The organism is Bordetella genomosp. 13 (assembly GCF_007679965.1).
GTDB lineage: Bacteria > Pseudomonadota > Gammaproteobacteria > Burkholderiales > Burkholderiaceae_B > Bordetella.
Genome location: NZ_VEHL01000001.1, coordinates 791,499 through 847,608, shown reverse-complemented (window position 1 = coordinate 847,608; position 56,110 = coordinate 791,499). Strand labels below are relative to the sequence as shown.

The following is a 56,110-nucleotide window of genomic DNA, read 5'->3' as shown; positions in this document are numbered from 1 at the left end:
CAGATGCGGCTGGGTTCCGCCATGGCAGTGTCCTTGGAACGCGTGGTCAGAGTAGTTGGCTGAGGAATTGCTGGGCGCGCGGATGCGTGGGCGCGCTGAAGAAGGTCTGCGGATCGGCCTGTTCGACGATGCGGCCGGCGTCCATGAACACGACGCGATCGGCCACCGTGCGCGCGAAGTTCATCTCGTGCGTCACGCAGATCATGGTCATGCCTTCGCGCGCGACGTCCGTCATCACCTCCAGCACCTCCTTGATCATCTCGGGGTCCAGCGCCGAGGTCGGCTCGTCGAACAGCATCACCTTCGGGCTCATGCACAGCGCGCGGGCGATGGCCACCCGCTGCTGCTGGCCGCCGGACAGCTGGCCAGGGTACTTGTCCTGCTGCTCGGGGATGCGCACGCGGCCCAGGTAGTGGCAGGCCACCTCGCGCGCCTGCGCGGCGGACATGCCGCGCGCCTTGCGCAGCGCCAGCGTGCAGTTCTCCAGCACGGTCAGGTGCGGGAACAGATTGAAGTGCTGGAACACCATGCCGATGTCCCGGCGCACCAGGTGCAGCTTGCAGCCGGCGGCGCCCACCCGCTGGCCGTTGACGTCGATGGTGCCGCCGTCGTGCGTCTCCAGCTGGTTGATGCAGCGGATCAGCGTGGACTTGCCCGAACCCGACGGGCCGCAGATGACCACGCGCTCGTTGGGCCGCACGTCCAGGTCGACGTCGTGCAGCGCCTGGAACTTGCCATACCATTTCTGCAGGCCGCTGATGCGCACGGCGGGCATGCTTGTCGTGGAATTCATGTCGTGTGCTCCTCGTACGGTCTCAGCGCTGATGCGCGACGTGCAACCGGCGCTCCAGCAGGCGCACCAGGTAATTGATGCCCAGCGCCAGGACCAGGAAGATGATCCCCACGGCAATCATGGGCTCGGCATAACGGAAGGAATTGGCACCCACCTCCATCGCCAGGCCCAGCATCTCCGGCACGGCGATCACCGCCAGGTACGGCGTGGCCTTCAGGCACGAGACGAAGTAATTGCCCATCGGCGCCGCCACGTTGCGCAGCATCTGCGGCAGGATCACCGAGATGATCACGTCGCGGCGCCGCAGGCCCAGGGCCTTGCCCGCCTCGAACTGGCCCGAGTCGATGCTGTCGATGCCGCCCTTGAACACCTCGGCCAGGTAGCCGCTGTAGTACACCGCCAGCCCCAGCACGCCCGACGCGGTCGCCGGCAGCGTCACGCCATAGAAGGGCAGCACGAAGAAGATGAAGTACAGCTGCACGAGCACGGGCGTGGAGCGGATCGCGTCGATCAGGAAGCGCATCGCATAGCCCAGCCAGCGGTTGCTGCGCCGCAAGACCTCCATCACGAAGCCCAGCACCGCCGCGCACAGCGAGGCCGCCACGGCGATCCACAGCGTCGTGCCCAGTCCGCTCAGGATGGTCGGCACGACCGACAGCGCGAAGTCGAGATCAAATTTCACGGCTGCCCCTGTGCGCGATGCTCACGCGCCGTTCCAGATAGCGCCCCAGCAGCGTGGCCGGGTAGCACACGATCAGGTACGCCAGCATCAGCGAGGTGTACACGCCGATCGGGTTGTATTGCGCATCCGCGATCTGCTTGGCGCGGAACGTCATGTCTGTCAGCGTGATCAGCGACACGATGGCCGTGCCCTTGACCAGCTGGATGAACTGGTTGACGAACGTCGGCATCATCGCGGCCAGCGCCTGCGGCAGTTCGATCAGGCCCAGGATGTGCAGGCGGTGCAGGCCCAGCGCGCGGCCGGCCTCGACCTGCCCGCGGTCCAGCGACTGCAGCGCCGCGCGCACCGCCTGGCTGCCGTAGCCGCCGATGTTCAGCCCCAGCGCCATCGCGCCCACCGTCATGCTGGAGAACCGGATGCCGAAGTTGGGCAAGGCGTAATACAGCACGAACAGCAGGATCAGCACGGGCGAACTGCGCCAGAACTCGATCAGGCACGTCACCGCCAGGCGTGCGCCGCCACGGGTGAAGTACTGCAGTACGCCGGTGACCAGGGCGAAGGGCACGGCCCAGGCCATGCCGTAGAGCGTGACCAGCGCCGTGACCTTGAACCCTTCGAGAATGCCGGCAAGGATGTCGAGACTTTCCATGGCGGTATCCGTGCCGGCCGTCAGTACTTGCCCGCGCAGACCTGGGCCGTCGTCACCGCGTCGTTCGCCTTGTCGTCGTCGGTGAAGCCGTACTTGGCGCGCAGCTTGTCCACCGCGCCCTCGGCCTTCAGCGCGGCCAGCTCCTTGTTGTAGGCATCGCGCAGCGCGGTGTCGTCGGCGCGGAAGGCGATGGCGGTGTACATCATGGCCGGCACGCCGTCGCGCACCAGGCCCGTGAAGGGCGCGGCGCGCTCGACGCCCTGCAGCTTGGGATCCTGCAGCAGGCCCACCACGCTGGGCGCGGACAGCGTGGCCGCGTCGACGCGGTCGGCCAGGATGGCCGACAGCTGGGCCTGCGCATCCGCCAGGTAGGTCAGTTGCGATGCGGGCACGCCGGCATCCAGCGCGTTCTTGGAGTTCAAGGTGCCGCGCCCGCCGGTCAGGCGGATCCTGGGATTTGCCTTGATGTCCGCGTAGCTGTGGATCTTCAGCGGGTTGCCCTTCTTCACGATCAGGCTGTCGCCCACCGCCAGGTCGGGCTCGCTGAAGATCACCACCTTGCAGCGCTCGGGCGTGATCGCGATGCCGGACGCCACCATGTCGAAGCGTCCCGCGGTCAGGCCCGGGATCAGCGCGCCGAACTCCGTGATGACGAAGTCGACCTGCGTCACGCCGATGCGCTGGAAGGCAGCGCGGATCAGGTCAGGGTGGAAGCCCGCCGCGCTGCCGTCATCGGTCCGAAAGCCCCACGGCTGCCGGTTGTGGATGCCGATGGTGACCTTGTGGTCCTTCATCACGGTTTGCAGCGTGTCGGCCTGCGCGGTGGGCGCGGCGGACCACAGGGCGGCCATCGCGGCCAGGCCCGCCACGTTCTTCAGTAGCGTCAGTTTCATGATGTTTTCCCTCTTGCCGTGTCGTTGTCTGCGGCGAAGTGCCTCGCCGTGGGTACTGCAAAAAATCGTCAGCCGCGCTGCGCGCCGAATGCCGCCAGCGCGGCCTGCAGGTCGGACTGCAGCAGGTCGCCGTCCTCCAGGCCGATCGCCAGGCGGATCATGGGCTGGTCAGTGGCGGGAAACCGGCGCCGGCGCTGCAGCTCGGCCGGATAGAACGCGGCCAGGCTGTGCACGCCGCCCCAGCTGGCGCCGATCGAGAACTGCGTCAGCGCATTGAAGAAGGCGTGATAGGCCTTCTCGTCGGCCGGCGCCAGCTGCAGCGAGAACAGGCAGCCGTTGGTGCGGTAGTCGCGCTTCCACAGCGCATGGCCGGGATCGCTGGCCAGGGGCGGATACCAGACGCGCTCCACCAGCGGCTGGTTCTCCAGCCAGCTGGCGATGCGCAGCGTCGTCTCGCCCTGGGCGCGCAGCCGCAGCGGGAAGGTTTCCAGGCCGCGCAGGACCAGGAAGCAGTCGTCGGGGCTGACCTGCTGGCCCAGCGTGCTCTGCGCCTCGCGCAGGATGGCATAGTGGCCGGCATCCGTCATGGCGATGCTGCCCATCAGCACGTCGGAATGGCCGCTGAAGAACTTGGTGGCCGCTTCCACGCTGAAGTCCACGCCGTGGTCCAGCGGCCTGAAGCCCAGCGGGCTGGCCCAGGTGTTGTCCATCATCGTCAGCACGCCGTGGCGGCGCGCGGCGGCCGCGATGGCGGGCACGTCGCACATCTCCATCGTCAGGCTGCCCGGCGATTCCAGGCAGATCATGCGGGTATTCGGCCGGATCAGGTCCTCGATGTCGGCGCCGGCCAGGGGCGAGTAGTACTCCACCTCGACCCCCAGCTTGGCCAGCCATTTGTCGGCCAGCGCCACCAGCGAGCCATAGCAGGCCGCCGACAGCAGCACGTGGTCGCCGGCGCGCACATAGGCCATCACCACCGTCATCAGCGCGGAAGCGCCCGACGGCGTGATCACGCAATGCTTGCCGTTCTCCAGCGCGGCGATGCGGTCCTCCAGCAGGCGCGCCGTGGGCGTGCCCGTGATGCCATAGCTGAAGCCGTCGGGCTGGCGGTGCTTGCGCGCCGCGAAGTCGTCGATCGAATCGAACACCACCGTCGATCCGCGCCACACGGCGGGCGACAGGCTGGCGAAGGCGCGCCCGGGGGCGGCGGGAACGTCGGGAGAATGGGCCATCGGTGGAATCCGTTTTTTCTTTGGAAAGTCAGCGGGGATGGCGCAGTGTGGTCCGGGCGAACTATGATTTCAACAATCAAAAGTACTCAAACTAGAAGCAGGGGTTATAGATATGGACATGCGCGACATCCAGATCTTCAGGGCCGTGATGCGCGCCGGCACCACCAGCAAGGCCGCCGTGGTGCTGGACATCTCGCAGCCCGCGGTCAGCCAGGCCATCCGGCGGCTGGAGACCGACGCGGGGCTCGCGCTGTTCGACCGCGTGCGCAACCGGCTGGTCCCCACGCAGGAGGCCGACGCGCTGCTGATCGAGGTGGACCGCTGCTTCGCCGGCTTCGAGCAGATCGAGCACCGCATCCGCAGCCTGAAATCGTTCGGCGTGGGCCGCATGGCGATCGGCTCGCTGCCGGCGCTGGGCGTGGGCTTCATGCCGCGCTGCATCGCCGCCTTCAACCCCGCCGCGCGCAACGTGCAGATGTCGTTCCAGATCCTCAGCTCGCGCGAGGTCATGCAGCAGGTCGTCGCGGGCCAGCTCGATTTCGGCCTGATGGCCGACGAGATCGCGGTCATGGGCCTGGAGCACTCGCCGTTCATCGAGCTCCCGGGCGTGCTGGCCATGACGGCGGCGCACCCGCTGGCCTCGCGCAAGAAGGTGTCGCTCGAGGAACTGGTCGAGCAGGACTTCATCGCCCTCAACCCCGAGGACGCCAGCCGGCGGCGGCTCGAGACCACCCTGAACGCGCGCGGGCTGTCGCTGCGCGCCACGCTGGAGACGCCCTATGCGTTCTCGGTCTGCGAACTGGTCCTGCGAGGCATGGGCGTCGGCCTCATCCACCCGATGAGCGCGGTGGACTACCTGCCCCGCGGCCTGGTGATCAAGCGGCTGGACATCGACGTGGCGTTCCGTTCCCTGCTGGTCTACCGGCCGGGCAAGCCGCTGTCGCGCCACTCGCGCGACCTGCTCAGCCTGATGCGCGTGCAGGCGGCGCAGGACCTGCAGCAGATCGAGGCGGCGTTGCGCTGATCGCGCCGCTGGCGGATGACGCCTGCCGACGCGCTGTCCGCGCGGCCTCGAGGCCCCCGCGCAATCGCTCCACTGCCCGTTGTAATAGTTGCCGCCGCCCCCGTGGCTGTGACCCGCTATGCCGCCGATGCCCTCGGGCACGCCGGGTGCGGCGGATTCCCACTGGGACAATCGCGGCCGGCCATCGGCTATCTCCCGCTCAGCAGTCCGATCCACACCAGGCGATGAGGTAGACGTAATGAAGATATCCCGAAGCACGGCGAACCGGCTCAACAGCCCCGTGGACGCCATCACCAGTGCCTATGCCAGCAGCGCGATGGTCATACGGGGAACGGATGGCGGCACCGGAATAGATTTGCGCATCCACTGCTGCCTCGACCCGGCCCGGGAAGGGCAGTACGACTACAGCGTCGAACTGGACGCGACCGACATCCACACCCTGTTGCGCTGTCTGAGTGCGGACATGGGCTCGCTGCAGCCGCAATTCAGGGACAGCCTGTCAAGTGCGGCGCCACAGCTGTACCGGCTGCTGGGCGCGGCGGCGGCGTGGCAAAACAAGTAGCTATCAGGCCGCGATGCCGTCCTGGGCCGGGTACGCCGGTTGCTAGATGATCTTCGGACGAATCGTCCCGCACACATCTCTTTTTGGGAGCAAGCAATGGCCAAAATCAAGACCCTTCAAGACCTGTTCATCCACGAACTGTCGGACATCTACAGCGCCGAGAAGCAACTGACCCGCGCCCTGCCCAAGCTGGCGCGCGCGGCTAGCGATCCCAAGCTGGCGGAAGCCTTCCGTTCGCACCTGGAAGAGACCCAGGGCCAGGTCGAGCGCATCGACCGCATCGTCGAAGCCAGCGACTTCAAGCTCAAGCGCATGAAATGCATGGCCATGGAAGGCCTGGTCGAAGAAGGCGCTGAAGTGATCGAGGAAGTGGAAGAAGGCCCCGTGCGCGACGCGGCCCTGATCGCCGCCGCGCAGAAGGTGGAGCACTACGAGATCGCCGGCTACGGCACCCTGTGCACCTACGCCAAGCTGCTGGGGATGAACGACGCCCTGAAGCTGCTGAAGGAAACGATGGCCGAGGAAAAGGCCGCCGACGACAAGCTCGGCGGCATCGCCGCAGCGCAGACCAACCTGAAGGCCGCCAGCGTGTAAGCCTGCCCGGCCCGCCCCTGTCCGATGGACACGGGCGGCCTCCGACTGCAGCGTGGCATACCGGCCCCCTCGCGGGGCCGGCGCAGTTTGGGGACGCATCGCCGCTGCGGCGACGAAACCGCATGCAGGCTTGCGGCTACACTTGTGCGCCCTACGCTTGAACACCCCGCTTTTGATGACCTTCCCCGCATGCGGCCTGGACTTCGGCACCTCCAACTCGACGGTGGGCTGGAGCCGTCCCGGCCACCATACCCTGCTTAAGTTGGAAGACGGCAAACCTACTCTGCCCTCGGCCATCTTCTTCCACGATGAAGACGACGACGTCAGCTATGGCCGCGCGGCCCTGGCCGACTACCTGGAAGGCTACGACGGTCGCCTGATGCGCGCCATGAAAAGCCTGCTGGGCAGCTCGCTGATGGATGGCCACACCGAGGTGCAGGGCCGCGCGTTGCCGTTCCGCGTGCTGCTGACCCGCTTCATCGGCGAGCTGAAGCGCCGCGCCGAGACCGCCGCAGGCACCCCTTTCACGCGCGTGGTGCTGGGCCGCCCGGTGTACTTCGTCGACGACAATCCGGCTGCCGACCAACTGGCGCAGGACACCCTGGGCGAGATCGCGCGCAGCGTGGGCTTCATCGACATCGAATTCCAGTTCGAGCCCCTGGCCGCGGCCTTCGACTACGAGTCGCAGATCGACCGAGAGGAACTGGTGCTGGTCATCGACATCGGCGGCGGCACGTCCGACTTCTCGCTGATCCGCCTGGGGCCCCAGCGCGCAGGCAAGACCGACCGCCGCGAGGACATCCTGGCGCACGGCGGCGTGCACATCGGCGGATCGGACTTCGACATGCAGCTGAGCCTGGCGCAGGTCATGCCGCTGCTGGGCCTGGGCACGCAGCTGCGCAGCGGCAAGGACATGCCGTCCACGCCCTACCGCAACCTGGCCTGCTGGCACACCATCAACAACATCTACGCGCGCAAGGCGGTCGACCAGCTGGCCACGCTGCGCCTGCAGTCCGCCGAACGCGAGAAAGTGGACCTGCTCATGGAGGTCATCAGGCAGCGCGCCGGGCATTGGCTGGCCTACCAGGTGGAAGAAGCCAAGATCGCGATGTCCGAAGAGTCGGAAGCGAAGATCGACCTGTCGCGCATCGCCCCCGGACGCCACGTGGACGTGACCCGGCCGGCCTTCGACACGGCGGTGGGCGGCCTGGTCGGCCGCATCGAGACCACAGTGGCGGCCCTGTTGCGCGACGCGGGCGTACCGCTGGACGCCGTGGACACCGTGTTCTTCACCGGCGGCTCGAGCCGCGTGCCGCGCCTGCGCGAAAGCGTGTCGGCCCTGGTGCCGCGGGCGCGCAGCGTGGAAGGCGACCTGTTCGGCAGCATCGGCGCGGGCCTGGCGCTGGACGCGGCGCGCAAGTTCGGCTGAGGGTCGCGGGCACCCCGCCTGCTAGACTTCCGGCTTTACCCCGCTGGCGGCCGCTACCGTGACTTCCCTCTCCTTTTCCAGCCTGCCCCTGTCGCCGGCGCAGCTCGGCAACCTCGACAGCCTCGGCTACAAAGAGATGACCGAGATCCAGGCGCAAAGCCTGCCGCTCATCCTCGAAGGGCGCGACCTGATCGCGCAGGCCAAGACCGGCAGCGGCAAGACCGCCACCTTCGGGCTGGGCATCCTGCATACCCTGGAGGCCACGCGCTTCGCGCTGCAAGGGCTGGTGATCTGCCCCACGCGCGAACTGGCCGACCAGGTCGCGCAGGAATTGCGCCGCCTGGCTCGCGCCGAGGCCAACATCAAGATCCTGACCCTGGCCGGCGGCACGCCCATCCGCCCGCAGGTCGAATCCCTGCAGCATGGAGCCCACATCGTGGTCGGCACGCCGGGACGCCTCATCGATCACCTGGAACGCGCCACCATCGATCTCAGTGCGCTGCGCACGCTGGTGCTGGACGAGGCCGACCGCATGGTCGACATGGGCTTCTTCGACGACGTGGCCAGCATCGTGTCGGCCTGCCCGCCCAAGCGCCAGACGCTGCTGTTCTCGGCCACCTATCCCGACGACATCCGCAAGAACGCCGCGCGCTTCCTGCGCAATCCCGCCGAGATCCGCGTCGAGGCCCAGCACGACGCCTCGCGCATCGAGCAGCACTTCTTCGAGATCGCCCCCGACGGCCGCAACGCGGCGGTGGCGCAGTTGCTGAATCACTACCGCCCGGTCTCGGCCCTGGCCTTCTGCAACACCAAGGCGCAATGCCGCGAACTGGCCGACGACCTGCGCGCGCAAGGCGTCAGCGCATTGGCGCTGCATGGCGACCTGGAACAGCGCGACCGCGACGAAGTGCTGATCCAATTCGCCAACCAGAGCTGCTCGGTGCTGGTGGCCACCGACGTGGCCGCGCGCGGCCTGGACATCCCCGCGCTGGGCGCCGTCATCAACGTCGACGTCACGCGCGATCCCGAGGTGCACGTGCACCGCATCGGCCGCACGGGACGCGGCCAGGAGAATGGCCTGGCGCTGACCCTTTGCGCCCCGCACGAGATGCAGGCCGCGAACCAGATCGAGCAATACCAGGGCAAGCCGCTGCGCTGGTCCGACCTGCAGAAATTCACCGCGGCCTCCAGCGTGCCGCTGCGCGCGCCGATGGTCACCATGGTGATCCTGGGCGGCAAGAAGGAAAAATTGCGGCCCGGCGACCTGCTGGGCGCGCTGACGGGCGATGCCGGCCTGTCCAAGGAACAGGTCGGCAAGATCAACGTGGGCGATCAGGTGACGTATGTCGCGCTGGAACGCAGCATCGCCAAGGCCGCCTGCGCCAAGCTCGGCAACGGCAACATCAAGGGCAGGCGTTTCCGCATGCGCTTGATGCAGGGCTGACCTCCCGGGCTGCCGGTCGAGGCCGCCGCGCTGCGCGTCTCGTGTCGGCAACGCGCGAACGACAGAACGAGGCGTCCCCTCGCGGGTGACGCCTCGCAGTTTTACCGCTACCGTGTGGCAGGAATTACTTCGAGCCGCCGGTCTGCGGATAACCGGCGGGCGAGCCCGGGCCGCCGCTCGAGGGCGCGCTGCTGCTGCCCGTCGACGAGCCGGCACGGTTGTCGTGCGAGCCCGACTTGGACGAGTTCGTGCTGCCATGACCCATGGACGAGCCGCCGTGCTTCATGGAGCCGTCGCCGGTCGTGGACGAGCCCGTGGGCGCCGGACCGGTCGGAGCGGCCGGCTGGACGCCCGGGGCGGTCGGGGCATTGGGCTGGGCAGCCGTCGAATCGTTCGGCGTCTTCGAGGGCGTATTGGGCGGCGTGGCGGCACGTTCTGCCGACGACGACTGCGCCATGGCGGCACCGCCCAGCGTCATTCCACCGGCTACCAGAGCAGCGGCCAGCACTTCGGTCACGTATTTGCGGGTCTTCATAACGGGCTCCTCGCCTGTTGATTGGAACCGTTTCTTCAGCACGCGGCGTGCCTGGGCTTCATCATCAAGGCCGGCCTGGACCGCCATGCAGCCAGCGAAGCATCGAAGATGCAGGAACCCATCGCCAGATTTGCAGGATCGAAGGCCGATTGCGGCGCTTTGGCAACAAAACACGTCGCGCTGCAAGCCAATTGGCAACCGTTGATGCACCGGGGCCGCGCGCCGCCGCCGCGCGAGCTATCATTCAGCTGTTGTTTAGCGATTTGGCGCCCACGCCCCCGATTGCGCTTCCAAGGGACGCCGTGCTTTCTACTTTGATCTACCGCAGCCGCATCCATGAGCCGCTGCGCAACGAAGACCTCGAACAACTGCTGCGCGGCGCCCGCGTGCGCAATGCCGCGATGCGCATCACCGGCATCCTGCTGTTCGATGGTCGCCACTTCGTGCAACTGCTCGAAGGCCCCGACGAGGCCTTGCAAGGCCTGTTCGACGCCATCAAGCGCGACCCCAGGCACGACAACGTCGTGCAACTGCTGCGCGACCACGCGCCGATCCGCCGCTTCGCGGGCGACCAGATGTCCATGCTCGACCTGCGCGACCGTGGCCCGGAAAGCGTGCTGTCCGCCATCCTAGAAAAAATGACGGCAGTCACGAACCTGGCCAGCAGCGACGACCGGGTCCTGAAGATCCTGCAGGAGTACGCCACGGCGCGCTGGACGGACCACATCGTCGAAGGCGAGGACGCCCGCAAATGGCGCATCGCCGGCAGCGCCGCGCAGCCCGCCAACGCGCAACACGTCGTTCCCGGACAGGCCTATCAGTTCGCGCTGCAGCCCATCGTCGAGCCGCTGTGCCACAACATCACGTCGTTCGAATTCCTGATCCGCAGCCACGACGGCGGCTCGCCCCAGCAGTTCTTCGCAAACGTGCCGGACGCACAACGCTACCTGGCCGACCTGCAGTCCAAGGCCTGCGCCTTCCAGCTGGCGCGCCGGCTGGGCATCAAGAAGGACATCAAGCTGTCCGTCAATCTGTTCCCCATGTCGCTGATCGCGATACCCGACGCGGTGGAAAGCCTGCTGGCGCAGATCTCCGCAAGCGGCCTGTCGCCCGGCCAGGTCATCGTCGAAGTGACCGAGGAAGAAGCCATCTCGTGCCTCGACGCGTTCCGCGCCGCCATCACGCGGTTGCGCAAGGCGGGCATCGGCGTGGCGATCGACGACTTCGGCGCGGGCTTCGCGGGCCTGTCGCTGCTGGCGGAATTCCAGCCGGACAAGCTGAAGATCGATCGCAGCATCATCCAGGGCATCCACGTCGACGGGCCGCGCCAGGCCATCGTGCGCGCCATGCTGCAGGCCTGCACCGCCATGGGCATCACGCCGGTGGCCGAGGGCGTGGAATCGATCGAGGAGTGGTGCTGGCTGCAGGCCGCCGGGGTAAAGCGCTTCCAGGGCTACCTGTTCGCCAGGCCGGCGTTGAACTGCGTGCCCGAGGTGCGCTGGCCGGAACACGTCGCGGCGGCCTGAGCCGCCGCATCGATCCTACCGCTGCGAGGCCAGCATCTCGGAGATCTTCGCCGCCAGGGCCTCCAGTGCGAACGGCTTGGTGATCATGGCCATGTTGGTGCCCAGGAAGCCCGCCCGGATCGCCGCGTTCTCCGCGTACCCCGTCACGAACAGGATCGGCAGGTCGGGCCGATGCTGCCGCGCCACCTCGGCCAACTGGCGGCCGTTCATGCCCGGCAGGCCCACGTCGGACACCATCAGGCGGATCGGCCTGTCGGATTGCAGGATGGCCAGCGCGGAATCGGCTTCGGCGGCCTCCAGCGGCTGATAGGACAGCTCTTCCAGCACGTCCTTGATCAACAGCCGCACCGAGGGGTCGTCCTCCACCACCAGCACCAGTTCGCCCGCGCCCTGCGGCGTCTCCTGCCCGGCATGCGCGTCATCCGCCTTGGGCTCGGCCTGCGCGCTGCGCAGATACAGGGATACCGAGGTTCCCACGCCCAGTTCGCTGTGGATGCGGACCTGGCCCCCGGATTGCCGCGCGAAGCCATACACCATCGACAGCCCCAGTCCGGTGCCCTGCCCCACCGCCTTGGTGGTGAAGAAGGGCTCGAAGACTTTCTCCAGCAGTTCGGGCGCCATGCCCACGCCGGTATCCGACACCGTGACCACCACATAGCGCCCGATGCCCAGTTCGGGATTGACCCGCGCGTAGTCCGGTCCGATGTCCACGGGCTTGGCCTCGACGGTGAGCTGTCCGCCGTCGGGCATGGCGTCGCGCGCGTTGATGACGAGGTTGAGAATCGCGCTTTCCAGTTGGTTCGCATCCGCCACGGCAAAGGGCATGCCGGATGTGGTGACGATGCGCAGGTCGATGCGTTCGCCCAGCGTGCGCCGCAGCAGGTCTTCCAGCGAGCGCAGCAACTCGGACGCGTCCAGCGGCCGGGCATCCAGCGACTGCCGGCGCGAGAAGGCCAGCAAGCGCGCGGTCAGCGTGGCGGCGCGCTGCGCTGAGGTCGACGCAGCCTCCATGTAGCGTTCCAGCCCGTCGGTGCGGCCAGCGCTCAGCCGCCGGCGCATGATGTCCATGGCGCCGATCACACCCGTCAGCATGTTGTTGAATTCGTGCGCGATACCGCCGGTCAGCTGACCCACGGCCTCCATCTTCTGGCTCTGGCGCAGCGCGGCCTCGGCCTGCATCAGCCGGTCGGTGCGCTCCCGCACGCGTTCCTCCAGCGTCTCGTTCAGCGAGCGCAGCTCCAGCTCGGCGGACTTCAGCGCGGTGATGTCGATGGCGGTGCCGATGACACGCACGCACATGCCCGCGTCGTCGAACAGGCCGCGGCCCTTGGCCGCCACCCAGCGCACCGTGCCGTCCCTGCCCACGGTGCGGAACTGGACGTCGTAAGGCGCGCGGCGCGCGGGATCGCAGGCGGCCGCGTATCCCCGCTCCGCGTCGGGCGCGTCGTTGGGGTGCAGTGCCCTGCGCAGGTCTTCCAGCGACAGGTCGTGGGGGTGATCGATGCCGAACATCGCCCGCACGCGCGGCGACCCATCCAGCGCATCAGTGGCCGGATCGACGCTCCAGAAGCCGATCTCGGCCGCGTCCGCGGCCAGCAACAGGCGTTCGTTGCTCTCGGCAAGCTCGACGCGCGCCCGGTCACGCTCGACCAGGCGGTCGCGCATCTCGAACTGCTTCTGGCGGGACCGCAGCGCGGAATCGATCGCACTGAACAGCGACTTGCGGCCCAAGGGCCGCTCCAGCACGATCGCGTTGCTGAACCAGGTGCGCAGCTGGGTATACACGAACTCCACCGAGCGCGTGCGCGTGGTGCGCTGGGCCGCCAGCAACACGAAGGGGATGTCCGACCAGTCCTGTTGCCGCAGCAGCGCGGCCTGCAGGACATCGGCCCCCGACCGCAGCGCCTCTTCCGTCAGCAGCACCACCCCGACTTGCTCGTCCAGCGCGGCGGCCAGGGACATCAGGTCGCCATGCACCGCCGCCCGGTAGCCTTCGTCCAGCAGCAATTTCGACACGCTCTCCGCGTCCCGGCCATATGGCGCGCAGACCAGTATCTGCCTGCCTTCCCACGCCGCGCTGTCCATCGTGCTACCTGGATTCCATCAAGGGCCTCGGATCGCCAGTGTATTCCGGCGTTCCGGTCATGATGCCACGGAAGGCGGTCAGCGGCTCTCCGACGCGGACCCCGCTGGAATCGATCCGCAGTTCGCGGATCGCATCCTCGTGTGGCCCGCCCCGATTCTTCACCACGGAGATCGCCTTGCGCATCCGTCCGCCCGCCTCGAAGAAGCGCAGCATCAGCACCACGTCGGACACGTAGGAAATGTTCAGATTGGTGGCCATCGACCCCAGCAGGCCCTGCTGCGGATTGATCAGGAACGTGACGATGCCCTTCTGGCTGAGGTACGACAGCAGTTCGTGAATCTGCAGGATGAGCTGCTTCTCGTGCTGCATCGCCGCCATATAGCCGTTCAGGCTGTCGATCACCAGCAGCTTCACGCCGCGTTGCTCCACCTCCCGCCGCACGCGCGCCGCGAACTCGCCGGGCGACAAGGCCGCCGGATCGATCTGCTGGATCGACAGGCAGCCGCTCTCCACTTGGCCGCGGATATTCATGTTGAAGGCCTGCGCGCGCTGCTGCAGCGTGCCGACGCGCTCGTCGAACTCGAAGATGGTGGCGCGTTCGCCGCGATTGCAGGCCGCCTGCACGTATTGCAGCGCGATGGTGGTCTTGCCCGTGCCCGCCGGCCCGGTGATCAGCATGCTGGTGCCGCGCCGCGGACCGCCATTGAGCAGCGCGTCCAGCTCGGCCACGCCGCTGGCGATGGATTCGCCGGAATACTCGTCATGGTGGTCGGCCGCCACCAGGCGAGGATAGATGTCCAGCCCGCCCGTGCGGATGGCGAGATCATGATAGCCGGCGAGGAAGTCGACGCCGCGCAGCTTCTGCACGTGCAGGCGCCGGCGTGACGGGCCATAGTCCAGCGACAGGCGCTCCAGCGTGATGACGCCGTGGCACAGGCTGTGCAGGTCGGAATCCTGCCTGCCGTCCATCCCGGTCATGTCGTCCACCAGGATCACCGTCGAATTGCGGCCGGCGAAGAACTGCTTCAACGCCAGCACCTGCCGGCGATAGCGCATGGGGTCGTGCGCCAGCAGGCGCATCTCGGACAGGCTGTCGAACACCACGCGCTGGGGCTGCACGCGATCGACCTCCTGCTGGATCAACCGGATGGTCTCGCCCAGCTCCATCTCCCAGGGATGGAGAATGGACTGCTGGCGACCATCGCCGATGACCTCATCGACCGCGCTCAGTTCGAAGATCTCGAACTCATCGATGCTCCAGCCGTGGGATTCGGCCACCATGGCCAGTTCGTCGCGGGTCTCGGACAGCGTCACGTACAGGGCGCGTTCGCCCTGCTTGACCCCGGCACGCAGGAATTCAAGCGCCAGGGTGGTCTTGCCGGAACCCGGCGCGCCTTCGAGGAGATACAGATGCCGAGGAGGTAGGCCGCCGTTCAGGATCGTGTCCAGTCCGACATTTCCACTGCTGATTCTTTTCATTCGGGCCTCCCTGCTAGGGTTGTCTCGGCGCTGAGGGCGCCGCCGCCTTCGGAACAGGCCGACGTGGAAATGACTATGCAGGTTGGCCTGATGCCGATGCGTTACATCCTAGCGGGCTTGGGCGGAGACGGGGCGTGGAAGTGTTAATGGGGGTTACCAGCAATATCAGCCCAGGGCGCAGGATAGCCGACCATGGGCAAATTCTGCATGAAATTAGCCGACGAAGACTGAAAAAACGAATCCAGCCACCCGTCCCCGCAACGGCGGATCACGCCGGCGAACCCTTGGCGCGCTCCCGCCATTGCAATGTCGGCATGCCGCCCACGCCCCAACTGTCGAGATCGACCTCCTCGATCACCACGAAGGTCGATTCCAGCGGCTTGCCCATGACGTCGTACAGCAGGGCCGACACCCCTTCGATCAACGCGCGCTTCTGTTCCGGCGTCGTCGCGCTGGCGCCGGGCGACGTGCCTTCGCGCGTCACCTTGATGTTCACGTAAGGCATGGTCGCGCTCCTTACCAGCGGCCCGCGTGCTGGCCGCCATCGACGTTGATGGTCTCGCCCGTCACGAAGGTGGCGTTCTCCAGGTACATGACCGCGTCGGCGATCTCCGAGACCTCGCCCATGCGGCCCATGGGATGCATGCCGGCCAGCGCCTCGTGCTTCTGCGGCGCGTGCATGGGCGTCTTGATGATGCCCGGCGCCACCGCGTTCACCCGCACGCCGGCCTGCGCATATTCGATGGCCAAGCCGCGCGTCACCGCGTCCAGGCCGCCCTTGGTCAGCATGGCCAGGCCGGCGGGAACGCCGGCGATCGCCTGGTGCACCAGCGTAGTCGTAATCTGCACGATGTGACCCGTGCCCTGCTCCAGCATCCGCGGCAGGACGAGCTGCGTGATGTGGAAGAACCCGGCCAGGTTGACGTCCAGCATGTTGCGGAAGTCGTCCGCGGTGTATTCGACGAACGGCTTACCGATGAAGATGCCGGCGTTGTTGATCAGCGTGTCGACGCGGCCGTACCGGTCCAGCGCGGCCTTCAGCACGCGTTGCGCGACGGCCCGCTCGCGGATGTCGCCGGCCACGGCCAGGACGTCCTGGTCCGTCGAGTGAGATATCGTGCGCGAGGTGGCCACGACGGCGTAACCCTGGTTGCGATACGCCTGGACGATGCCGGCGCCGATGCCTTGCGACGCGCCGGTGACGATGGCGACTTTCTTGATGGTCATGATGAAGCTCCTGGTATCTATCGATGGGCACATCGGTTTTCCGATGCTGTGCACAGCGTAGAGATGACGCACCAGGGGCGGTAGCCGCTATCCTCGCACAACGGCTGATGAGAAATGCACAGGTATGAACGTGACTGATCGAAAGAGCACAGACATCGACTGGCAAGACGTGCGCGTCTTTCTCGCGCTGGGCCGCTATGGCAGCCTGTCGGCCGCAGCCCGCGCGCTGCGCGTCACCCACGCCACCATTGCGCGGCGCATCCAGTCCCTGGAGGACAGCATGGGGCGCAAGCTGGTCGAACGCCGGCCGGACGGATACCTTCTGACACCCGCCGGCGAGGCCGCCATGCAGGCCGCGACCGGCATGGAATCCGCCGCGCAGCAGCTGCGGACCACCGACCAGGGCGACGACGGAGAACTGCGGGGCGTGGTGCGTGTCAATGCGCCTCCCGCGCTGGCTCACGCATTCCTTTCCGTGCACTTGGCCCGGATCACGGCCGTGCACCCGAAGTTGGGGATAGACCTGGCGACGGACCTGCGAGCCATCAGCCTGGAACGGCGCCGCGCGGACATCGCCGTGCGGGTCGGCAAGCCCGCCGATGGCGACCTGATCGCCACCCCGGTCGGTCATATGGCCTTCGGCTTCTACGGCACCGATGCGCGATGCACGGAGGCCTTGCAAGGACGAAGGACGCCCTTCGTCGGCTTCGACGAGCAGAATTCGGATATCCCCGAGGCCCGCTGGCTCGCGCAGCATTTCCCGCGCGCGCACGTCGCATTCCGGGCGGAGAATCAGGTGCTGCAGGCCACGGCCGCCAGGGAAGGCGCGGGCATCGCGCTGCTGCCGCACTACATCGGGCGGCAGCTTCCCGAATTGCGGCCCTGCGCACTGACGCCCGTGCCCACACCCCGGGAGATCTTCCTGCTGATCCGCGGCCAGGACCGCAAGGCGGGACCGGTGCGCGCCGTGATGCGCCACCTCGAAGACGCATTCAAGCGGAACCGGGCCCTGTTCGACGCGTGATCGTCGCCGGGCCGGCGCGCGCCGTCACCGGACGTTCGCGTCCAGGAAAGCGCGGATGGCGGCGCCGATCTCGGCGTGATGCGTCTCCAGCGCGAAGTGGCCGGTATCGAAGAAGCGCACGTCCGCCCCGGGAATGTCGCGCTTCCAGGCCTGCGCGCCGGCGGGCAGGAAGAACGGATCGTTCCTGCCCCACACCGCCAGCAGCGGAGGCTGATGCTTGCGGAAATAGGCCTGGAACTCCGGATATTTCGCCACGTTCGACGCATAGTCCAGGAACAGGTCCAGCTGGATCTCCAGTTTCTCCGGGCGTCCGACCAGCAAGGCATCCAGGCCATGGGTCTCCGGTGCGATCAGGCTCGGATCGGCGGTGCCATGCGTGTACTGCCACTTGATCGCCTCCGGCGTCAGGAACTCGCGCAGCGCGTCTCGGTTCTTCCCGGATGGCTCCGACCAATACTTCCGGATGGGATTCCACGCGTCGCCAAGCCCTTCTTCGTATGCGTTGCCGTTCTGCGAAACGATGGCGCTGACGCGCTCGGGATGCGCCGCCGCCAGGCGCCACCCTACCGGCGCGCCGTAGTCGAAGACCTGCAGCGCGTACCGGTCCAGGCCCAATTGCACCGTGAACTGCTCGACAGTGAGGGCAAGCTGGTCGAAGGTGTAGGCATAACGCCCCCGGTCCGGCGCCTCGGTGAAACCGAAGCCCGGCAGGTCCGGCGCGATGACGTGGTACCGGTCCGCCAGCAGCGGAATCAGGTTGCGGTACATCAGCGACGACGTGGGAAACCCGTGCAGCAGAAGCACCGTCGGCGCGGCCTTGTCGCCCGCCTCCCGGTAGAACATTCTCACGTCACCGACCTGTTCGTAGCGGTGGTGGACCGGCACGCCGGCGCCGGCGGCAAGCGATGTATCGGACGACATGGCAAAGACTCCTAATAACCGTTGAAAACGAATTTCAAGGTTACGTCAGCCATGCATAACCGGTCAAATGATTTTTATCGGTTATGATGCAGGAATGCCTACCGATACCTTCGATCCCTCGACGCCCCTGTTCGTCGCGGACAACCTCGCCCTGGACTTCATCAACACGGAATATGGGGAAGCCTCACGGCACTGCGATTGCCTGACCAGCGATGCCAGCGTGGCGGACTGGCTGAAGTCGACGGGTCTGCTGCAGGAGGATTTCGGGCCCGCGCCGAAGGGATTGCTGTCCCTTGCCCGCGAACTGCGCGCCAACGCGCGCGCCATCGTGCAGGCCGCCAGGCTTGGAAAAGCGGCGGACGCCGGCGTGGTGAACCGCGTGCTGGAAGCGGGCCGCCCGCAACGCGTGCTGCAGTGGGACGGCGCCTCGGGCGGCTATCGACTGGCGCAGCATCGTCGCAAGGCCGACGCGGCGAGCTTGCTGGAGCCCGTGGCGCAGGCGTTGGCCGACTTGCTGACCAATGTGTCCTTGGAACTGGTGCGCCAATGCGAGGGCGACGGCTGCACCCTGCTGTTCCACGACCAGACCAAATCCCACCGGCGGCGCTGGTGCAGCATGGCGACGTGCGGCAACCGGATGAAGGCCGCGGCGTTCCGTTCGCGGAACAGATAGCATTCCGGAACGCGGCGGCTGCCCCGGCAGCCTAGTCGACGACGATGTTCTGCGACTTCGCCAGGTCCCGCCAGGCCTGCAGCTCATCCAGCACCTGCTTGCGGTACGCCGCGGGGTCGCTGCCGATCGCCTGGGTCTGTATCTTGTCGAGGCGCTCGCGCACGGCATCCGAGGCCAGGGCCGATTTCACGGCCAGGTGAACGCGCTCGACGATGGCCGCGTCGATGCCCGCCGGCCCCACCAGTCCGTACCACGCATCGGTGCTGACAGGCTGCAGGCCCAGTTCCTTGAACGTCGGCGTCTCGGGCAGCGACTTCAAGCGGGTATCGCCCGATATGGCGATGGCGCGCACGCGATCGCCCTGCAGAAAGGGCGTGGAAGACGCCAGGGCATCGAAGACCAGGTCGACCTGCCCGCCGGCCAGGTCGTTCAACGCCGGGTTGGCGCCTCGGTACGGCACGTGGATCAGGCGGGTCTTCGTGGCCACCTGGAACTTCGCCCCCATCAGGTGCGCGACCCCGCCGGTGCCGCCGCTGCCGAAGCTGATCCGGTCTGGCTCGGCGCGCACGCGGGCCAGGATGTCGTCGAACGACCGCGTGCCCATCGACGGGCCGGCCACCAGCAGCATCGGCATGCCGGCGATGTTCGTGACGTACGAAAAGTCGCGCTCGGGATCGTACAGGGGCTTGGGCGCGGTGGCTGGCGCCGTGCCCAGCGTACCGACGGTGGCGATGCCGAAGGTATAGCCATCCGGCTTGGCACGCACGATGTCCAGCGTGCCGACGCTGCCGCCGGCGCCGCCGGGCTTGTTCTCGACGATGACGGTGGTCTTCAGTTCCTGGGCCACCCTGTCGGACACCACGCGCGCGACGATGTCGGCCGTGCCGCCCGGCGGAAAAGGAACCACCAGGCGGATGGGCCGTTCCGGATATCCCGCCGCGCCCGCCTGGGCCGCCGCCGCCATCATCGCCAGCATTCCCGCCAATTTCATGAGCCGCATACCTGCCTCCTTTTTCTGATCGTGCGCCGTTCGCTGGCGGCGAGCGGCGCAGGCATCAAGGCTAGGTTGGGGACCCTCCCGCAACAAGCGATATAAATTCCGGTGACCGTTGAATGTTTTTCCCGCAACCGGCCGTGCGCGCGGCGGGCGCTAGCGGCCCGAGAAATAGGCCGGCATGGGCCGGGAGAAATCGCACTCCTCGGTGGCCATGGTGGCCACGTACCTCAGCAAGTCGTCGGCATGCGCCTTGGCGTACAGCACGGCGTACGGAATGTGCGGCATCGAGGGCTTGCTCCTGATGATCCGCAGATGGCCGGCCTGCAGGTCCTGCTCGAACAGCCTGCGCGGCAGGTAGCAGATGCCCAGCCCGGCCAGCGTCAGCGAGGCCGACGCCGTCAGGCTGCTGCTGGACAAGGTATGCGTGAACCGGACCTGCTGCGCGTCGAGCCACTGGTCGACCAGCGCACCCAATCCGGACTCGTGACGCTGCTCGATGATGGTGTATCCGGCCAGTGTCTTCAACGGCAACTGCTCGTCGTCGTCGAGATAGGCGGGACTGCATATCCAGGCGTACTCGACCGCCTCCAGGGGCAGCACCGCCAGGCCCGCATCGCGGAACGCGTCGGGCGCGACGACCAGGTCGAGCTCGCCCGCCATGAGCTTGGCCGCCAGGCTGACGCTGGAACCCACGGAGGGCTCCAGCGAGATCGTCGGATAGCTGCCGTGCACGCGCTGCACCAGGCCCGGCAGCCACGTCATGGCGGTCAATTCCGTCACGCCGATGCGCACCGTGCGCGGCTCGACGAAATCGGCCCGGCTCATGTCGAGGATGCGCGTGCGGACCTCTAACGCCTCCCGCGCCAGCAGCCGCAGCTTCTCGCCGCGCGGCGTGACCTGCGCCTTGCGGCGGGTCCGGTCGAACAGCGGAAATCCCAGGATGCCCTCGAGCTCCTGGAGCCGCTTCGAGATCGCAGATTGCGTGGTGTTCAGGCGCATGGCCGCGGGCTCGAACCCTTCGAGCTCGACCGACCAGTAGAACGCCTCCAGCTGCTTGAACGTGATCAAGGCGCGCGCCTCCCTCCACTTCGATTGATGAATTTTCAGCCAATTAAACACGAAAACGATTCGCTTGTGGAATGTATTGCCGCATCCCAGAATGAGCCGGACTTCCAGAACAACGACCTTTCTCCATGCCCTTCATCGTCAGCCGACTCGATCGCATCCAGCCCTCGCCCAGCATCGCGGCCATGTCCAGGGCCAAGGCCCTGATCGCAAGCGGGCACCCCGTCTGCAACATGGCGGCGGGCGAGCCGGACTTCCCCACGCCGCCGCACATCATCGAGGCCGCGCATGCCGCCTTGCTGCGCGGGGACACCCGGTACACCGCCGTCGACGGCACCGCGGCGCTCAAGCAGGCGATCTGCGCCAAGTTCCTGCGGGAAAACGAGCTGGCGTACATACCCGACCAGATATCCGTCGGCGCGGGCGCCAAACAGGTGCTCTACAACGTGCTGACCGCCACGGTCGAGGACGGCGACGAAGTCATCGTGCCGGCGCCCTACTGGGTGTCGTATCCCGACATCGTCCGCCTGAACGGGGGCACGCCGGTGCACCTGGCCACCCATGCCGAGGCCGGCTTCAAGATCGGCGCGGCCCAGCTGGAGGCCGCGATCACGCCCCGCACCAAATGGCTCGTGCTGAACTCGCCGAACAACCCCAGCGGAGCCATCTACAACGCGGCGGAGCTGCGCAGCCTGGGGGAAGTGCTCGCACGCCATCCGCACGTGTACATCCTGACCGACGACATCTACGAACACCTGATCTACGACGGCGCGCGCTACACCTCGTTCGCGCAGGCCAACCCCGCGCTGTTCGACCGGACCGTCACGGTCAATGGCGTGTCCAAGGCCTATGCGATGACGGGCTGGCGTATCGGCTACGCCGGCGGCCCGCGCGAGCTCATCAAGGCCATGGAGAAGCTGCAGTCGCAGACCAGCGGCAATCCGGCGGCGGTCAGCCAGGCGGCCGCCGTGGCCGCGCTCAATGGCCCGATGGAGTTCTTCGGCGCCTGGCGCGCCGAATTCGAGGCGCGCCGCGACCGGATCGTCGAACTGCTGGATGGCCAGGCCGGGCTGCGCTGCCCGACGCCCGCCGGCGCGTTCTACGTCTACGTCTCGTGCGCGGCGCACATCGGCAGGACCACGCCGGATGGACGAACCATCGCCACCGACAGCGACTTCGTGATGTACCTGCTGGAGTCGCACCAGGTCGCGACCGTGCAGGGCGCCGCGTATGGCATCTCGCCGGCGTTCCGGATCTCGTTCGCCACGTCGATGGACATCATCGAACGGGCGTGCGAGCGCATCAAGGCGGCGTGCCTGGCATTGCGCTAGGCGCCTCGGGCACGGTCTTGCGCGCAATGCCCGGACCGGGATACGCCAGCCGCCGCTTTTTCAGCCTGACCTCAAACTCGAACAGACAAGGGAATACACCATGATGCATCGATACCTGACCGCGGCCATCGCCATGGCCTGCCTGTCGGCCTCCGCGCAGGCGGCCGACACCCTGGCCAAGATCAAGTCCAGCAACACCGTGACGATGGGCGTGCGCGAATCCACGGCCTTCTCCTATGCGCTGGGCACCGGCAAGTACACCGGCTTCCATTACGACGTCTGCACCAACATCATCGAGGACCTGAAGAAGACGCTGGGCGTGCCCGGCCTGCAGACGCGCTATCAGGTGGTGACCTCGCAGAACCGGATCCCGCTGGTGTCCAACGGCACCGTGGACCTGGAATGCGGCGCGACGACCAACAACGCACCGCGCCAGAAGGAGGTCGGCTTCGCCATGACCACCTACGTCGAGGAGGTGCGCATGGCCGTGCGCGCGGGGTCGGGCATCGAATCGGTCAAGGACCTGAACGGCAAGACGGTGGTGACCACCACCGGCACCACGTCCGTGCAACTGCTGCGCCGCAAGTCGCGCGATGCCGACTTCAAGGAAGTGTTCGGCAAGGATCATGCCGAAAGCTTCCTGCTGCTGGAACAGGGCCGCGCCGACGCCTTCGTGATCGACGCGTCCACGCTGGCCGCGCTGATCTCGAAATCGCGCGATCCGGCCAGCCTGAGGATCGTGGGAGAGCCGCTGAGCGTCGAGCCCATCGCCATCATGATCCCCAAGGACGACCCCGCGTTCAAGAAGGCCGTGGATGACAGCATCCGCGCCCAGATCGCGTCCGGCACGCTGCTGGCGCTGTGGGACAAATGGTTCCTCAAGCCCATCCCGCCCAATCAGGTCACCGTGAACCTGCCGCTGTCGCAAGCCACCCGCGACGCGTGGGCCAATCCGAACGACAAGCCCACCGAGCAGTACGCCCAGCCCTGAGCGGGCCGGACCGTCACAGGGCAAGCGACCATGGACTGGAACGTATTTTTCATCGACCCGGGCGGACGCTACACGAGCTACCTGGCCTGGATGATGTCGGCCTGGGGATGGACCGTCGCGGTCGCCCTGTCGGCGCTCCTGGTGGCGCTGGTGTTCGGCGTGGCCATCGGCACGCTGCGGACATTGCCGGGCCACCCCTGGCTCGTCCGCCTGGGCAATGCCTGGGTGGAGGTGTTCCGCAACGTGCCGCTGCTGGTCCAGATCTTCATCTGGTACTACGTCCTGCCGGCGCTGGTCCCGCCCTTGAAGGACCTGCCGTCGTTCGTGCTGGTGGTGGCGGCGCTGGGGCTGTTCACTTCCGCACGGATTGCCGAGCAGGTCCGCTCGGGCATTCTTTCGCTGCCCACCGGCCAGCGCCAGGCGGGCCTGGCGCTGGGCCTGAGCCTGCCGCAATGCTACCGGTACGTGCTGCTGCCCATGGCCGCGCGCGTGATCCTGCCGCCGCTGACCAGCGAAACCATGAACATCTTCAAGAACTCGTCCGTCGCCTTCGCCGTGTCGATCCCCGAGCTGACGATGTTCGCCATGCAGGCCCAGGAGGAGACCTCGCGCGGCGTGGAGATCTATCTGGCGGTGACCGTGCTCTACATCGTGTCCGCGCTGTCCATCAACCGCCTGATGACCGCCATCGAGCGCCGCGTGCGCGTGCCGGGCATGCTCGGCGGCCAGCCATCCGCGGCGACGCAAGGAGCCTCCCGATGACACTGGACTGGTCCTTCTACAGCTGGGAACTGCTGCGCGACTTCGTGGCGGCGGGCCTGTGGTTCAGCCTGAAGCTGACGCTGGTCGCCACGGTGGGCGGCTGCCTGATCGGCACGCTGTTGGCACTGGTCCGGCTTTCCGGCCCTTCCTGGCTGGCGGGTCCCGCGACGCTGTACGTCAACGTGATGCGCAGCGTACCCGCCGTGATGGTGATCCTGTGGTTCTTCCTGCTGGTGCCGCCTTCGTTCTATGCCCACCTGCCGGGGGGCGTGGACATGCGGGTGGCGTACTCGGCCTTCATCACCTTCATCGCGTTCGAGTCCGCGTACTTCAGCGAGATCATGCGGGCCGGCATCCAGTCCGTTTCGCGCGGACAGCTCAACGCGGGCACCGCCCTGGGCCTGACCCACGCACAGACCATGCAGCTCGTGGTGCTGCCGCAGGCGTTCCGGAACATGCTGCCCGTGCTGCTGACGCAGGTCATCATCCTGTTCCAGGACACCTCGCTGGTCTACGCCATCGGCGCCTACGACATGCTCAAGGGTTTCGAGACGGCGGGACGCAACTACGGGCGGCCCATCGAGGCCTACCTGCTGGCGGCGGTCAGCTACTTCGTCATCTGCTTCACGCTGGCCAAATGCGTGAAGCGCCTGAACGCAAAGATCGCGATCGTGCGCTAGGCCACGCATCGCAGGGGAAAGATGTGATCGAACTCAAAGCCGTATCCAAGTGGTATGGAACCACCCAGGTGCTGACCGACTGCAGCGCACGCATCGACAAGGGCGAGGTCGTGGTCGTATGCGGACCGTCCGGGTCGGGGAAGTCCACCCTGATCAAGACCATCAATGCGCTGGAGCCCTTCCAGAAGGGCGAGATCCTCGTCGACGGCGTCGCGCTGCACGACCCGCGGACCGACCTGCCGCGGCTGCGCAGCCGCGTCGGCATGGTGTTCCAGCACTTCGAACTGTTCCCGCACCTGTCGGTGCTGCAGAACCTGACGCTTGCGCAACGCAGGGTGCTGGGACGCACGCCGGCCGAGGCGCGCGGCCGCGGCGAAGCCATGCTCGACCGCGTGGGCCTGGCCGCGCATCGGGACAAGTTTCCCGGCCAGTTGTCCGGCGGCCAGCAACAGCGCGTGGCCATCGCGCGCGCCCTGTGCATGGACCCCGCCGTCATGCTGTTCGACGAGCCCACGTCCGCGCTGGATCCGGAAATGGTCGGCGAGGTGCTGGATGTGATGGTGGGGCTGGCCCGCGACGGCATGACGATGATGTGCGTCACCCACGAGATGGGCTTCGCCCGGGAAGTCAGCCATCGGGTCATCTTCATGGACGTGGGCGGCCATATCGTGGAGGACTGCTCGCGCGATGAATTCTTCGGCAATCCGGCAGCGCGCTCGCCGCGCTGCCGCGACTTTCTGGGCCGCATCCTGAAGCATCAGGCGGTCGATACCTCTACATTGTCCACGCAGCAATAGGAGCCATGGCGTATGGATCTGGGATTGAAGGGACGCACCGCGCTGGTGCTCGGCGCGGGGGGCGGGCTGGGCGGCGCGATCGCCGCGACATTGGCCGCCGAAGGCGCGAACGTCGTACTGGCGGACGTCAATGCGCAGGCCGTCGAGGCGCGCGCGGCCGAACTGGGTGCCAGCGGCGCGAAGACCCTGGCGCTGAGCTGGGACCTCGCCGACCTCGGCGCCATCGACATCCAGGTGAAGAAGATCGAGGCCGCCTTCGGCCACGTCGGCATCCTGGTCAACAATACCGGCGGGCCGCCGCCCACGCCCGCCTCCGGGCAGGCCCCCGATCTGTGGGAACGCAGCTTCCGCGCCATGGTCACGTCCGTCATCGCGCTGACGGACCGCGTGCTGCCCGGGATGCGCGAGCACAAGTGGGGCAGGATCGTGACCAGCGCCTCGTCGGGCGTGGTGTCTCCGATCCCGAACCTCGGCGTGTCCAACGCCTTGCGCTCGGCCCTGGTGGGCTGGTCCAAGACCGTGGCGCGCGAGGTCGCCCCTGACGGCATCACCGCGAACATCGTGGTGCCCGGCCGCATCGCCACGGACCGCATCCGGTTCCTGGACGAGGCCAAGGCCAGGCGGGACCAGCGCGCGGTGGAAGACGTCACGCGCGAGAGCACGGGCTCGATCCCCATGCAGCGCTACGGCGAGCCCCAGGAATACGCCAACGCCGTGGCCTTCCTGGCCAGCGGCGCGGCGTCGTACATCACCGGGTCCGTCGTCCGTGTGGATGGCGGCCTGATCACCAGCATCTAGATCCACCAGGAGACCCGCATGACGGATGCCCGTATCGTCTCTGCGCTGCAGAACGTCACCACCGCGACATTGACCACCATTCTCTTCAAGAAGGGCCTGCGCAACGTGTGGCTGCGCGGCACTGCCCCGCTGGCCCCGGGGCAGGCGCGCGTCGTCGGCCCGGCGTTCACGCTGCGCTTCCTGCCGCAGCGGGAAGACCTGGCCACGCCGGCCGCGTGGTCCTCGCCGACGTCCACGCGCGCCGCCGTCGAGGCCATGCCGGCGGGATGCGTGGTCGTTGCCGATACGGCCGGCATCTCCGATGCCGGCATCTTCGGCGACATCCTGTGCGCCCGCATGCAGCAACGCCAGGTGAGCGGCCTGGTCACGGACGGTTCGATCCGCGACCGGGCGGGCATCCTGACGACGGACCTGCCCGTCTGGTGCAGCGGCGCGGCGGCGCCTCCCGCCGTCGCGCAACTGGGCTTCGTGGGTTGGCAGGATCCCATCGCCTGCGGCGGCGTGGCGGTCTACCCGGGCGACACCATCGTCGCGGACGAGGATGGAGCGATCGTCATCCCCGCTGCCCTGGTCGAAGAGGTCGCGGCCGTGGCCGAGGAACAGGAACGAACCGAGGCCTGGATCCTGCGCCAGATCAAGCAAGGGGCCTCGCTGACCGGCATGTATCCCCTGAGCGAGGAGAACCTCGCGCGCTTCAAGGCCGAGGGCGACCTGTAGCCCGGCCGAGCGGCCCCTGACTGGGGTCGCTCAATTCCTTCAGCACCTCGTAGAACGCCTGGAAGCGCTGCTTGCCGATGCGCGCTTCCCATTCGCGTTCGATGCGGTGCACGGTGGCGCGCTGGATCTCGGCGACCTTCCAGCCCTTCTCGGTCAGCGACACCAGCCGCGCGGCCGAGCCCTCCACGCCATTGCGCTGCACGTAGCCCGATGCCTCCAGCTGCTGCAACAGGTAGTTCATCGCCTGCTTGGACATGCCCGCGCGCTGCGCGAGGTCGATGGGACGCTCGTCTTGCGGTGGCGGAAAGCGGAACACCTTGAAATGGGCCACCTGGATATCGGCGAAGCCGGCATCGGCCAGGGCCTCGCACAGCCGCTGCTCCACGTATCCCAGGCAATAGCGCAGGCGGGCGCCCACCAGCGGATCGTCGGGGTCAGGGTCGCCGGGGAATCTTCGGACAGGAGGGGATTGACGGCTGGAGTCCATATCAGTAAAGTGACTTTACCACAACTCACCGAGCGCCGGCATGCCTTCGACACACGACGAACTCATCACCATAGGCTCCCTGTCGATGCGGTTCCTGGTCGACGGCACGGACACCACGGGCCACATGGCCATGGCGGAAATGATCGTGCAGCCGCAGGCCAAAGTGCCGCCTCCCCACCGCCACGTCGACGTCGACGAGACCATCCACATCATCGAAGGATCCCTGACCTACCGCGTCGACGGCCAGGTGCGCGTGCTGAGCCGCGGCGACCACTGTTTCTCGCCGCGCGGCAGCGTCCATCATTTCTCCAATCCCGGCGACGTGCCTGCGCGCGCGCTGGTGGTCTTCTCGCCCGCCAACATCGGGCCGGAGTACTTCCGCGAAGTGGCGGGCGTTCTCGGGGCCGGCGGCCCGCCGAACGTGGAGGCGCTGAAGGCCGTGATGACGCGGCATGGGCTGGAATTGAGCGCGTGATGCTTCAGGCCCATGCATGATGGCGGCTCCTGCGCAGCACGGCCAGCAGTGCCTTCAGCGCATAGAGCATGATCAGCGAGCCCGTCAGGTCGCCGATGAACATGACGGCCAGGCTATCCAGCAAACCCGCGCGAGCACCGTGAAAGTAGAACCACAGGTGATGGGCTACTGCGTTCACCAACGCGTAGGCCACCGCGCAGATCACCAGGCGCCCGGCCGTAAGATTGCCGAGATCCCGGCGCAGCCCCAGCGCCGCGCGCGCCCACCGATAGGCCAGGTACGGCGCCACGGCGGCGATGATGCCCCCCATCAGCGCCCGCACGAAATCGTCCGGAAAAAAGTAGAAGAAACATGCCGCCCAGGATGCCGCCAGCAGCCCCACGGCGCCGGCCGCGCCGAACAGAAGCGTGCACACGAGCCGGACGCCCGCCGGCAGATAAATCCAGTTGATGCCGCGCACGAACTCCAGGTTGGTGAAGACCCATTCGTTGATCGCCAGACTGGTAAGAAACAGTGTCGCGGTAAGGAACGCCCATTTCCCTTGATTTATCATGCCACGTATCCAGCGTTCGACTATTCGCCCCGCACGGGCGCGCCACCGCACCATCGATGAAAGAAAAGAAGCGGCCCGCCGAAATATACCTGCGCTTTCTGCGGCTCGCAGAAGCGTTGCGTGGCTTGCCGTCCCTCCCTGCCCTGGACCCATTGGAAGAGCGGATTCTTCAGCTCGTGGCGCGCGCCTCGCAAGAGCGGCAGCGGATGTCCGTGCGCGACGTCATGGCAGAGGATCAGCTGGGCTCGCCGGCAACGCTGCATGCCAGGCTGAAATCGATGCGCGAGAAGGGCTGGATCCTGTTGTCGGATACCGAGGATGCACGGCGTAAACAGGTCGAGTTGAGCCCCGAAGCCCTGGCCCATTTCGACCGCCTGTCGCAATGCATGGTCGAGGCGGCGCAAAAGCCGCAATGAAGAACACGCTTCGCGCCTGCGAAGCTTGCCCTCGACCGCCACCGCGGCGGATCAACGCGAGAACGTCACCGACCGGAAGGGTATGGCGGTCTCGTCGTGGATGGTTTGTCCGGTACGCAGGTCGATCACTTTCAGGCGCAGCGTTGCTTCATCCGACACATTGCGGACCTGCAGGGCAACACTGGGAGACGTATCGAACACGAAGCCCTCCGGCGTGTCCCTGCCTACACGGTAGATGTCCCCGCTTTCGTACAGCCTGGACTCCGAGCCGTCGCGCAAGGCGAGCGGCGCATTCACGCCTCGCAAGGAAAGGCAGACCGGCAGGATGGTGACCAGATTGCCGACCCGGCAGGTCAGCGTGATCCGGTAGGGCCGCGCGGCGTACCGCGCCCTTTGCTCGGCCTGTTCCTGCGCACGCTCCACCGTGACCCGGCGGCTGTAGGCCTCGAGCACGGTGATATTGGCGCTCTTTGCAGCCTTCTCGTCGTTCAGGAAGTCGATGAGGTCGCCGTGCGACCGAAGATGCCCGCTGGCTCGCTTGCGTTGGGCGATGTCCTCGTAGACCTCCTTACTTGCTATGCCGGCCGAGCGATAACGATTGAGATCGGCTGGGGTCAGGTTGCCCATGTCCTTGGCCAGTTGCAAGTCCGCGGCGTTGGCATAGCCCTGCTCGCGTGCATACAGGTCCGTGCCCTCTTGAAGCGTGAGCATCCCCGGCATGACGGAGAAGGCCAGGCCGTCCCGCTGCAACGCCATGACAAGGACCGCCAGCTCCGCGCCCGATCCGATTGCCACGGCACACTGCTGCCGCTGCAATGCGGTGTACAGCGTTGCAGCGCTGTCGAGCACCTCGGCGTAACCCTCACTTCCGGTCGGACGCCACGTCCGATAGGCCTGCGACATCGGCACGCCCAGGCGACCCGGGTCGGCTTCGGCGCGCGATCCTGCCTGTTGCGCGGCGCCGATGGTGCACGCCTTGCCGGACTTGCTGGATGCCAACGCAATGGCGCCCAGATCCTGCGGACGCTTGCGCAACGACTCGACGGCCTTGTCCCTGGACTGGCGCGCCACCTCGGCCTCGCGGACGCGGCTCCGCGCGTCGATCTGTGTGCGGGCATCGACGTACAGGGCAGCGCCGAAGATCTGTGAAAGAGGCACCTGGCCCAGGACACGCTTCGCGTCGGCGGTGCCCCTTTGCACAGCCTCGAGGACCAGAGGCTCACGGTCGATGCCGCCAGACGGAGCCAATGCGATCTTGTAGTCGGCCAGCGGTTTGCCGTTGCGATCCACCACCTCGATCTTGTCGTGCAGCACCTGTTCCAGCAGGGTTTCCAGGCTCAGGTTCAGCCGGGTACGCCGCTGCTGTGCATCCATCTGCCCGATGGCCGGTTCGACCGCCCACTTCTGCTCCATGATGTCTATGCAGGCCGCCTCCTCGCCCTTCGCGCACGGGCGCAGGCGCAAGGCGGTGACCAGCGAGCCCAGCAAATCGGCCATCTGCAAATTGCAGGTGCGCTGCACGGTCCCGGCGGACTGATAATCCCAACTGCATGCCACCCCTGCATCCTTGGCGATCTTGATGGCCCGCTCATTGATGTCCACCCCCGGGTTCTGGGCACGCCACGCCCGCATGCTGGAGACGTCGCCGCGATATACCACCAGCGGCAACGAGACATGCAGAACCGGCACGGCCACGCGCACGGTCGCATCGCTCACGGCCAGTTGAAGCTTGCCGTCTAGCGTACGCGCGGCGGATGTACCTGCATTCCCGGGCGCCGCGGCCACACGCAGGTCCAGGGGCGATCGGTCGTCCTTGCCTGCCCAGGCCTTGATATTGGTCAGGCGATCCTGGAACGTCTGGAGCAGCGGGTCGTTGGCGGTCGCCGCAAGCGCGCCATGGCTGGCGCAGGCAAGCCCGATCAGGCCCGCGGCCAGCCTCGGTTTCAGGAAGCAGACGTGGCGAGATGCCACGTTGCGCGCAAGCAGGATGACGAGGCTTCTAGGCACGGAAGATCGCAGTCAGCAGTGATTAATTGTTATAAATTCTATAACAAATTGCGTGACCCAATCTCGACCAAGACTTGTCGCCGGCCTCACGCCCGTCGAACGCAGCCATAATCCAAGCTCGAACAACAAACGCCAACGGACAGGCAGATGACAGACCGACAATTGATCATTCCCCCGACGATGCGGCGCATCGTCGACCGCGCCGGCTACGTGCCGGCGGTCCGGGTCGGCGCCACCGTGTTCTGCGCGGGCCAGGTGGGACGCACCGCCGACCTGGAAGTGATCGCAGACCCCGAGGCGCAGTTCGTGGCGTGCTGGGAGAACCTGCGGCTGGTGCTGGAAGAAGCGGGCTGCACCTACGAGGACGTCGTCGACATGACGACGTACCACGTGGAGATGAGCCGGCACATGCCGGTGTTTCGCGACGTGAAGGACCGCATGTTTCCGCGCGGCACGTGCGCGTGGACGTGCATCGGGGTGTCCGAGCTGGCGCGCCCGGGCCTGCTGGCCGAGATCAAGTGCGTGGCGGTGCGGCGCGATCAGTAGTAGATGTCGACGTAGTCGGTCAGCCCGTCGCACACTTGCATCTGCTGCAGGCGCCAATACTTGCGCTTGCCGGTGGCGCGGAACTCGTAGTCGCCGGTACGTTCGCAACGGCGCCCCTTGTCCGGCGCATCGACGATCAGGATAGTGCCGCGGAAGGTGAAGCGGTCAGCCGAGATGGCCACCACATCGCCCTTGATCTCCACCGAGCCGGACGCATTGGCATGTCCGCCCTGCAGGCGTATCACGCCGTTGTCGTCCACCGCGTCCAGCTTGCCGCGCTCGTCGGTCCAGAGCCATTGGACGCTGATGCCGCTGTTGTGCAGCAGGCGCTCGTAGGCGGTCTGGTCCTTGACGTCGGTCTGCTGCACCGGCTGCAACGCGGGCGCTTCACGCTGCGCCGCCCCTTGCGCATAGGGGTTGTTGGCCGCAATGGCCAACGGCGCTGCACCCGCGAGGACGGCGCCCAGCGCAAGCGCGCGCAGCCCCGCTATCCATGCCTTTCCAGCGCATTTCAGAAAACGATTCTTTTGCATAGTGAGTGACGAAAGAGGGGATGCCGGCCGTCGCTGGCGCGCTGGTTGCCAGGCGCCAATGGAGAACTAACTTAGCACGCCACGGCGTGACAATCCGCCAGCCTGGCCACCGCGCGCCGATACATGTGCGTCGCCTCGTCGGAGTCGCGCCGCGCACAGGTTTCGCACGGCGGCTCGATCGATGCAAGGCGGATCCACCGCCAGCGCCTTGCGCGCGTGGTACCCGAACGTCCGCTTCGAACCCTCCGACAGCTTCGCGCATCGCTTCATCGAGTGCCTGTGCGCCGCGACGGCGGAGGAAGGCCGGCCCATGGTGCAACAGCGCGCCCGTGCCGGCCCCGTCCGAAAGACGCGATCACTCCTGCATGGTGATCCCCGCGTCGCGCACGATCTTCTCGAACTTGCCGATGTCCTGCGCGATGAAGGCCGCGACCTCGGCCGGCGTGTCGTAGGCCGGCTCGCCGACGGTGGCCCGCAGCGTCGCGATGAAGGCCGGATCGCGCATGGCCTTGGAGACCTCTTCGTTCAGCCGCTGCACGATCCTCGCGTCCGTCTTCGCCGGCGCGAACAGCGCGAACCAGCTTTGCAGCGCATAGCCCGGCACCACCTCGCCGATGGCCGGCACGTCGGGCAGCGTCGCGATGCGTTCGGCCGTCGTCACGCCCAGCGCGCGCAACTGGCCCTTCTCGACGAAGGGCTTGACCGCGGCCGGGCTGGCATACGTCATCGATATGCGCCGGGCCACCACGTCCAGCACCTGCTGCGACGAGCCCTTGTAGGGCACGTGCTGCGCCTGCACGCCCACCAGCTTGTTGAACAGCTCCCCCGCCAGATGCTGCGCCGTGCCGATGCCGCTGGTGCCGTAGGTCAGCGCCTTCGGGTTCGCGCGCGCGTAGCCGACCAGGCCGGCCAGGTCCTTCACGGGCACGTCCGGATTCACCACCAGCACGTTGGGCGCCTTGACCACCAGCGCCACCGGCGTGAGGTCCTTGCGCGCGTCATAGCTGATGGCGGGATTCACCAGCGGCGTGATCGCCACCTCGCCCGCCGTGCCCAGCAGCAGCGTGTAGCCGTCGGCGTCCGCGCCGATCAGGCCGCGCACGCCCAGCGCGCCGCCCGCGCCCGGGCGGTTCTCGACCACGATCGACTGCCCCAGCGGCCCCGACAGCCGGTGCGCCAGCTCGCGCGCCGTCAGGTCCACGCCGCCGCCGGCCGAGAACGGCACGATCAGCCGGATCGGCCGCGACGGGTAATCCGATTGCGCGTGCGCCGGCGCACACGCCATGGCAAAGGCCAGCGGCAGCCAACGCCCCCAGACCCGCATTCCAGAAAGAACAGACTTCATTGTTTTCCCCTTGTTAGGTTGTCGTCCACTCCAGCCCTCCTTCTATGGAGGATCATTGCTCGGCGCCGTACCCGCCTCCGCCCGGTGTACATACGCGCAGCACCTGGCCGGGCTTCAGGCGGATTTCCGCGGCCGCGGCAGGCAGGCGCCGTTCGTCGGGCGTGTCCGGGTCGAGGATGAAGCGTCCGAGGCCGCCGTCGCCGCCCTGGTCGCTGCCGGCGGCCGCGACGTGCTGGCGTTCCGACGACAGGCTCAGCACTACGTTCTCGCCCAGGATGCGATAGTCGCGCAGGATGCCCGCGCCGCCCCGGTACTGTCCGGTGCCGCCGCTGGGCGTATTGATCTCGTAGCGCTCGATGCGGAACGGATACGCCTGCTCCAGCGCCTCCACCGGCAGGTTGGACGAGCCCGAGGCGTGCACCCGCACCGCGTCCATGCCGTCGCGGTACGAGCGCGCGCCCATGCCGCCGGCCAGGGTCTCGTAGTTGACGAAGTACTTGCCGCTGCGCGGATCGTCGCCGGCCAGCACGATGAGCTGGTGCGGGCCGCTGCGCGCCAGCCCCTTGCCGGGCATGGCCTGCGACAGCGCCGTGGCGATGACGTCGCCCAGCACCGCGCACGAGATCGCGCGCGCGCCGATGGCGGCCGGCGACACGGGGCCCACCACCGTGCCTTCGGGTATGCGGACCTCGATGGTGCGGAAATAGCCGGCGTTGGCCGCGATCTCGGGATCCAGCATGCTCTTGACCACGGTGTACACCGTGGCGATCAGCGCCCGGTATGGAATGTTCCGCGCGGACTGCAGCTGCGGGGCCGAGCCCGCGAAGTCCAGCACCAGCCGGTCGCGCTCGACGGCCAGCGCCAGCCTGATCTCGGCCTTCTCGCCTTCCTCGTTGCCATCCAGGTAATCGCAGGACACGTACCTGCCCTGCGGCAGGCCCTCGATGGCCTTGCGGAAGCGGCGCTCGGTGAAATCGAGATAACCGCGGATGGTGTCCTGCAGGTCCTGCGTGCCGTAGCGCTCGAACAGCGCCTGCACCGAGCGGATGCCCACGGTATTGGCCGCGATCTGCGCGCGCACGTCGCCGGAGCGCTCTTCGGGCGTGCGCGTGTTCAGCAGCAGGATGTCGAGGATATCGCTGGCGAGCTCGCCCGCCGACAGCAGGCGCACGGGCGGGATGCGGATGCCTTCCTGGAAGATCGACGTGCAGACGGCCGCCTCGGAGCCCGGCACCATGCCGCCCACGTCGGCATGGTGCGCGATGTTGGCCACGAAGGCCACGATGCTTCCCTGGTGGAAGACCGGCGCGATCATGTTGATGTCGGGCAGGTGCGAGCCGCCGCCGTGGTACGGGTCGTTCGCAATGAACATGTCGCCGGGCCGCATGTCCTGGCGCGGGAACTTGCGCAGGATCGCGTCGACCACGCCGACCATCGAGCCCAGGTGGATCGGCACGCGCTGCGGCAGCGCGATGATGTTGCCGTCCTGGTCGAACACGGCGGTGGAGCAGTCGTGCCGCTCCTTGATGTTCGGCGAGAACGCGGCGCGCGTGAGCGCGGCGCCCATTTCTTCGGTCACGCCCAGCAGGTAGCGCGCGACGACTTCGGCGCGGATCGGGTCGATAGGCTTGTTCATGCCTGGAATCCTTGGGTATTGAGGATGTCGGAGAGATCGAGATGCAGATAGCCGTATCGATCGACGCTGGCACGCGCGCCCGGCGGCACCACCGTGGTGGTGTCCATCTGCTCGACGACGGCCGGCCCCGTGAATTGCGCGCCGGCGTATAGCCGGTCCCGCTTGATGATGGGCGTGTCCACGAAACCGGTCTGCGCGAACCACACGGACCGGTGGCCCGACACGGCGGCCTCGATGCTGCCTTCGTTGCCGATCGCCGCGGTGGCGGGCTTGTCGGAGCGGATGACCACCGCGCCGCGCACGTTGACGATCTGCACGTCGTGCGCCGGCAGCTTGTAGCCCAGCGTGGCCTCGTGCCGCTGGTGGAACCGCGCTCGCAGCGCGTCCAGCAGCGCGGCATCGAGCACCGGGCCCTCGATGGGCAGCGTCAGCTCCGAACTCTGGCCCGCATAGCGCATGTCGATCTGCCAGGTACGTTGCACGTCGGCCGCGGCGTCGGCGGACTCGTCCTGCAACCATGCCTGCATGCGCGACTCCAGCGCCTCGAAACCGGCGTTCACGCGGCCGATCTGCGCGGGCTCCGCCGCCACCAGGCACGTCATGGCGAAGTCGCCGCGCTGGTCGGACTGCAACAGGCCCTGGGCCGACAGCAGCCCGGGACGGGGCGGCACGACCACCCGATGCATGCCCGCCGACAGCGCGACCTCGGCCGCATGCAGCGGCCCCGCGCCGCCGAACGCCACCAGCGCATACTCGCGCGGGTCTTCGCCCTGCTCCACCGATATCACACGCACGGCGCCGGTCATGTGCACCGTGGCAATCTTCAGGATGCCGACCGCGGCATCCGCGACGCTCATGCCCAGCGGCTCGGCAACCGTCTCGCGGATGGCTTTCTCCGCGTTCTGCGGGAACACGTCCATGCGGCCGTCCAGCAGGGACACCGGGCTGAGACGGCCCAGCACCACGTTGGCATCGGTGACCGTGGGCAGCGTACCGCCGCGGCCGTAGGCGGCCGGGCCGGGATAGGCGCCCGCGCTTCGGGGGCCGACCTTCAGCATGCCGCCGGCGTCCAGCCACGCCAGGCTGCCGCCTCCCGCGCCGATGGTATGGATGTCGAAGGTCGGCGCCCGCACCGGCAGCCCGCGCATCGGCCGCTCGCTCTTCATCGCGGGCGACAGGTCCTTCACCAGGCAGACGTCGGTGCTGGTACCGCCCATGTCGAACGCAATGAGGCCCCGCTGGCCGACGTCCATCCCGGTGGTCACCGTGGCCATCACGCCGCCGGCGGGGCCCGAGAAGAACGTGTTGATCGGCAGCTTGCGCACGGTCTTCGTGGTGACCGCCCCGCCGTTGGACTGCATGACGCGCGCGGGACGCTGCACCCCGATGTCCTTCACGCCCTGTTCGAAGCGCTCCAGGTAGCGGTCCATCACCGGCATCAGGCTGGCGTTCACCGCGGTGGTGATGAAGCGTTCATACTCGCGCAGTTCGGGCAGCACGTCGGCCGATGCGCACACATAGGCATCGGGCCAGTGCTCCCGCACGATGGCCAGCGCGCGCTGCTCGTGCTCGGGGTTGGCATAGGCGTGCATGAAGCACACGGCGACGGCGCCCACGCCGCTCTCGCGCAGCGACGACACGGCCCGCCGTACGGCGTCTTCATCGAGCCCGGTGACGACGCTGCCATCGAACTGCAGGCGCTCGGCGACCTCGAAGCGGTCGGCCCGCGCCGACGGCGGCACCGGCTTCGGGATGTCCAGATTGAAATAGTGCGGCCGGCGCTGGCGCGCGATGTCCAGCACGTCGCCGAAGCCCTGGGTCGTCAGCATGCCGGTGCGCGCCCACGTGCCCTCCAGTACGGCATTGGTCGCCAGCGTGGTGCCCAGCACGACGAAGTCGACGTGGGCAGGCGCCACACGGCTGATCTCGAGCAGTTCGCGGATACCGTCCAGGATGCCCTGCGCCGGATCCTGGGTGCGCGTGGGCACCTTGTGATACACGCACGTGCTGCTGTCGGTGTCGCGCAGCACCAGGTCGGTGAACGTGCCCCCCGTGTCGATGCCTATCCAATACTTGTCCATGATCCCTGTCTGTTCCTGGTGTGGCGCGGCAGGCCGAACCCCGCCCTGCGAATGAGCGCTCATCTTGCGGCGAAAGCGGGGTCATGACTATTGGAACTTTCATCGTTATTATTAAGTAATGCCTAATAAACTGAAGCTGCGCCAGCTCGAGGGTTTCGTCGCCGCCGCCGACACGGGCTCGTTCGTCCTGGCGGCCTCGCACATGGCGATGAGCCCGCCGGCGTTCTCGCAATCGATCCGCGAACTGGAAGCCAGCCTGGGCGTGGCGCTGTTCGACCGCACCACGCGCCGGGTCGACCTGACGGCGGCCGGCCAGCAACTGCTGCACAGCGTGCGCCGGCCCCTGCAGGATCTGGACCATGCGTACGCCGAGATGCGCGCGCTGGCCGTGGGCAACCGCGGACGGGTCGCCTTCTCGATCCTGCACTCCCTGGCCTTCGGCATCGGCACGCGCGCGCTGGCCGCCCTGCGCGCGCAGCATCCGAGCATCTCGGTGCAGATGATCGAGGACCAGAACGACGTGCTGGTCGAACGCGTGATGAACCGCGAGGTCGACTTCGGCCTGGGCATGTTCACGCACGCCAGCGACGAACTCTCGTTCGAGCCGCTGTTCGTCGACGAACTGGTGGCCGTCTTTCCGAAGAATCACCCGCTGCGCAAGGCCGGGCAGGTGGAATGGGCCGAGCTGGCCGCGTCGCCGCTGATCCTGTTGCCGCAGAAATCCAGCGTGCGCCGGCTGGTCGAGGCCTCGATCCTGGTCACCGGCATGCCTCGCCAGCCGGTGCACGAGGTGGTCAGCATGGTGACGGCCATCAACATGGCGTCGGCCGGCCTGGGCATCACCATTCTTCCGCAGCTGTCGCTGGGCTCGCTGAACCTGCGCAACCTGATCGCGCGCCCGATCGGCGAGCCCAAGCCCTATCGGCAGATCGGCATCCTGCGCCAGGCCGCCCGGCCGGTGCTGGAGGCCGAGCGCGTGGCGCTGGCGCAGATCCGCCGCGAAGCCGGGCAGGCCGAGGGCGTGCTGCCCCGGCTTCCGTAGCGCCGTTCGGACGCGGGATCAGCGCCCCTGGCCGGCCTGCGCGGCAAACACCTGGGCAGCCCGGTCGACGTCGGCCTGCCCGATATGCCGGTGGGTCACGCAACGCAGCACGTGCTCGCTCCAGGGCCGCACCAGCACACCGCCCTGCCCCAGCTGGGACACCCACTGCTGGGCCGACCGCCCCGTGGCCGACGTATCGACCATGACGATGTTGGTCTGCGGCACGCTGACGCGCAGCGCCGGGGCCAGCTCCCGCAATTGCGTGCTCAGGCGCGCGGCCGTCGCGTGGTCGTCGGCCAGGCGCGCCACCATGGTGCGGATCGCGACCAGGCCCGCGGCGGCCGCGATGCCCACCTGCCGCTGCCCGCCGCCCAGCGCCCGCCGCATGTTCCGGATGCTGCCAGCCAGGGCCTGCGGGCAGACCAGCACCGCCCCCATCGGCGCGCCCAGTCCTTTGGACAGGCATACGGCCACCGTGTCGGTATGCGCGGCCAGGGCGGACACGGGAACGCCTAGATGCACCGCCGCGTTGAACACGCGCGCGCCGTCCAGGTGCACGGCCGCGCCGGCCTCGCGCGCCAGGGCCGCGACGTCCTTCATGTACTGGACCGGCAGCACCGTGCCGCCGGCGCTGTTGTGCGAGTTCTCCAGGCACACCAGCGCGGTGCGTAGCTTGCTGCGTTTCGACGCCAGGGCGTCCGAGAGCAGGCCGAGATCCATCGCGCCGTTCTCGCCGCGGATCGGATGATAGAAGGCGCCCGTCAACGCGGCGCCGCCGCGCTCCGCGCCGTAGATGTGGGAGTCTTCCTGCGCCAGCACGATGTCCTGGCGGCCCGCCTGCACCAGGATCGTCGCCAGGTTGGCCATGGTGCAGCTGGGAAAGTAGACGCCCGCCTCCTTGCCCAGCATCCCGGCCATCCCGGCCTCGAGTTCCTGCGCGGTCGGATCCCCGTCCAGGCCGTCGTCGCCCAGCCGGGCCACCGCGATGGCCTCGTACATCTGCGCCGTGGGCAGCGTGACGGTGTCGCTGCGCAGGTCGATGGTCTCCGTGCGCGGGTTGGATGCTTTCGTGTCGTGGTCCATTCGTTTCCTTCCCCTATGCAAGGTGGTGAGGTACCTTATCGGCCAATCCTCGTTCCGGTGTATTCCATGAATCTGCGATCGCTAGAGACGCTGCGCGCCATCCTCGTCCACGGCAGTTTCACCGCCGCCGGCGAGGCGGTGGGATGCAGCCCCAGCGCGGTCAGCCTGCAGATCAAGCAGCTCGAACAATATTTCGGGCAGCCCCTGTTCGACCGCAGCACGCGGGTCATCCAGCCCACGCCCTTCGCGCTGCAGATCGCGGCCGCGGCCGACGAGTTCACGGACAAGGTCCGCGCGCTGCGCACCCGCCAGTCGCTGGCCGTCGAGGGCAAGCTGCGCCTGGGGGCCATCACCAGCATGCAGAGCGACCTGCTGCCCCAGGCCCTGCTGACGCTGCAGCAGCGGCATCCGCAACTGGACGTCAGGATTCCGCCGCTGAACGACAGCAACGAAGTGCTGAAGGAACTGCAGGCCGGAAGGATCGATGCCGCGCTGGTGGTGCGCCCCGGCAACGGCGGCTCCAGCCGGCTCGTGTGGGGCGACCTGCTGCGGCAGCCGTACGTGATGCTGGCCCCGCCCGGCGCGACCGAGCGCAGCCCGCAGGCCCTGATCAAGGCCTATGGCTGGGTGGCGTACGACACGGCGCTCCCGGGCGGCCAGGTGGCGGCGCGCCACGTGCGCGCCATCGTGCCCGGCGCGTCGATCCGCATGGAGCTGCGCTCCACCGACGCCCTGGTGTCCCTGGTGTCCCTGGGCATGGGCGTCACCGTCATTCCGCGGCCCCGCCAGCCGCTGGCCACCGCCTACGGCGTAAAGGAGATCGACCTGGGCCGGCATGCGCCGCATCGGCAGATCGCGTTGGCATGGCGCCGCGCCGACGACGGCAACCGCAAGATCGCCGCCGTCATGGAAGCGTTTCGCGACAGCCATCGCACGGGCGCATGAAGGCCAGCGGGTCATCGCGCCCGCATCAATCGATGGTGATGCCGGTGTCCTGGATGACGCGCCGCCACTTGGCGCGCTCCGAGGCCAGGAACGCGTCGAACTCGGCGGGCGTGGCGGTGATCCGCACCTCGACGCCCTTGTCGGCCAGCTCCTTCTTCATCTCGGGCGTGGCGAGCGTCTTGTTGATCTCGCGGTTCATCACGGCGATGGTCCCGGGCGGCGTCTTGGCCGGGGCCACCACGCCGTAGAAGACGTAATAGTCCAGCCCCGGGAAGCCCGCTTCGGCCAGCGTCGGCACGTTCGGGAAATCGTCGTTGCGCTGCGCGGAGGTCACTGCCAGCGCGCGCAGCTTGCCGGACTTGATCAGCGGCGCCGCCGCGGACAGCGACGAGAAATAGATGTCGACCTGCCCGCCCAGCAGGTCCGTCATCGCCGGGCCCGCGCCCTTGTACGGCACGTGCACCAGCTTCGCGCCGCTCTGCTTGGCCCAGCTGGCCGACACCAGGTGGCCGACCGTACCGTTGCCCGAGGTAGCGTACGTCAGTTCTCCCGCCCGTCCCGCCGCGACCACGTCGGCGACCGACTGGTAGGGCTTGCCGGCCTGCACCACCAGCGCCAGCGTGCCGGTGCCGATCAGGGCGACGGGCGCCACGTCAGTCTCGGGATCGATCTGCAGCTTGCTGTACAGGTACTTGGCGGACACCAGGTTGCTGGTCTCGCCCAGCACGATCGTGTAGCCGTCGGGCGCCGCGCGGGCGCCGTACACCAGGCCGATCATGTTGCCCGCGCCGGGACGGTTCTCGACCACGAACTGCCAGCCCGCGCTCTGCGTCACCTTGGCGGCCAGCAGGCGCGCCGTCGTGTCCGTGCCGCCGCCCGGAGGACTGGGCGACACCAGGTGGATCGGCCTGCCCGCTTCGGGGAAGGCCGCCGTGGATTGCGCCGCCGCGGGCGACGAGAGCGCGGCGCCGAGCAGCAGGGCAGGCAGGACGCTGCCGGCCAGCAGCCTGTTGATGATGGGTGTCTTCGACATCGCTTTCACCTTGAGACGGTCCGGTGCGTCCGGACTCTGGGGTTGCCTCGATGACCGTTCGATCCGAGGGGAAGCCGGCCTGCCGCGCGACTCGCGGTCGCGTCGGCCATGGTCGGCATTGACGAATGGTAGCGTCCGCGTGCGTTGATGAAAGCGAGGTTTTCACAGACCAGGATTGAGTTTTCCTCATCAATCCGCCGGCAGGCTCCAGCGCGGCGCAGGGGTGGCCAGCGACTGACGTCGGAGATTCGAGAAGCGCGTGAGACACCGGCGTCACGCCCTTGCCAACGGCTCATACGCCCTCTCCGGTATCTCCGCGAGCCGGGACGGATGCACTTGCTCGCTCAACCCGTAGAACTTCTGGAAGTTCATGATCAGCGGCGACCATTTGTCCGGATCGATCCGGTTCGCATGGCCTTCCATGAGCAGATCGGGGTGGACGTGCACGCGCTGGATCCGCACTTCGATGAGGCTGAGAAACCCCCGCAATTGATCGCTGTCCTCGCCCATGCCATGGACCGCAGACACCACGGCTTCGAGCTGGATCGGGCATTCGAGCGCGCGCGGCGGGCTGACGGTATCGGACGCCACCCGGGTCATGCCGGCGCGTCCGAACTTGTCGGGTTCGTACACATAGCCCAACGACCGCTTGAATTCGGGAACGGGATACGTGCCCGTCGTGCGCGCGATGCGGTCGACGGCGGCCACCTCGTTGGCCGACGGAAGGTTCAGCACGCACTCGCCGGTGCGCAGCAGGTTGCGCGTGGTCTGCGATGCGGACGCGATACCGAGCACGCCTCGCCATCCCAGCCAGAAGGCCGAGGAGTTGGGCGCCAGATTGTGCGAACCGTCTTCACTGATGGTGCTGATCAGGACGACGGGCGTGCCGAGATAAAGGATGTGCGGTTCGGCGGCGACGTGGGGTGCGTTCATGAGTTTTCTTGCTCCTTGGTTGGAGCATTCATGGTGCGATCCCGGCCCCCTTCCACACACTCCGGTTCTTGCGACGCTGCCGCGCGCCATCGCGGACAGGCGGGGGCAGACTTCGTCCGCCGCGCCCCGACGGATGGATGTCGACATTCAAGCATCGGACGCTGAAAACGCACGCTCTGGCCTACAATGCGTGGGCCCACGAATCCGCGCATTCTTCGCCCCAAGATGTCCCAGCCGCAGCAGAACGCCAATCTTCTCAAGACCCTGCCCCTGCAGATCGCGGATCTACTGGCCGAACAGATCGCCGATGGCCGATGGGCGCCCGGCGACCGCCTGAGGGAAACGGAGCTCGCGTCCAGCTACGGCGTCAGCCGCGCCACCGTGCGCGAGGCCCTGCGCCTGCTGGAGATCCGCGGCCTGGTCACCATTCGTCCGCAGCGCGGCGCCTGCGTCACGCTGCTGTCCGCCAAGGAAATCCTGGACCTGTACGCCGTGCGCGCCGCCATGGTGTCGACCGCATCGCGGCTGGCCGCGGAGCGCTGCACGCCGGCCGAGGCCGACATCCTGAAGGGGCGCCTGCGCCTCTTGGCCGACCATATCGGCGAACCCGCCGAATACACCCGGCACAGCCGCGAGCTGGTCGAGTACATTGCCAGCCTGGCCGACAACGCCATCCTGGCCAGCTACGCGAACGACATCGCCAGGCAGATCGGCCGCTACGTCCGCATCAGCCTGGCCACCCTGGAGCGGCGCGAACGCTCCCTGCGGGCCTGGGAGGAACTGATCCAGGCCATCACCTCGCACGACCCCGAACGCGCCGCTGCCTGCCACTACCGGCTGGCCGTGCAAAACCGCGACGCCGTGCTGGAAGAACTTTCCCGGACGGGTCAGACCTAGGCTTTACCCCTCTTGCCTCAACCGCATTTCGCCTTTAAAGTAAAAATGTCGACATTTATAATGACTACAACCTACGAGGGGACAACCATGTTTTCACTCCACGCCCGTCTGATGCGGGGCCTCGCCGCCGCGCTTTTCCTCGCCGCATCCTCGCAGGCCTTGGCCGCGCCGGCCGCGGTCAAGTTCGATGCGCCCTTGCGCATCATCGTGCCGTTCAGTCCCGGCGCGCTCATCGACATCATTGCCCGCATCTACGCCGAGAAACTCACCCCGCTGCTGGGCCAGCCGGTCGTCGTCGAGAACAAGCCGGGCGCGGGCGGCCTGGTGGGGGCCCAGCGCACGCTGAGCGAAGCGGTGGACAAGAACACGATGCTGTTCGTGTCCTCGTCGTACGTGGTCATCCCGGCGGTCACCGAGAAGATGCCGTACGACACGCTCAAGGATTTCTCCGGCATCGCGACGATCGCCTCGTCGCCTACCCTGATCGTGCTCAACCGCAAGAGTCCGTACGCAAAACTGAGCGACTTCGTCGAGGCCGCGCGGCGCCCGGATGCCCGCTTCAACTACGGCTCGGCCGGCGTGAATTCCGCGACCGACCTGGTGGGCCGCTACTTCAACCAGCAGGCGGGGACCCATCTCGAACACATTCCGTACAAGGGCGTGCAGGAAGGCGTGGCCGAAGTGGCGGCCGGACGCGTCGACGTGTCCTTCCCGCCCATCGCCCTGGCTCTGCCCTTCATCCAGTCGGGCCAGTTGAAGGCGCTGGCCGTCACCAGCCCCAAGCGTTCCGCCCTGCTGCCCGATACCCCCACCGTCGCCGAGATCGGGCTGGGTGACTTCGACTACAGCATCTGGTACGGCGTGGTGATGAATGCCCAGACCTCCCCCGCCGTGAAGCAGGCGCTGGCCGACGCCATCGCGAAGGTCGGCCGCGATCCGGCTGTCCAGGAGCAGCTGACCCGCCAGGGCCTGGTGCCCGACAACCGCCAACTCAAGGTCTTCGACGAGTACATCGCGCGCGAGATGGACAAGTTCAACAAGATCCTGAAGGCCAACCCCTAAGCGCAATGAATGCATCGAAGGAGATTCAAATGAAGACCATGACGGGCGGCCAGGCGGTCGTCGAGGCGCTCGGCGCCCAGGGCACCGACCACGTATTCGGCCTCATCGGCTCGGCGGGCATGGAAGTGTTCGACGCCCTGTACGACGCGAAGGACATCCGTTTCATCGGCGTGCGCGACGAGCGCACCGGCGTGCACATGGCCGACGGCTATGCCCGCGCGTCGGGCAACGCGGGCGTCTTCCTGGCCGGGCAGAATGGCCCGGGCGCGACCAACCTGGTCACCGGGCTGGCGCAGGCCCACGCCGCCTATTCGCCCGTGATCGCCCTGGGCGGCTCGCTGTCCTCGGCCCACATCTATCGGGATGCGTTCCAGGAAGTCGACCAGCAGTCGCTGTTCAAGCCCATCACCAAGAAGACCTACACGCTGACCCAGACGGCCCGCATCCCCGAAATGGTGGGCGAGGCCTTCAGGACCGCGCTGTCGCCGCGGCGCGGTCCCGTCATGCTCAACCTGCCGCGCGACCTGCTGGCCGATGCGCTCGAGGCCTCGGCGTACGGCGCGATCGAACGCGCGCAGATCTTCGGTTCGCTGACCGCGCCGCGCTCGCTGATCGAACAGGCGGCCCAGCTGCTGGCCAACGCCGAGCGCCCCCTCGTCATCGCGGGCGGCGGCGTCAAGAACAGCCGCAGCCAGCGCGCCGTGCTGGAGCTGGCCGAGCGCCTGAACGCGCCCATCGCCATGTCTCCCGGCCATGGCGACGCCATCTCCTGCAACCATCCGCTGTATGCAGGCCAGGTGGGCCCGCGCGGCAACGTCGTGGCTTCCAATTTGGCCAAACAGGCCGACGTCATCCTGGCGCTGGGCACGCGCCTGGGCTTCAACACCACGTTCTACCAACGCGACAGCCTGAACCCCGAAGCCAAACTGATCCAGGTGGAGATCGAACCCACCGCGCTGGGACGTTTCTTCCCGCTGGATGTGGGCATCCTGGGCGATGCCGACACCGTGGCGCAAGACCTCGTCGCTGCGCTGCAGGGCCTGCCCGCCAATCCGCGCGCGCCGGCATGGGCCGGGCAGTTCGCCGCGCAACGCGCCGCACTGCTGAAGCAGCGCGACGAGGCGGCCGGCGCGGCCGCCGATCCGATGCAGCCCGGCTTCCTGTTCAAGACGCTGCGCGAGGTCGCGCCGGAAGACGCCATCTACACCATGGACGCGGGCACGCTGTGCCTGCAGGCCACCGACCAACTGCGCTATGCACAGACGCCGGCGCTGTTCACGCCGCTGGACTTCGGCCTGGTGGGCTTCTCGTACGCCTGCGGCCTGGGCGCCAAGCTGGCGCGGCCCGAGCGCACCGTCATCAGCCTGATGGGCGACGGCGGCTTCGGCATGGCCTGCAGCGAGATCGGCACCGCGGTCGCCAGCGGCATCAACACGGTGTGCCTGGTCATGAACAACGGATGCTGGGGCGCCGAGAAGGCGTATCAGCGCGACTTCTTCGGCGAGCGCTACCTCGGCGCCGACGTGCCCAACCCGCCCTACGACAAGCTGGCCGAGCTGTGGGGCGCGCAGGGCTTCCGCGTCGAGCGCGCGGCCGACCTCGCGCAGACGGTGGAGGCCGCCATCCGCTGCGGCCGCCCCGCCGTCGTCGACATCCAGGTCGATCCCAACGCTCTCTACAGCTTCCGTAGGGACTCCTTCAAGAACCGCGCGAAGTGATGATGACGGCAGAACAGTTCGACTACATCGTGGTCGGCGCGGGATCGGCGGGCTGCGTCGTCGCCAACCGCCTCAGCGCTTCCGGCAAGCACCGCGTGCTGCTGCTGGAAGGCGGCGACGAAGACCGCAACATCTGGATCCACATCCCGCTTGGGGTGGGCAGGCTGCTGACCAATGAAAAAGTGGTCTGGCCCTTCAAGACCGAGCCGCAGGCCAGCCTGGCCGGCCAGCAGATCTACTGGCCGCGCGGCAAGGTCTTGGGCGGGTCCAGCTCGGTCAACGGCATGGCCTACGTCTGGGGCGATCCGCGGGAATACGACAGCTGGGAAAACCAGTTCGGCATCAAGGGCTGGGACTTCCGGACGCTGCTGCCCTACTTCGGCAAGATCGAAAGCAACCCCTACTCCCGCAATCCGCTGCGCGGCCGGTCCGGCCCCATCCGCATCACCGACCGCGCCGCGCGGGATCCCGACCGGATCTCCGACGCCTACATCGCCGCCTGCCGCGAGGCCGGCATCGCTACGACCTCCGACTACAACGCCGGCAGCTACGAGGGCGTGCGCTACCTGGAGCAGAGCGCGCACCAGGGCCGCCGCTGCAGCGCCGCCGTCGGCTACCTGCGCCCGGCGCGGCAGCGCGCCAACCTGGTCGTGCGCACCCATGCCTTCGTGCGCCGACTGCGCTTCGACGGCACGCGCTGCACGGGCGTGGAGTACGACTGGAACGGCGCCACGCGCACGGCCCAGGCGCATCGCGAGACCGTGCTGTGCGCGGGCGCGGTGCAATCGCCGCAACTGCTGGAGCTGTCCGGCATCGGCGACGCGCAGCGCCTGCGCGCGCTGGGCATAGCCGTGGTGCGCGACCTGCCGGACGTGGGCGAACACATGAGCGACCACCTGCAGGTGCGCTGCACCTACCGTTCGTCCATCCCCGAGACCATCAACGACATCATGCGCAGCCCCTTCTACAAGATGAAGGCGGGCCTGCGCTATCTCACCAGCCGCAAGGGCCTGCTGGCGGGCACCTCATCCACCGCCCACGCCATCACCCGCACGTCCGATGCGCTTGCGCATCCGGACGTGATGATCCGCATCTACCACATCAGCGGCAAGGACCGGTACTCGCGCGACGGCGTCGGCGGCATCGACAAATTCCCGGGCTTCTCCATCGGCGGCTTCATGCTGTATCCGCGCTCGCGCGGCAGCATCCACGCCGTCTCCGCCGACCCCAAGGCCGCGCCGTCCATCAACCCGAACTACCTGCGGGACGAGCATGACCAGGGCACGGCGGTGGCCATGCTGCGCCTGATCCGCGACGTCGCCGCCCAGGCCGCCCTGCGGCCCGTCATTGTCCGGGAAGAGCGCCCAGGCGCCGCCGTCGTCTCGGATGCAGACTTGCTCGACTATGCCCGGCAGACCGGGCAGACCGCCTGGCACACCGTGGGCACCTGCCGCATGGGCCGGCCCGGTGAGTCCGTCGTCGATGAAAGGCTCAAGGTGCACGGCCTGCAGGGGCTGCGCGTGGCGGACATCTCCATCATGCCCACCATCGCATCGTCGAACACCAACGCGCCCGCCATGATGATCGGCGAGCGCGCCGCGGAATTCATTCTTGCCGATGCGGCCGGCAGTTGACCTTTTTATTCAGGACCTTGCCATGGCAGACACGCAACGCCCCGCCATAGAAACCCCCTTGTGCGAAGCGCACATCGCCAAGGGGGACTGGAATCCGCTGTGGGACCAGCTGCGCGAGCTGGATCCGGAGTTCATGGAGGCCTATCTGGCCTTCCGCAGCGTGCCGCAACGCAATGGGCCGCTGCCGCAGAAGTACAAGGAGTTGATCCTGGTGGCGATCAATGCGGCGACGACGCATCTGTATGGGCCGGGGGTCAGGCGGCACATGCGGAATGCGATCAAGGCGGGGGCGACAAGGGAGGAGTTGCTGGAGGCGATACAGCTGACCACCGTCATGGGCATTCATTCGTGCAATCTGGCGGTGCCGATCCTGATGGAGGAGACGGACGAGCAGCGGACGGCGTGACGCCAGAGAGCACCAGGACGACCTCCGGGGGCGCAGGCGGACGCTGGACTCGTTCCCAATTTGCTTGCCGACCAGGTTGGCACAACGCTCGTGGAGCTCCCGTGTAACGTCATCGCGGGGCGGCATAACGTTGTCGAACTTCTGCTCTATCCCTCTGCGCCGCACCGCCATGCAGACGGCCTGAAGTCCATCGAGTTCGAAGGCCTTGGGGACGATATAAGACACCGCTCGCGCCAGCGATGCTACTCTGCCGGGACTCATCTGCGTACTGGGAGATGGCATGGATCGAATTGCCGACCGCTATCTGAGGTTTGCAAAAATCGAGGCGGCGGGTCGCTCTCCGTTGTATGAACAATGGGCATTGCATGTCGCGAATTCCTGTGACGCACTGGCGTTTTTACAGGGTCTACCTGTAGATAAACAGCAACCCAATCTGCTGTTTGCCGCGTTCCGGCATACCGTAGGCACGCCTTCATCGACTGCGGAATTCGATGCAGGCCTGGCGCAACATGGCACCGCCATCCGCGCTCTTATGCTGGCTCGTTCCACGCAGACTAACGAACCAGGGCGCTGTGCGGTATTGATGCCCGCTCTCGCTTCGATCAGGGGCAAGATAGCGCTCATCGAAGTGGGGGCCTCTGCAGGGCTGTGCCTGCTGATGGACAAATACGGCTACGACTGGGGTTCCCAACGCCTGGTTCCGGGTCGAGACGATACGGGCTATCCGGTATTCCCCTGTGAGGTCACCGGCGCGGGCCCGCTTCCCCACACCTATCCTGAAATTGTGTGGAGGGCTGGACTAGACCTGAGCCCAATCGACGTTCACTGCGACGAGGACAGGAAGTGGCTTGAAGACTTGGTGTGGCCCGAGGATGGCTATCGACTCGCACGCCTTCAGTCTGCGCTGCGGATCTGCAGACGCGAGCCGCCCCAGATCGTCCGGGGCGATTTGCTGCGGGATCTTGCCTCCTTGATCGAACAGGCTCCGGCGCAAGCGACCGTGGTTGTGTATCACTCCGCTGTCCTGAACTACGTGATGGACCAGGCACTGCGCAATGAATTTGCACGCGACATGTTGGCCTCGCGTTGCGTCTGGATCAGCAACGAAAGTCCATCGGTATTTCCACAGTTCTTGCCCGCGGCCACGCCGCAACCGTCCGGCATGTTCCTGTTGTGTGCCGATGGCCATGCGTTGGCCTGGACGGATCCGCATGGTGCCGCGCTGCAATGGCTGTGATTCAGCGCCTTCTTTGCTACCCGCCGTCGGGATCTTCGCCACGAAGGGATGCGAGAGACCGCGTTGGGTCGAGACTGTGTGGAAACTCCACTCGCCCCCCATCGCCAGCATCGCTTTCATCGTCGGCTGGAGCCCAGGATATGCATCACCCGCTTGAGGTTGCCTGCCGCCAGCCAGACCACACAGATATGTAACACCCCCCTTGAACCTGCCGGAACCACCCCTATAATTAGCACTCGTCACAGGCGAGTGCTAACAGCCGTCCTCGGCCCGGCCCCCTGTGCATCCGTTACCAACTGGCCTTTTCTCTACAAACAGGAGTTCCTCATGGCCCTGCGTCCCCTGCACGATCGCGTGATCGTCAAACGCCTGGACAACGAACGCAAGACCGCCTCGGGCATCGTTATCCCTGACAGCGCGGCTGAGAAGCCCGATCAAGGTGAAGTCGTGGCAGTCGGCCCCGGCAAGAAGACCGAAGACGGCAAGGTTCTGCCGGTCGACCTGAAGGCTGGCGACAAGGTGCTGTTCGGCAAGTATGCCGGCCAAAGCGTGAAGGTCGATGGCGAAGAGCTGCTCGTCATCCGCGAGGACGAAATCCTCGCCGTCATCCAGTAATCGCAACCCGAATCTACAAGGAAGCTGACAATGGCTGCCAAGCAAGTCCTGTTCGCCGACGACGCCCGCGTGCGCATCGTCCGTGGCGTTAACGTCCTGGCCAATGCCGTCAAGACGACCCTGGGCCCCAAGGGCCGCAACGTGGTTCTGGAGCGCTCGTTCGGCGCCCCCACGGTTACCAAGGACGGCGTGTCCGTCGCCAAGGAAATCGAACTGAAGGACAAGTTCGAGAACATCGGCGCCCAGCTGGTCAAGGACGTCGCCTCGAAGACCTCCGACAACGCCGGTGACGGCACCACCACCGCCACCGTGCTGGCCCAGGCCATCGTTCAGGAAGGCCTGAAGTACGTTGCCGCTGGCTTCAACCCCATCGACCTGAAGCGCGGCATCGACAAGGCCGTCGCCGCCGCCGTCGCCGAACTGCAGAAGGCTTCCAAGCCGGTCACGACCAGCAAGGAAATCGCCCAGGTCGGCTCGATCTCGGCCAACAGCGACCAGTCGATCGGCAAGATCATCGCCGACGCGATGGACAAGGTCGGCAAGGAAGGCGTCATCACCGTCGAAGACGGCAAGTCGCTGGACAACGAGCTGGACGTCGTCGAAGGCATGCAATTCGACCGCGGCTACCTGTCGCCCTACTTCATCAACAACCCCGAGAAGCAAGTCGCTGCCCTGGACGATCCGTTCGTCCTGATCTTCGACAAGAAGGTCAGCAACATCCGTGACCTGCTGCCCGTGCTGGAACAAGTCGCCAAGTCGAGCCGTCCCCTGCTGATCATCGCGGAAGACGTCGAAGGCGAAGCCCTGGCCACCCTGGTTGTGAACAACATCCGTGGCATCCTGAAGACCACCGCCGTCAAGGCGCCTGGCTTCGGCGACCGCCGCAAGGCCATGCTGGAAGACATCGCCATCCTGACCGGCGGTACCGTGATCTCGGAAGAGACCGGCCTGTCGCTCGAGAAGGCCACGCTGGCCGAACTGGGCCAAGCCAAGCGCATCGAAGTGGGCAAGGAAAACACGACGATCATCGACGGCGCCGGCGACGGCAAGTCGATCGAAGCGCGCGTCAAGCAGATCCGCATCCAGATCGAAGAAGCGACCTCGGACTACGACCGTGAAAAGCTGCAAGAGCGCGTGGCCAAGCTGGCCGGCGGTGTTGCAGTGATCCGCGTCGGTGCTGCCACCGAAGTCGAAATGAAGGAAAAGAAGGCCCGCGTCGAAGACGCCCTGCACGCCACGCGCGCTGCGGTGGAAGAAGGCGTGGTGGCTGGTGGTGGCGTGGCTCTGCTGCGCGCCAAGCAAGCCATCGCCGAGCTGAAGGGTGACACCCCCGACCAGAACGCCGGCATCAAGCTGATCCTGCGCGCTGTCGAAGAGCCCCTGCGCACCATCGTCACCAACGCCGGCGAAGAAGCCAGCGTGGTCGTGAACAACGTGCTGGCCGGCAAGGGCAACTACGGCTACAACGCCGCCACCGGCGAGTACCAGGACCTGGTCGAGCAAGGCGTTCTGGATCCCACCAAGGTGACCCGCACCGCCCTGCAAAACGCCGCCTCGGTCGCCAGCCTGCTGCTGACCGCCGAAGCTGCCGTGGTCGAACTGGCCGAAGACAAGCCCGCTGCCCCGGCCATGCCCGGCGGCATGGGTGGCATGGGCGGTATGGACTTCTAAGACGTCCTGTCGCAGGCGCGCCGGCCTGGCCGGCGCGTGCAGTGCCCAAAAAAAACGCCTCGAGGCTTCGGCTTCGAGGCGTTTTTTTGTCATGTCATCACAGGCGTCAAGGCGCCTTCTCGACCGCTAACAGGTCTGATCGCCCGATGGCGCCTCGCTTTTCCGCCGCATCGGGCGGGCCAAAGCCAGAGGCTTTGATCGTGTCATCCAGGCATCGATACTGTTTGTCCTGTTTGGCGCTGCGTAACGTGCACATTCCGTCATTCCAGGCATGGAGCATCTGGGTTGCGACCCACGTCCACCTGGGCTCATTCGTCGCGGCCGAAACGATCTCTTTACCCACCTCGACGGCGGACTCGCATAGCCGCTCGACCATCGAGGCGTATTCTTTGCTGGAAATCCCCAGCCTGCTGGCAAAAAACTGCTGCAGCGCCTTGCCTGGCGCCCAGGTCTTGCGCCCTCCCACGGACAGGCCCGGCCCATTGTTCACGTAGCGCGGATACGCCTGCGTGGTCACGACGTCGAACACGGGGCTGTAGGCGACATCGCCCCGAGATGAGTAGTAAAGCGCGATGTTCTTCGAGTGGCAGTCAGCATTGCGCACGACATAGTTGATCAGCAGTTGCCATCCGAAATGCACGTGTTGCCCACGGCGAAGCTCGGGAGGAACGTAGGCTTCGGTCGCATGCAGAACGCGTTCGGTCGTCGGCAGGTATTTCTCGTGAGGAGGCAGGCCCAGCAAGCTGCACGCATCCTCCAATCCATAAGTGGGATGCCCTTCTGCGTCGATATCGAACCTGTCGACGACGAGGACTTGGCCATCATCCGACATTCTTGCCTTCGCTACGGGCACGACATTCAAACGCTCAAGTACCCGCATGCTATAGAACTCGTTAAATCCAAGATAAGGCGTGTGCCCATCGGACCCTTTGATGATGTGCCTGGGTGTACGCAGCGTCGCCTTGCCAGGTTGCTCGCCACTCGCTTCCGGCGCGATGAACTTCGGCACCACGCCCGATATGCCACTTCGGGCGTACTGTCGCACCAAGTCGCCGAACTGCTCGGCGTTGTGTTCGGTCGTCAGCAAGTCATCGATACTGATAGCATCAACTTCGACCCCGGGCTTTCCCCCTTCTGCGGTAACCGCCACCCGTCCTATGCCGGATGCCCCGACGACGGCCAGCAAAGAGAGATCCGTGCCATCCATGAGCGGACCGAACGTCTCACGAATCACATCCAGCAGATAGCCCTCTGGAAGGTTCTGGCGAAAGAAAGGATGCAGGTCACGCGGCCAGCGCCAGGGTTCGTCTTGCACCGGCATTGCCAAGCTGACAAAATCTTCGGCGGCAACGCCTTGCCGGTACTGAAGAAGGTACTCGTCGCCATCCCGGTACAGTTGGGCAACTTGACGGCCCTGCACATGAACGTCGAGTCTCATGCCCTATTCCTTGGCGCGCTGCTCGGCCAGGATGTCGTGCAGCGTCCTGGTATGTCCAGCCTTGACCGCTTTGAGGTCATAGCCCGCGGCCTCGAGAAGCCGCACCAGCGCCGACACGCTCATGTCGTCCCGCGCCAGCGTCTCCATGCGCGCCACCGTCGTGCGGGCGACGCCCGCACGGTTCGCCAGTTCTTCCTGCGAGAGATTCGCCGATTTGCGAGCGGCTTTCAGCATCTCGGCTACGTGGGACAGATTGGTCATTTTGTAGCCCCTGGGCCATCGATATGGCTGATTATAGTTTTCTGGTGGCCCCTGGGACACAAAATATCAAAAATCCACGACGATAGAAATGTAGCCGTAGGGCGACAAAATTTGCTGGAAAAGAGATTTTTGTAGCCCCCGGGCATCAATCCACCACTTTGGCTGGGTCTCCGCCGTCACGAAGACGTGAGACCTGCCCAAGGGAATCGCCTACACCACGCCCTGCGCCTGCATGGCCTGCGCCACCTTCACGAAGCCCGCGATGTTCGCGCCGTCGATATAGCTGACGGTGCCGTCCTCGCGCTTGCCATAGCGCACGCATGCCGCATGGATGCTTCGCATGATGTCCAGCAAGCGGCCGTCGACCTCTTCGCGCGACCATTGCAGGCGCACCGCGTTCTGGCTCATTTCCAGGCCCGAGACGGCCACGCCGCCGGCGTTGCTGGCCTTGCCCGGGGCGTACAGCACGCGCGCTTCCTCGAAGGCGTGGGCGGCGTCCAGCGTGCAAGGCATGTTGGCGCCTTCGGCCACGCACTTCACGCCGTTGCGCATCAGCAGCTGGGCGTCGTCGGCATCCAGTTCGTTCTGGGTGGCGCATGGCAGTGCCACGTCGACCGGCACGTGCCACGGGCGCTTGCCGGCCAGGAACTGCGCGCCGGTCTGCTGCGCGTACTCGCTGATGCGGCCGTAGCGGACGTTCTTGATGTCCATCAGGGTGGCCAGCTTCTCGGGCGTGAAACCCGCCTCGTCCACGACGGTGCCGGACGAGTCGGACACCGTCAGCACCTTGGCGCCCAGCGCCATGGCCTTCTCGACGGCGTACTGCGCCACGTTGCCCGAGCCGGACACCGACACGCGCAGGCCGTCGAACGACAGGCCGCGCGTCTTGAGCATCTCGTCGGCGAAGTAGACGGTGCCGTAGCCGGTGGCTTCCGGGCGGATCAGCGAGCCGCCGAAGCTCAGGCCCTTGCCGGTGAAGACGCAGTCGGCGCGATTGGACAATTTCTTGTACATGCCCGCCATGAAGCCGACCTCGCGGCCGCCCACGCCGATGTCACCGGCCGGCACGTCGGTGTCGGCGCCGACGTGGCGGTACAGCTCGGACACGAAAGCCTGGCAAAAGCGCATGACTTCGGCGTCGCTCTTGCCCTTGGGATCGAAGTCGGAGCCGCCCTTGCCGCCGCCCATGGGCAGCGTGGTCAGGGCGTTCTTGAAGGTCTGCTCGAAGGCCAGGAATTTAAGCACGGACAGCGTCACCGAGGGGTGGAAGCGCAGGCCGCCCTTGTAGGGACCGATGGCCATGCTGTGCTGGATGCGGTAGCCGCGGTTGACCTGTACCTGGCCATGATCATCGGTCCAGCACACGCGGAACATCACCACGCGTTCGGGTTCCACGAGCCGGTCCAGCAGATTGTGTTCGGCATACCTGGGGTTTTTCTCGATGAAGGGCCACAGGCTTTCCATCACTTCGGTGACGGCCTGCAGGAATTCGGGCTGGCCCGGGTTGCGGGCGGCGACTTCCTCCAGGAATTGCTGGACGCTCGTGTATTTCACTATTTCTTCCTCATGGTGGTGCGGTTGTAATAAAAAACGCACCATTTTTTACCCTAAATGCTCACCAATGGGGAATTTTGTGCGCCACATTGGGGCGAAATCCAGAAAGAAACTTGTGCGACGCGGCCGACGCGGCCGCTTTCGCATCCATCGAGGCTTACATTTTGACGCTCGTCCTAGCCATTCGCGGCTTGGTCGCGCAGCGCGGATTCCTACAATGGCATATCCGCCACGCACTCAGGACGACGCATGCAGGTACTGTCGCGCTTTCGCGTTCCCCGCCCCCGTGAAATCGGCAACCTGATGAAGGATTGCGCCAGCGAATGGTCCAAGCACCGGGCCTCCAGCAAGGGCGCGGCGCTGTCGCTGTACATGGTGTTCTCGCTGGCGCCGATGCTGATCCTGGTGATCGCGGTGGCCGGCGCGTTCTTCGGCGAGGACGCGGTGCGCTCGGAGCTGGTGGCGCAGATGCGCGACCTGATCGGCGAACGCGGCGCGGAAGTCATCCAGACGGTGCTGGCCAGCGCCCACGAATCGGGCAGCGGCTGGATTGCGGCGCTGATCTCCGTGGGCGTGCTGGTCTTCAGCGCCACCACGGCCTTCGCCGAACTCAAGGCCAGCCTGGACGATCTGTGGGAAGTGGAGGAAAAGAGCGGGCTGAACGCGATGGTGCGCAGCCGGCTGGTGTCCTTCGGACTGGTGCTGGTGCTGGGCCTGTTCCTGCTGGTGTCGCTGGTAGTGAACGCGGGCCTGGCGGCGGCCGAGAAGTTCTACGGCAACATGTGGGCCGCCTCGACCTTCGCAGTGCTGGCCGATTGGTTTTCCCAGGCGTTCTCGTTCTGCGTGGTGACGGCGCTGTTCGCGGTGGTCTACAAGCTGCTGCCCAGCACGCGCATCCCGTGGCTGGACGTGCTGCCCGGCGCGATCGTCACGGCCGCGCTGTTCGTGGTGGGCAAGTGGGGCATCGGCATGTACCTGGCGCGCGGGGCCGCGGTGTCGGCCTATGGCGCCGCGGGGTCGCTGATCGCGTTGCTGCTGTGGATCTATTACTCGGCGCAGATTTTCTTCTTCGGGGCGGTGTTCACCCGGCAGTTCGCGTTGCGGTTCGGCAGCTTGCGCAATGACCCGAAGGCGCCGCGAGATGATGGCCTGGCTGCGTCGCCTCAATCGCCCCCGCCGCACCCATGAGCGCGCAGGCGCCGCTGCCGCCTTCCGCGGCTGAAAGCCTTTATGCAGACGGCGCCCTCCGCGCGCACGACATGCGATTCGAGGCAACGGAAAGCGTGCTGGCGCTGCGTCTGGATTGAGCGGCCCGGACAAGGCCGGGCCCAAGCCCACGCCTCACTGATCGATCAGCTCCGGATTCCACGCATGCACGCGCTGCCGCTGCTCGCCCAGGCCCGCCACGGACAGGTGCATCTCGTCGCCCGGCTTCAGGTACACCGGCGACGGCTTGTGCCCCATTCCCACGCCCGGCGGCGTGCCGGTGCTGATCAGGTCGCCGGGGTACAGCGTCATGAAGCGGCTGACGTAGCTGACCAGCTGCGCCACGCCGAACACCATGGTGCGCGTGTTGCCTGCCTGGAAGCGC

General features: G+C 66.8%; 57 protein-coding genes (2 of these 57 only partly in view). 29 read left to right on the top strand and 28 right to left on the bottom strand.

The annotated features are described in order from the left end of the window. The 6 genes from FS845_RS03930 to metC form a co-directional block, all read right to left on the bottom strand. Positions 1-23, bottom strand: partial view of a succinylglutamate desuccinylase/aspartoacylase family protein gene (locus FS845_RS03930; protein WP_144630804.1) — the 5' end (the start) only. Its footprint begins 985 nt before the window's first position; only the first 23 of its 1,008 coding nucleotides appear in the window; the start codon lies at positions 21-23; its stop codon lies off the left edge, out of view. A gap of 23 nt (positions 24-46) precedes the next feature. After that, entirely contained in the window at positions 47-793 is a 747-nt protein-coding gene (locus tag FS845_RS03925) for an amino acid ABC transporter ATP-binding protein (protein WP_144630803.1), read from the bottom strand. Positions 794-815: 22 nt separating this feature from the next. Beyond that, positions 816-1,475 (bottom strand): ectoine/hydroxyectoine ABC transporter permease subunit EhuD, encoded by a 660-nt coding sequence (ehuD, locus tag FS845_RS03920; protein WP_144630802.1) that lies wholly within the window; start codon positions 1,473-1,475, stop codon positions 816-818. Further along, positions 1,465-2,124: an amino acid ABC transporter permease gene (locus tag FS845_RS03915; RefSeq protein ID WP_144630801.1), complete on the bottom strand. Its 660-nt coding sequence runs from the start codon at positions 2,122-2,124 to the stop codon at positions 1,465-1,467. Before FS845_RS03915 ends, ehuD begins: the two co-directional genes overlap by 11 nt. Before the next feature lie 20 nt (positions 2,125-2,144). Next, positions 2,145-3,017: an ectoine/hydroxyectoine ABC transporter substrate-binding protein EhuB gene (ehuB, locus tag FS845_RS03910; protein WP_144630800.1), complete on the bottom strand. Its 873-nt coding sequence runs from the start codon at positions 3,015-3,017 to the stop codon at positions 2,145-2,147. A 68-nt stretch (positions 3,018-3,085) separates the two neighbouring features. Next, positions 3,086-4,249, bottom strand: a complete 1,164-nt coding sequence (gene metC, locus FS845_RS03905; protein ID WP_144630799.1) for a cystathionine beta-lyase — start codon at positions 4,247-4,249, stop codon at positions 3,086-3,088. A 112-nt stretch (positions 4,250-4,361) separates the two neighbouring features. Between metC and FS845_RS03900 the strand changes: the two genes are divergently transcribed. From FS845_RS03900 to dbpA, 5 genes are all read left to right on the top strand, one after another. Beyond that, positions 4,362-5,273, top strand: a complete 912-nt coding sequence (locus tag FS845_RS03900; RefSeq protein WP_144630798.1) for a LysR substrate-binding domain-containing protein — start codon at positions 4,362-4,364, stop codon at positions 5,271-5,273. A 238-nt stretch (positions 5,274-5,511) separates the two neighbouring features. Continuing rightward, a complete protein-coding gene (locus tag FS845_RS03895; protein WP_144630797.1) occupies positions 5,512-5,835 on the top strand; it encodes a hypothetical protein in 324 nt (107 codons plus the stop codon). A gap of 96 nt (positions 5,836-5,931) precedes the next feature. Beyond that, positions 5,932-6,429: a ferritin-like domain-containing protein gene (locus FS845_RS03890; protein WP_144630796.1), complete on the top strand. Its 498-nt coding sequence runs from the start codon at positions 5,932-5,934 to the stop codon at positions 6,427-6,429. Positions 6,430-6,604: 175 nt separating this feature from the next. Beyond that, positions 6,605-7,858 carry an Hsp70 family protein gene (locus FS845_RS03885; RefSeq protein ID WP_144630795.1) on the top strand — a complete coding sequence of 418 codons (1,254 nt, stop codon included), beginning with the start codon at positions 6,605-6,607 and terminating at the stop codon, positions 7,856-7,858. Between the two features lie 58 nt (positions 7,859-7,916). Then, positions 7,917-9,302 (top strand): ATP-dependent RNA helicase DbpA, encoded by a 1,386-nt coding sequence (gene dbpA, locus FS845_RS03880; protein ID WP_144630794.1) that lies wholly within the window; start codon positions 7,917-7,919, stop codon positions 9,300-9,302. 124 nt (positions 9,303-9,426) lie between these two features. Here dbpA and FS845_RS03875 read toward each other — a convergent pair whose 3' ends face one another. After that, complete coding sequence (locus FS845_RS03875; protein WP_144630793.1) at positions 9,427-9,837, bottom strand: hypothetical protein; 411 nt, start codon at positions 9,835-9,837, stop codon at positions 9,427-9,429. A gap of 302 nt (positions 9,838-10,139) precedes the next feature. Here FS845_RS03875 and FS845_RS03870 point away from each other — a divergent pair, with 302 nt between their 5' ends. Beyond that, entirely contained in the window at positions 10,140-11,363 is a 1,224-nt protein-coding gene (locus tag FS845_RS03870; RefSeq protein ID WP_144630792.1) for a diguanylate phosphodiesterase, read from the top strand. Between the two features lie 15 nt (positions 11,364-11,378). Here the strand turns inward: FS845_RS03870 and FS845_RS03865 are convergent, their stop codons facing one another. The 4 genes from FS845_RS03865 to FS845_RS03850 form a co-directional block, all read right to left on the bottom strand. Next, the gene (locus tag FS845_RS03865; protein WP_222129952.1) at positions 11,379-13,379 is read right to left on the bottom strand and encodes an ATP-binding protein; all 2,001 of its coding nucleotides are present in this window, start codon (positions 13,377-13,379) and stop codon (positions 11,379-11,381) included. 73 nt (positions 13,380-13,452) lie between these two features. Beyond that, positions 13,453-14,928, bottom strand: coding sequence for an ATPase domain-containing protein (locus tag FS845_RS03860; protein WP_144630790.1), 1,476 nt, complete (start codon positions 14,926-14,928; stop codon positions 13,453-13,455). Between the two features lie 268 nt (positions 14,929-15,196). Further along, positions 15,197-15,433 carry a tautomerase family protein gene (locus FS845_RS03855; RefSeq protein WP_144630789.1) on the bottom strand — a complete coding sequence of 79 codons (237 nt, stop codon included), beginning with the start codon at positions 15,431-15,433 and terminating at the stop codon, positions 15,197-15,199. An 11-nt stretch (positions 15,434-15,444) separates the two neighbouring features. Next, complete coding sequence (locus FS845_RS03850) at positions 15,445-16,158, bottom strand: SDR family NAD(P)-dependent oxidoreductase (RefSeq protein ID WP_144631266.1); 714 nt, start codon at positions 16,156-16,158, stop codon at positions 15,445-15,447. A gap of 121 nt (positions 16,159-16,279) precedes the next feature. Between FS845_RS03850 and FS845_RS03845 the strand changes: the two genes are divergently transcribed. After that, positions 16,280-17,179, top strand: coding sequence for a LysR family transcriptional regulator (locus FS845_RS03845; protein WP_260986132.1), 900 nt, complete (start codon positions 16,280-16,282; stop codon positions 17,177-17,179). Between the two features lie 24 nt (positions 17,180-17,203). Here the strand turns inward: FS845_RS03845 and FS845_RS03840 are convergent, their stop codons facing one another. Next, positions 17,204-18,100: an alpha/beta fold hydrolase gene (locus FS845_RS03840; protein ID WP_144630788.1), complete on the bottom strand. Its 897-nt coding sequence runs from the start codon at positions 18,098-18,100 to the stop codon at positions 17,204-17,206. A 67-nt stretch (positions 18,101-18,167) separates the two neighbouring features. On the opposite strand from FS845_RS03840, the gene FS845_RS03835 reads away from it, so the two are divergent. Then, entirely contained in the window at positions 18,168-18,773 is a 606-nt protein-coding gene (locus FS845_RS03835) for a CGNR zinc finger domain-containing protein (protein ID WP_260986131.1), read from the top strand. A gap of 31 nt (positions 18,774-18,804) precedes the next feature. Here FS845_RS03835 and FS845_RS03830 read toward each other — a convergent pair whose 3' ends face one another. Further along, positions 18,805-19,764: a Bug family tripartite tricarboxylate transporter substrate binding protein gene (locus FS845_RS03830; protein WP_186332145.1), complete on the bottom strand. Its 960-nt coding sequence runs from the start codon at positions 19,762-19,764 to the stop codon at positions 18,805-18,807. A 159-nt stretch (positions 19,765-19,923) separates the two neighbouring features. Continuing rightward, a complete protein-coding gene (locus FS845_RS03825) occupies positions 19,924-20,838 on the bottom strand; it encodes a LysR family transcriptional regulator (RefSeq protein ID WP_144630785.1) in 915 nt (304 codons plus the stop codon). Positions 20,839-20,963: 125 nt separating this feature from the next. Here FS845_RS03825 and FS845_RS03820 point away from each other — a divergent pair, with 125 nt between their 5' ends. The 7 genes from FS845_RS03820 to FS845_RS03790 all read left to right on the top strand — a co-directional run bounded on the left by FS845_RS03820 (position 20,964) and on the right by FS845_RS03790 (position 26,911). Beyond that, positions 20,964-22,166, top strand: coding sequence for a pyridoxal phosphate-dependent aminotransferase (locus tag FS845_RS03820; protein ID WP_144630784.1), 1,203 nt, complete (start codon positions 20,964-20,966; stop codon positions 22,164-22,166). Positions 22,167-22,266: 100 nt separating this feature from the next. Further along, positions 22,267-23,157: an amino acid ABC transporter substrate-binding protein gene (locus FS845_RS03815; protein WP_144630783.1), complete on the top strand. Its 891-nt coding sequence runs from the start codon at positions 22,267-22,269 to the stop codon at positions 23,155-23,157. A gap of 30 nt (positions 23,158-23,187) precedes the next feature. Further along, complete coding sequence (locus tag FS845_RS03810) at positions 23,188-23,919, top strand: amino acid ABC transporter permease (RefSeq protein WP_144630782.1); 732 nt, start codon at positions 23,188-23,190, stop codon at positions 23,917-23,919. After that, positions 23,916-24,599 (top strand): amino acid ABC transporter permease, encoded by a 684-nt coding sequence (locus FS845_RS03805; RefSeq protein ID WP_144630781.1) that lies wholly within the window; start codon positions 23,916-23,918, stop codon positions 24,597-24,599. Before FS845_RS03810 ends, FS845_RS03805 begins: the two co-directional genes overlap by 4 nt. A gap of 23 nt (positions 24,600-24,622) precedes the next feature. Then, entirely contained in the window at positions 24,623-25,396 is a 774-nt protein-coding gene (locus FS845_RS03800; protein WP_144630780.1) for an amino acid ABC transporter ATP-binding protein, read from the top strand. A gap of 12 nt (positions 25,397-25,408) precedes the next feature. Further along, positions 25,409-26,194, top strand: a complete 786-nt coding sequence (locus tag FS845_RS03795) for an SDR family oxidoreductase (protein ID WP_144630779.1) — start codon at positions 25,409-25,411, stop codon at positions 26,192-26,194. 18 nt (positions 26,195-26,212) lie between these two features. Continuing rightward, a complete protein-coding gene (locus FS845_RS03790) occupies positions 26,213-26,911 on the top strand; it encodes a ribonuclease activity regulator RraA (RefSeq protein ID WP_144630778.1) in 699 nt (232 codons plus the stop codon). On the opposite strand, the gene FS845_RS03785 is transcribed toward FS845_RS03790, so the two are convergent. Further along, complete coding sequence (locus FS845_RS03785; RefSeq protein WP_186332144.1) at positions 26,889-27,329, bottom strand: MarR family winged helix-turn-helix transcriptional regulator; 441 nt, start codon at positions 27,327-27,329, stop codon at positions 26,889-26,891. The genes FS845_RS03790 and FS845_RS03785 overlap by 23 nt on opposite strands. Before the next feature lie 109 nt (positions 27,330-27,438). Here FS845_RS03785 and FS845_RS03780 point away from each other — a divergent pair, with 109 nt between their 5' ends. Beyond that, positions 27,439-27,873 carry a cupin domain-containing protein gene (locus tag FS845_RS03780; RefSeq protein WP_144630776.1) on the top strand — a complete coding sequence of 145 codons (435 nt, stop codon included), beginning with the start codon at positions 27,439-27,441 and terminating at the stop codon, positions 27,871-27,873. Between the two features lie 4 nt (positions 27,874-27,877). Here the strand turns inward: FS845_RS03780 and FS845_RS03775 are convergent, their stop codons facing one another. Next, on the bottom strand, positions 27,878-28,480 hold the full coding sequence (locus FS845_RS03775; protein WP_409929248.1) for a hypothetical protein: 603 nt from the start codon (positions 28,478-28,480) through the stop codon (positions 27,878-27,880). A gap of 2 nt (positions 28,481-28,482) precedes the next feature. Here FS845_RS03775 and FS845_RS03770 point away from each other — a divergent pair, with 2 nt between their 5' ends. Then, a complete protein-coding gene (locus FS845_RS03770) occupies positions 28,483-28,842 on the top strand; it encodes a winged helix-turn-helix domain-containing protein (RefSeq protein WP_144630774.1) in 360 nt (119 codons plus the stop codon). Between the two features lie 51 nt (positions 28,843-28,893). Here FS845_RS03770 and FS845_RS03765 read toward each other — a convergent pair whose 3' ends face one another. Further along, positions 28,894-30,849: a hypothetical protein gene (locus FS845_RS03765; protein WP_144630773.1), complete on the bottom strand. Its 1,956-nt coding sequence runs from the start codon at positions 30,847-30,849 to the stop codon at positions 28,894-28,896. Positions 30,850-30,996: 147 nt separating this feature from the next. On the opposite strand from FS845_RS03765, the gene FS845_RS03760 reads away from it, so the two are divergent. Beyond that, complete coding sequence (locus tag FS845_RS03760; RefSeq protein WP_144630772.1) at positions 30,997-31,395, top strand: RidA family protein; 399 nt, start codon at positions 30,997-30,999, stop codon at positions 31,393-31,395. Here the strand turns inward: FS845_RS03760 and FS845_RS03755 are convergent. The 4 genes from FS845_RS03755 to FS845_RS03740 all read right to left on the bottom strand — a co-directional run bounded on the left by FS845_RS03755 (position 31,389) and on the right by FS845_RS03740 (position 36,990). Further along, complete coding sequence (locus FS845_RS03755) at positions 31,389-31,832, bottom strand: hypothetical protein (RefSeq protein ID WP_260986130.1); 444 nt, start codon at positions 31,830-31,832, stop codon at positions 31,389-31,391. The genes FS845_RS03760 and FS845_RS03755 overlap by 7 nt on opposite strands. Before the next feature lie 451 nt (positions 31,833-32,283). Next, positions 32,284-33,273: a Bug family tripartite tricarboxylate transporter substrate binding protein gene (locus FS845_RS03750; protein ID WP_144630770.1), complete on the bottom strand. Its 990-nt coding sequence runs from the start codon at positions 33,271-33,273 to the stop codon at positions 32,284-32,286. A 52-nt stretch (positions 33,274-33,325) separates the two neighbouring features. Beyond that, positions 33,326-34,909, bottom strand: coding sequence for a hydantoinase B/oxoprolinase family protein (locus FS845_RS03745; RefSeq protein WP_186332143.1), 1,584 nt, complete (start codon positions 34,907-34,909; stop codon positions 33,326-33,328). Beyond that, positions 34,906-36,990 carry a hydantoinase/oxoprolinase family protein gene (locus FS845_RS03740; RefSeq protein ID WP_186332142.1) on the bottom strand — a complete coding sequence of 695 codons (2,085 nt, stop codon included), beginning with the start codon at positions 36,988-36,990 and terminating at the stop codon, positions 34,906-34,908. Before FS845_RS03740 ends, FS845_RS03745 begins: the two co-directional genes overlap by 4 nt. Before the next feature lie 118 nt (positions 36,991-37,108). Between FS845_RS03740 and FS845_RS03735 the strand changes: the two genes are divergently transcribed. Further along, the gene (locus FS845_RS03735) at positions 37,109-38,032 is read left to right on the top strand and encodes a LysR family transcriptional regulator (protein WP_144630767.1); all 924 of its coding nucleotides are present in this window, start codon (positions 37,109-37,111) and stop codon (positions 38,030-38,032) included. Positions 38,033-38,050: 18 nt separating this feature from the next. Here FS845_RS03735 and FS845_RS03730 read toward each other — a convergent pair whose 3' ends face one another. After that, complete coding sequence (locus FS845_RS03730; RefSeq protein ID WP_144630766.1) at positions 38,051-39,115, bottom strand: threonine aldolase family protein; 1,065 nt, start codon at positions 39,113-39,115, stop codon at positions 38,051-38,053. Positions 39,116-39,181: 66 nt separating this feature from the next. On the opposite strand from FS845_RS03730, the gene FS845_RS03725 reads away from it, so the two are divergent. Continuing rightward, positions 39,182-40,060 carry a LysR family transcriptional regulator gene (locus FS845_RS03725; RefSeq protein WP_144630765.1) on the top strand — a complete coding sequence of 293 codons (879 nt, stop codon included), beginning with the start codon at positions 39,182-39,184 and terminating at the stop codon, positions 40,058-40,060. Positions 40,061-40,085: 25 nt separating this feature from the next. Here the strand turns inward: FS845_RS03725 and FS845_RS03720 are convergent, their stop codons facing one another. Both FS845_RS03720 and FS845_RS03715 read right to left on the bottom strand, forming a co-directional pair. Next, positions 40,086-41,093: a Bug family tripartite tricarboxylate transporter substrate binding protein gene (locus FS845_RS03720; RefSeq protein WP_144630764.1), complete on the bottom strand. Its 1,008-nt coding sequence runs from the start codon at positions 41,091-41,093 to the stop codon at positions 40,086-40,088. 273 nt (positions 41,094-41,366) lie between these two features. Then, positions 41,367-42,026 carry a flavin reductase family protein gene (locus tag FS845_RS03715; RefSeq protein WP_144630763.1) on the bottom strand — a complete coding sequence of 220 codons (660 nt, stop codon included), beginning with the start codon at positions 42,024-42,026 and terminating at the stop codon, positions 41,367-41,369. A gap of 225 nt (positions 42,027-42,251) precedes the next feature. Between FS845_RS03715 and FS845_RS03710 the strand changes: the two genes are divergently transcribed. From FS845_RS03710 to groL, 8 genes are all read left to right on the top strand, one after another. After that, positions 42,252-42,923, top strand: a complete 672-nt coding sequence (locus FS845_RS03710; RefSeq protein WP_186332141.1) for a GntR family transcriptional regulator — start codon at positions 42,252-42,254, stop codon at positions 42,921-42,923. 87 nt (positions 42,924-43,010) lie between these two features. Then, entirely contained in the window at positions 43,011-43,985 is a 975-nt protein-coding gene (locus FS845_RS03705; protein WP_186332140.1) for a tripartite tricarboxylate transporter substrate-binding protein, read from the top strand. Positions 43,986-44,014: 29 nt separating this feature from the next. Further along, a complete protein-coding gene (locus tag FS845_RS03700; RefSeq protein ID WP_144630760.1) occupies positions 44,015-45,703 on the top strand; it encodes a thiamine pyrophosphate-binding protein in 1,689 nt (562 codons plus the stop codon). Beyond that, entirely contained in the window at positions 45,703-47,337 is a 1,635-nt protein-coding gene (locus FS845_RS03695; protein ID WP_144630759.1) for a GMC family oxidoreductase, read from the top strand. Before FS845_RS03700 ends, FS845_RS03695 begins: the two co-directional genes overlap by 1 nt. Before the next feature lie 22 nt (positions 47,338-47,359). After that, the gene (locus FS845_RS03690) at positions 47,360-47,743 is read left to right on the top strand and encodes a carboxymuconolactone decarboxylase family protein (RefSeq protein ID WP_144630758.1); all 384 of its coding nucleotides are present in this window, start codon (positions 47,360-47,362) and stop codon (positions 47,741-47,743) included. A 280-nt stretch (positions 47,744-48,023) separates the two neighbouring features. Next, positions 48,024-48,980, top strand: coding sequence for a DUF2332 domain-containing protein (locus FS845_RS03685; protein WP_144630757.1), 957 nt, complete (start codon positions 48,024-48,026; stop codon positions 48,978-48,980). 327 nt (positions 48,981-49,307) lie between these two features. Next, positions 49,308-49,595, top strand: a complete 288-nt coding sequence (gene groES, locus FS845_RS03680) for a co-chaperone GroES (protein WP_066127625.1) — start codon at positions 49,308-49,310, stop codon at positions 49,593-49,595. Positions 49,596-49,625: 30 nt separating this feature from the next. Continuing rightward, positions 49,626-51,266, top strand: a complete 1,641-nt coding sequence (groL, locus tag FS845_RS03675; protein ID WP_066127628.1) for a chaperonin GroEL — start codon at positions 49,626-49,628, stop codon at positions 51,264-51,266. Positions 51,267-51,372: 106 nt separating this feature from the next. Here the strand turns inward: groL and FS845_RS03670 are convergent, their stop codons facing one another. The 3 genes from FS845_RS03670 to gdhA form a co-directional block, all read right to left on the bottom strand. Then, a complete protein-coding gene (locus tag FS845_RS03670) occupies positions 51,373-52,704 on the bottom strand; it encodes a type II toxin-antitoxin system HipA family toxin (RefSeq protein ID WP_144630756.1) in 1,332 nt (443 codons plus the stop codon). Between the two features lie 3 nt (positions 52,705-52,707). Next, entirely contained in the window at positions 52,708-52,965 is a 258-nt protein-coding gene (locus tag FS845_RS03665) for a helix-turn-helix domain-containing protein (protein WP_144630755.1), read from the bottom strand. A gap of 210 nt (positions 52,966-53,175) precedes the next feature. Continuing rightward, positions 53,176-54,519 carry an NADP-specific glutamate dehydrogenase gene (gdhA, locus tag FS845_RS03660; RefSeq protein ID WP_144630754.1) on the bottom strand — a complete coding sequence of 448 codons (1,344 nt, stop codon included), beginning with the start codon at positions 54,517-54,519 and terminating at the stop codon, positions 53,176-53,178. Positions 54,520-54,768: 249 nt separating this feature from the next. On the opposite strand from gdhA, the gene FS845_RS03655 reads away from it, so the two are divergent. Then, a complete protein-coding gene (locus FS845_RS03655) occupies positions 54,769-55,707 on the top strand; it encodes a YihY/virulence factor BrkB family protein (RefSeq protein ID WP_144630753.1) in 939 nt (312 codons plus the stop codon). Between the two features lie 153 nt (positions 55,708-55,860). Here the strand turns inward: FS845_RS03655 and FS845_RS03650 are convergent, their stop codons facing one another. Then, positions 55,861-56,110 carry the end of a fumarylacetoacetate hydrolase family protein gene (locus tag FS845_RS03650; protein WP_144630752.1) on the bottom strand. 617 nt of this gene lie beyond the right edge of the window, so 250 of the gene's 867 nt are visible here — the last part of the coding sequence; the start codon falls outside the window, past its right edge — the gene reads right to left on this strand; its stop codon occupies positions 55,861-55,863.

Coding starts and splice junctions, on each gene's coding strand:
- FS845_RS03855 (WP_144630789.1), bottom strand. CDS start 15,433: ATGCCTTACGTGAACATCAAGGTGACGCGCGAAGGCACGTCGCCCGGC.
- FS845_RS03670 (WP_144630756.1), bottom strand. CDS start 52,704: ATGAGACTCGACGTTCATGTGCAGGGCCGTCAAGTTGCCCAACTGTAC.
- ehuB (WP_144630800.1), bottom strand. CDS start 3,017: ATGAAACTGACGCTACTGAAGAACGTGGCGGGCCTGGCCGCGATGGCC.
- FS845_RS03780 (WP_144630776.1), top strand. CDS start 27,439: ATGCCTTCGACACACGACGAACTCATCACCATAGGCTCCCTGTCGATG.
- FS845_RS03900 (WP_144630798.1), top strand. CDS start 4,362: ATGGACATGCGCGACATCCAGATCTTCAGGGCCGTGATGCGCGCCGGC.
- FS845_RS03665 (WP_144630755.1), bottom strand. CDS start 52,965: ATGACCAATCTGTCCCACGTAGCCGAGATGCTGAAAGCCGCTCGCAAA.
- FS845_RS03885 (WP_144630795.1), top strand. CDS start 6,605: ATGACCTTCCCCGCATGCGGCCTGGACTTCGGCACCTCCAACTCGACG.
- FS845_RS03700 (WP_144630760.1), top strand. CDS start 44,015: ATGAAGACCATGACGGGCGGCCAGGCGGTCGTCGAGGCGCTCGGCGCC.
- FS845_RS03890 (WP_144630796.1), top strand. CDS start 5,932: ATGGCCAAAATCAAGACCCTTCAAGACCTGTTCATCCACGAACTGTCG.
- metC (WP_144630799.1), bottom strand. CDS start 4,249: ATGGCCCATTCTCCCGACGTTCCCGCCGCCCCCGGGCGCGCCTTCGCC.
- FS845_RS03720 (WP_144630764.1), bottom strand. CDS start 41,093: ATGTCGAAGACACCCATCATCAACAGGCTGCTGGCCGGCAGCGTCCTG.
- FS845_RS03655 (WP_144630753.1), top strand. CDS start 54,769: ATGCAGGTACTGTCGCGCTTTCGCGTTCCCCGCCCCCGTGAAATCGGC.
- FS845_RS03760 (WP_144630772.1), top strand. CDS start 30,997: ATGACAGACCGACAATTGATCATTCCCCCGACGATGCGGCGCATCGTC.
- FS845_RS03735 (WP_144630767.1), top strand. CDS start 37,109: ATGCCTAATAAACTGAAGCTGCGCCAGCTCGAGGGTTTCGTCGCCGCC.
- FS845_RS03710 (WP_186332141.1), top strand. CDS start 42,252: ATGTCCCAGCCGCAGCAGAACGCCAATCTTCTCAAGACCCTGCCCCTG.
- FS845_RS03745 (WP_186332143.1), bottom strand. CDS start 34,909: ATGAACAAGCCTATCGACCCGATCCGCGCCGAAGTCGTCGCGCGCTAC.
- FS845_RS03730 (WP_144630766.1), bottom strand. CDS start 39,115: ATGGACCACGACACGAAAGCATCCAACCCGCGCACGGAGACCATCGAC.
- FS845_RS03685 (WP_144630757.1), top strand. CDS start 48,024: ATGGATCGAATTGCCGACCGCTATCTGAGGTTTGCAAAAATCGAGGCG.
- FS845_RS03925 (WP_144630803.1), bottom strand. CDS start 793: ATGAATTCCACGACAAGCATGCCCGCCGTGCGCATCAGCGGCCTGCAG.
- FS845_RS03805 (WP_144630781.1), top strand. CDS start 23,916: ATGACACTGGACTGGTCCTTCTACAGCTGGGAACTGCTGCGCGACTTC.
- groL (WP_066127628.1), top strand. CDS start 49,626: ATGGCTGCCAAGCAAGTCCTGTTCGCCGACGACGCCCGCGTGCGCATC.
- FS845_RS03725 (WP_144630765.1), top strand. CDS start 39,182: ATGAATCTGCGATCGCTAGAGACGCTGCGCGCCATCCTCGTCCACGGC.
- FS845_RS03715 (WP_144630763.1), bottom strand. CDS start 42,026: ATGAACGCACCCCACGTCGCCGCCGAACCGCACATCCTTTATCTCGGC.
- FS845_RS03695 (WP_144630759.1), top strand. CDS start 45,703: ATGATGACGGCAGAACAGTTCGACTACATCGTGGTCGGCGCGGGATCG.
- groES (WP_066127625.1), top strand. CDS start 49,308: ATGGCCCTGCGTCCCCTGCACGATCGCGTGATCGTCAAACGCCTGGAC.
- FS845_RS03750 (WP_144630770.1), bottom strand. CDS start 33,273: ATGAAGTCTGTTCTTTCTGGAATGCGGGTCTGGGGGCGTTGGCTGCCG.
- FS845_RS03875 (WP_144630793.1), bottom strand. CDS start 9,837: ATGAAGACCCGCAAATACGTGACCGAAGTGCTGGCCGCTGCTCTGGTA.
- FS845_RS03915 (WP_144630801.1), bottom strand. CDS start 2,124: ATGGAAAGTCTCGACATCCTTGCCGGCATTCTCGAAGGGTTCAAGGTC.
- FS845_RS03775 (WP_409929248.1), bottom strand. CDS start 28,480: ATGGTGCGGTGGCGCGCCCGTGCGGGGCGAATAGTCGAACGCTGGATA.
- FS845_RS03820 (WP_144630784.1), top strand. CDS start 20,964: ATGCCCTTCATCGTCAGCCGACTCGATCGCATCCAGCCCTCGCCCAGC.
- FS845_RS03705 (WP_186332140.1), top strand. CDS start 43,011: ATGTTTTCACTCCACGCCCGTCTGATGCGGGGCCTCGCCGCCGCGCTT.
- FS845_RS03690 (WP_144630758.1), top strand. CDS start 47,360: ATGGCAGACACGCAACGCCCCGCCATAGAAACCCCCTTGTGCGAAGCG.
- FS845_RS03840 (WP_144630788.1), bottom strand. CDS start 18,100: ATGTCGTCCGATACATCGCTTGCCGCCGGCGCCGGCGTGCCGGTCCAC.
- FS845_RS03860 (WP_144630790.1), bottom strand. CDS start 14,928: ATGAAAAGAATCAGCAGTGGAAATGTCGGACTGGACACGATCCTGAAC.
- FS845_RS03830 (WP_186332145.1), bottom strand. CDS start 19,764: ATGAAATTGGCGGGAATGCTGGCGATGATGGCGGCGGCGGCCCAGGCG.
- FS845_RS03845 (WP_260986132.1), top strand. CDS start 16,280: ATGAACGTGACTGATCGAAAGAGCACAGACATCGACTGGCAAGACGTG.
- FS845_RS03815 (WP_144630783.1), top strand. CDS start 22,267: ATGATGCATCGATACCTGACCGCGGCCATCGCCATGGCCTGCCTGTCG.
- FS845_RS03790 (WP_144630778.1), top strand. CDS start 26,213: ATGACGGATGCCCGTATCGTCTCTGCGCTGCAGAACGTCACCACCGCG.
- FS845_RS03770 (WP_144630774.1), top strand. CDS start 28,483: ATGAAAGAAAAGAAGCGGCCCGCCGAAATATACCTGCGCTTTCTGCGG.
- FS845_RS03740 (WP_186332142.1), bottom strand. CDS start 36,990: ATGGACAAGTATTGGATAGGCATCGACACGGGGGGCACGTTCACCGAC.
- FS845_RS03895 (WP_144630797.1), top strand. CDS start 5,512: ATGAAGATATCCCGAAGCACGGCGAACCGGCTCAACAGCCCCGTGGAC.
- FS845_RS03810 (WP_144630782.1), top strand. CDS start 23,188: ATGGACTGGAACGTATTTTTCATCGACCCGGGCGGACGCTACACGAGC.
- FS845_RS03795 (WP_144630779.1), top strand. CDS start 25,409: ATGGATCTGGGATTGAAGGGACGCACCGCGCTGGTGCTCGGCGCGGGG.
- FS845_RS03835 (WP_260986131.1), top strand. CDS start 18,168: ATGATTTTTATCGGTTATGATGCAGGAATGCCTACCGATACCTTCGAT.